The organism is Actinomycetota bacterium, assembly GCA_016700055.1.
Taxonomy (GTDB): domain Bacteria; phylum Actinomycetota; class Acidimicrobiia; order Acidimicrobiales; family Ilumatobacteraceae; genus Kalu-18.
In genome coordinates this window covers 1,313,032-1,368,991 of the sequence record CP064997.1, presented here as the reverse complement: position 1 = coordinate 1,368,991, position 55,960 = coordinate 1,313,032, and the positions used below count along the sequence as shown (strand labels likewise).

Genomic DNA, 55,960 nt, shown 5'->3' with positions numbered 1-55,960 from the left:
CCTTGATTCGTGAACGTACCTGGTCACCCGGTGCTGAACGTCTCCGCAGAGATCATCCTGATCAGTCACAGTGGTGGGTGTCGCACGAGTCGATCTATCAGGCGGTGTTCATCAGGCCAAAGGCGAGCTGCGCAAAGAGCTCGCCGCCTGCTTGCGGTCGCGGGCGGCGCCGCCGGCCGCACTCGCGCACGCCGGACACCAGGGGTCGGTCCCGAACATGGTCAACATTTCTGAGCGGCCCGCCGAGATCGAGCCGGCCGCCCCGGGCATTGGGAAGGCGATCTGGTCATCGGCAAGAACGGCAACAGCGCCGTGGCAACTCTGGTCGAGCGGAGCACACGGATGGGGATGCTGATCAAGCTCGACGCTCGCACCGCTGCCCATGTCAACGAGCGGATCGAAGCCAACATCGCCCGCCTTCCAACCCAGCTGGTCCGCTCGCTGACCTGGGACCAAGGAACCGAGATGTCCAGTCACCAAGATTCAGTGTCGCCACCGGCGTCGACGTGTACTTTGCGACCCGCACTCGCCATGGCAACGTGGCAGCAATGAGAACTGGAACGGGCTCGTGCGCCAATTCCTACCGAAGAGCACCGACCTGTCCGTGCACACAGACGATCTCGACCACATCGCTGCGCTCCTCAACGGACGCCCCCGCAAGACCCTCGCATGGGATACTCCAGCCGAACGATTCGCCGAGCTTGTCGACCACCGCTTGAATTCGCCGTCACGAATCCGACCGAGAAGTTGGGGTGGCCGGGCGGTCGACGTAGAGGCCGGCGGCGCGCGCAGCGGCCAGCACCGCCTCGGCGTGGGCGGGGCTGCGCACCTCGAGCGCCACGTTCACGCCCGTCTCGCGCACGTTCAGGCTGACGCCTTCGCGCACGTGGGTGACCTCGATCACGTTCGCGCCCGCGCCGGCGAGGGTCGACAGCAGCTCGGCCAGGCCGCCGGGGCGGTCGCTGATGCGGGCGAACACGATCAGGCGCCGGCCGGCGGCGGTCTCGTGGCGGCGGATCAGGCCGGGTACCACGCCGAGGTCGACGTTGCCGCCCGACAGCACCACGCAGGTGACTCCCTCTTCGGCGGGTGCCGGCTGCACCATCCCGGACATCAGCGCCGCGACTCCGACCGCGCCTGCGCCCTCGACGTACAACTTGGCCCGCTCCATCAGCAGCACCATGGCGTCGGCGATCGCCTCCTCGTCGACCACTGCCACCCCGTCGAGCCAGCGCTCCACCAGGGGGCGGGTGACCGCACCCGGCAACTTCACCGCGATGCCGTCGGCGAGCGTCGACACGGCGCCATCGGGGATCGGCTGGCCGGCGTAGGGCGCGCACGCGGCAGCCTGCACGCCGATCACCTCCACCTGCGGAAGGCGCGCCTTCAGCGCGATCGCGGTGCCGCTCGACAGCCCGCCGCCGCCGAGGGGGATCAGCACCTTGCGCACCCGCGGCACGTCGTCGGCCAGCTCGAGCCCGAGCGTGCCCTGCCCGGCGACCACCACGGGGTCGTCGTACGGGTGGCAGAACGTCATCCCGCTCTCGCCGGCGCGGGCCTGGGCGAGGGTGACAGCCTCGGTCAGCGACGCGCCGCCCTCCACCACCCGCGCCCCGTACGAGAGGCATGCATGGATCTTCGCGACCGGCGCGCCGAGGGGCACGAAGATCTCGCACGGCACGCCGAACGTGCGTGCCGCGAAGGCCAGCGCCTGGGCGTGGTTGCCGGCGCTGCCCGCAGTGACGCCCGCGGACACCGCCGGGCCGAGCGAGTGCAGCTTGGCCATCGCCCCGCGGATCTTGAACGAACCGGTGCGCTGCAGGTTCTCGGCCTTCAACACGACCTCACCACCGGTCAGGTTCGACAGCGCGGCCGACGACGTGGTCGGCGTGCGCTTGACGACGCCAGCCCCCGCCGCCTGCGCGGCGAGCACGTCGTCGAGCCCGATGTCGAGCCGGATCTCCGGGCGTCCCATGTCTGCCGTACCGTAATGGCGGTGCGTGCCCTCGTGATCGCCAACGCGAACGACCTGGACTCCGGCTTCGTCGGCGACCGATTCCGCTCGCACGGCTACGCCTTCACGGAGTGCCACCGGGAGAGCCCCGGCGACTGGCCCCGGCTCGACGGGCACGAGCTGGTGCTGCTGCTCGGCTCGGAGTGGAGCGTCTACTGGCCCCACATCGCCGACGAGGTCGGCGCCGAGGTGGCGCTGGTGCAAGAGGCCCACCGTCGCGGCATGCCGCTCTTCGCGATCTGCTTCGGCGCGCAAGTCGTCGCCCATGCACTGGGTGGTTCGGTGCAGCGGGCCGTCGAGCCCGAGGTGGGCTGGTACGACGTCGACACCGACGCGCCGAGCGCGATCGCGAGCGGCCCGTGGCTGCAGTGGCACTACGACTCGTTCACCGCGCCGCCGGGGTTCACCGAGCTGGCCCGCTCACCCGTCGGTCCGCAGGCCATCCGCCTTGGGCGCACCTTCGCGGTGCAGTTCCACCCCGAGGCGACCGAGTCGATGCTCGTGCGCTGGACCGCGCAGGGTGCCGACGAGCTGGTGCGGATGGGCAAGGACCCGCAATCGGTGCTCGACGACTCGCGCCGCCACACCGCCGAGTCCCGCCCGAACGCCGGCCGGCTCGTCGACTGGTTCTGCGCCGAGGTGGCCGGCGAGTAGGGCTGCCGGCGGCGCCGCCCGGTAGGGCTACCGTCGCAGTCGATGGGGGCTGACGACGCCGCTTGCGTGTTGGCGATCGACCTCGGCACGGGAGGGCCGAAGGTGGCGGTGGTCGACGCCGCCGGTGCGACGCTCGCGTGGTCCGCGCAGCCGGTGCACACCGCGCACATCGGCAGCGACGGCGCGGAGCAGGACCCGCAGGAGATGTGGTCGGCCACCGTCGTCGCCACGCACCGCACCCTCGCTGCGTGGGCCGGCGATCCACGCCGGATCGAGGCCGTCGCCGTCACGTCGCAGTACATGAGCACGATCCCCGTCACCGCCGAAGGCATGCCGACCGGGCCGTGCATCATGTGGATGGACGGGCGCGGCGGGCTCGACAACCTGGCGCTGCTGAACGACGACTCGTTCATGCTGTGGGTCGCCCGCCACGGGCTGATCCCCCTTCCGTCGGGCAACGACGGGCTCGGGCACATCGCCGTGCTACGCCGGCTCCACCCCGACGCATACGCGAGCGCGGCGGCGTTCGTCGAGCCGATGGACTACCTCGTCGCCCGCCTCACCGCGCGGGTGAGCGCCACCCAGTCGACCGCGTGGTCGCTGCTGTGCTGCGACAACCGCACCTGGGGCGCGGTCGAGTACGACGCCGAGCTGGTCGCCGCGGCCGGCGTCGACCCGGCCAAGCTGCCGCCGCTGCGTCCGATGCACGGGTGGGCGGGCGAGCTGACCGAGGCGGCGGCGATCGAGCTAGGCCTCCCCTCCGGCATTCCGGTCGCCCCCGGCACGATCGACTCGATCACCTCGGCTGTCGGCACGGGAGCACTCGGCCCCGACACGGGCGCGGTGGTCGTCGGCACCACCGCCGTCGTCGTCACCCACGTGCTCGATCAGCGCGGCGACATCGGCGCCGGGCTGCTCGCCGTGCCGAGCCCGCTGCCCGGCCGCTGGTACGTGATGGCCGAGAACGGCGTCGGCGGCAGGGCGCTGGAGTGGTTCCTGCGCTCGGTCGTCTACCCCGACGACGCTCTGACACCGGGCGCGACGCTGCCCGCCGACGCCTGGGAGCGCGCCGAGCGCGCCGCGGCGTCGGTGACGGCCGGGTCGTCGGGCGTGCAGTTCCTGCCGTGGCTGCTCGGCTCCATCGCGCCTGCGCCGAGCGACGACGTGCGCGCCGCGTTCGTGGGCCTCGGGCTGCAGCACACCCGCGCCCATCTCGTCCGAGCGGTGATGGAGGGGGTGGCGCTGAACGTGGCCTGGCTGGTCCCGTTCGTCGAGGCGTTCGTCGGCGGCGCGTTCTCGTTCGTGCGCTTCGGCGGCGGCGCCGCGCTGTCGCCGGTGTGGGCGCAGGCGCTCGCCGACGCGCTCGACAAGCCGGTGCACCGCCTCGCCGACCCCCGGGCGACGAACTGCCGCGGCGCCGCGTTTCTCGCCCTGGCCGAGCTCGGTCACCTGCGCATCGACGACGTTGCCGGACTGCTGCGCGTCGACGAGGTGCACCAGCCGGACCCGAAGGGTGCGGCGGTGATGGCCGAGGCGCTTGGGCGCCACGTCGCCCTGCACCCGCCGCTCGCGGGCCTCGCCGGGGGGCTGATGCTCGACGCCGCCGAGGATGCGTCGCGCGCACACACCGACGCCGAGATCGAAGGAGGCTGACGCGATGGCACCCTTCCCGTACGCCGAGCAGTACCCGGTGCAGCGGCACTTCCCCGAGCACCGCCGCTCCCACGATGACCTGCTCGCGGAGGTGCGGGCGATGGCCGGGCTGGAGGACGCCCCCTACCACGAGGGGCGGATCTCGGGGTCGATCTACTCCGGCGACGAGGAGCACTACGCGTTCTTGAACGAGGTGTTCGGGCTGTACAGCCACGCGAACGTGCTGCAACGGGACATGTACCCGAGCGCGACCAAGTTCGAAGGTGAGCTCATCGCGATGACCGCCGACCTGATGCACGCCGACGCGGTGGCGGAGCAGTCGGTGTGCGGTGTGCTGACGAGCGGCGGCACCGAGAGCCTGATGAACCCGCTGCTCGTGTACCGCGAGTGGGGCCGGGCGCGGGGGATCACCCGGGCGAACGTGGTGATGCCCGTCACCGCGCACCCGGCGTTCGACAAGGGCGCCCACTACTTCGGCATCGAGCTACGCAAGGCGCCGGTGACCGACCAGTACGTCGTCGACGTCGAGGCCGCGGCAGCGATGGTCGATTCGAACACGGTCGCCCTCGTCGGCTCGGCGGGCACCTACCCGCACGGGCTGGTCGACGGGATCGCGCAGCTGAGCGAGCTCGCCGTCGAGCACGGCATCAACCTGCACGTGGACGGCTGCCTCGGCGGGTTCGTCCTGGCGTGGGCGGAGTCGGTGGGCGTCGACGTACCGGTGTTCGACTTCCGCCTGTCCGGGGTCACCTCGATCAGCGCCGACACCCACAAGTACGGCTTCGGCCTGAAGGGGTCGAGCGTGTTGCTGTACCGCTCGCCCGAGCTGCGCCGGCTGCAGTACTTCACCGTCGCCGATTGGCCGGGCGGGCTGTACGCGTCGCCGGGGATGAGCGGCAGCCGCTCCGGGGGGATCATCGCCGCGGCCTGGGCCTCGCTCGTGACCCTCGGGCGAGAGGGCTTCCGCGCGATCGCCGCCGACATCTTCTCCACCGCGGCCTCGCTGCGGGCCACGATCGAGTCGCACCCCGAGCTGCGCGTGCTCGGCGACCCCCGGTTCAACGTCGCCTTCAGCCATGCGGAGGGGTCGGGGATCGACATCTACCACGTCAACGACCACCTCGCCGAGAAGGGCTGGCGCCTGAACGGGTTGCAGTTCCCGCCGGCGGTGCACTTCTGCGTCACCCGCCCGAACACCAGCCCCGGCGTCGTCGAGCGCTTCGCCGCCGACCTCGCCGACGCCGTCGAGCACGCGCGGCGTGAGGCCGCGGCCGGCACCGCGCCCCGCTCGGGCGCGCTCTACGGAGGAGGCGGCAGCGAGATCCCGCGCGATCAGGTGCTCGCCGGCATGTCCGGCTACCTCGACCTCACCCAAGCGCTCCCGCCGCTCAGTTCTCGGTCGGATTCGTGACACATAGCGCGACTGATCCGACCGAGAACTGAGGGGGGCAGCGGGGGTTTGTGAGCGGATTCACGCTCGGGAGTAAGGTCGACGCCGTATGTCCGACTTCCTCCGGGACTACCTCACCGTGTTCTGGTTCGGGTTGGCGGCTCTCGTTCTTGGGTCGCTGCTGCTCGGCGTGGCGGCGCTGATCCGCCCCGTCAAACCGACCCCGGACAAGATGGTCGCCTACGAGAGCGGCGTCGACGCCGTCGGCGACTCGTGGTCGCAGAGCCAGATCCGCTACTACGTGTTCGCGCTGCTGTTCGTCATCTTCGACGTCGAGGCCGTGTTCATCTTCCCCTGGGCCACCCAGCTCGAGCGCTACGGCACGTTCGGCCTGGTGGTGATGCTCGTCTTCATCGTGTTGCTGCTCGACGGGCTCGCGTACGCGTGGAAGAAGGGGATGCTGCGGTGGGTCTAGTCGACCGTGGGCGCATGCCCTCAGCGCTCAACAAGCTGTTCAACCTGGGCCGCTCCTACTCGCTCTGGGCGTACCAGTGGGGACTCGCCTGCTGCGCCATCGAGATGGGGGCGGCGTTCGGCTCGCCCCGTTACGACGTCATGCGCCTCGGCGTGATCCCCCTGCCGGCGAGCCCCCGCCAGGCCGACGTCGTCATCATCTCCGGCACGGTGACCGACAAGATGGCGCCGGCCGTGAAGCGGCTCTACGAGCAGATGCCCGAGCCGAAGTACGTCATCTCGATGGGCAGCTGCGCGAACTGCGGCGGGCCCTACTGGGACAGCTACTCGGTCACCAAGGGTGTCGACCAGATCATCCCCGTCGACGTGTACGTGCCCGGGTGCCCACCGCGGCCCGAGGCGCTGCTCGAGGGCGTGGTGCTGCTGCAGCAGCGCATCAAGAACGAAGACATGGGCGCCCGCTGGCGGGGCGAGGGCTTCAAGCCGCTCGTCGTCGGCGGCTCCGGCGCGGATCGGGACGGTGAGCACGTTGTCGTCGGCTGACGCACCGGCCACCGAGACCCCGGCCCTCCCCGGCGACGCCGTGCGGGAGCGTGTCGTCACCGTGATGCGGGAGCACCTCGGCGACGCCGTCGTCGACACCATGGTCAAGCCCGGTGACGACGTGTGGGTGCGCGTGCGGGCCGACGCCTGGCAGCGCGCCGGCGAGGTGCTGCGTGACGTGCTCGGCTGCAGCCACTTCTGCTTCCTCTCCGCGATCGACTGGATGCCCTCGCCCTACGGCAAGGGCGAGGACGACCCGACGGCGCCCCCGCCCGAGCGCGACGACACCATCCGCCAGGGCTACACCGGCGGCGAGACCCGGTTCCAGATGCTCGCCCGGGTCACCAACCCCGACGCGCACTACGGCGTGAACCTGAAGTGCGACCTCGGCGACGACCTCTCCGTCGCCACCTGGATCCCGGTGTACGCCGGGGCCAACTGGCACGAGCGTGAGGCCCACGAGATGTTCGGCATCGTCTTCGCCGGCCACCCCGACCTGCGCAACCTCTACCTGCCGACCGGGTTCGAGGGCTACCCGCTGCGCAAGGACTTCCCCCTGCTCGCGCGCATGGTCAAGCCGTGGCCCGGCATCGTCGACGTCGAGCCGCTGCCGGCGAGCGACGACGTCTCCGGCGAGGGCGCGGCCGACTCCGGCGAGGGCGCCGCCGACACGAACATGAGCGACGGCGGTGAGGGATCGTGACCACGGCGATGGTCGGCCCCAGCGACCGCCAGCAGCTCTCCTACATCGCCGCCCAGGCAGCCGACGCGCGCCTGAACGTAGAGCTCGAGACCGAGGGGATGACCCTCAACATCGGCCCGCAGCACCCCGCCACGCACGGCACGCTGCGCATCATCGCCCGCCTCGACGGTGAGCAGGTGGTGTGGGCCGAACCGTCGTGCGGCTACATGCACCGGGGCTACGAAAAGCTCACCGAGGTGCGCTCGTTCCCGCAGGTGACGACGCTCGTCAACCGCATCGACTGGCTGGGCAGCTTCGCGAACGAGGTGCCGTTCATCCTCGCCGCCGAGAAGCTGATGGAGGTCGAGGCGCCGCCGCGGGCACAGTGGATCCGCACCATCTTGCACGAGCTGTCGCGCATCGCGAACGTGTCGCTGTTCCTCGGCGACCTCGGCGTGCAGATGGGCGCGGTGACGCCGGTGTTCATGGCCTTCCGCGACCGCGAGTACGTGCTCAACCTCATCGAGGGGGTCACCGGCGGGCGCTTCCACCCCAACTTCGACCGCATCGGCGGGCTGAAGGACGACCTGCCGAAGGGCTTCGTCGACGAGACGCGCGCGGTGATGAAGAAGCTGCGCAACTTCTGCGACGAGATGGAAGACCTGCTGATCGGCAACGAGATCTTCCAGGCCCGCACCCGCGGCGTGGGCGTGATCCCGAAAGAGGTCGCGCTCCAGTACGGCCTGTCGGGCGCGAACCTGCGCGCGTCGGGCGTCGACTGGGACCTGCGCCGCGACCAGACGCTGCCGATGGCGTGGGACAAGGTGCGTTTCAAGGTTTGGACGCACCCCGACGGCGACAGCTTCGCCCGCTGCTGGGTGCGCCTGCAGGAGACCCGTGAGGCGACGAAGATCGTCGACCAGTTGCTCGACGGCCTGCCCGCCGGGCCGATCATGGCCAAGGTGCCGCGCATCATCAAGGTGCCCGCGGGCGAGGCATGGGTCTCCACCGAGAACCCCCTCGGTGAGATGGGCTACTACGTGGTGTCGAAGGGCGATCTCGGACCGTTCCGGGTGAAGATCCGCTCGGCGAGCTTCAACAACATCTCCATCGTGCCGTGGGTGCTGAAGGGGGTCTACGTGCCCGACATCATCACGGTGCTCGCGTCGCTCTACTTCATCCTCGGGGACATCGACCGATGAGCGCGCTGCTCGCCGCCGAGATCCCCTACTGGGGGCAGTCGCTGCTGCGCGTGCTCGGCGGGATCGTCGCCGTGCTGCTGCCCGCCGGCACGATCGTCTACGTCTTCTTGTTCAAGATGATGTCGTTCATGCAGAGCCGCCTCGGCCCGATGGAGGCCGGCCCCTACGGCTCGATGCAGCTCTTCGCCGAGGTCGGCAAGTGGCTGCAGAAGGAAGACATCGTCCCCGAGCGAGCCGACCGGTTCATCTTCAAGGCCTCGCCGCTCGTCGTGCTCGCCAGCACGTTCTTGCTGATCGCAGTCGTGCCCTTCGGCCCCGACGCCTGGCTGACCAACTTCGAGGCCGGCGTGTTCTACCTGCTCGCGGTGTCGTCGGTGAGCGTGCTCGGCATCTTGATGGCCGGCTGGGCGAGTGCCAACAAGTACTCGTTGATGGGCGGCCTGCGCGCCGCCGGCCAGCTCATCGCGTACGAGCTGCCGATGGTGCTCGCCGTCGTCGGCGTGGTCATCCAGGCCGAGTCGATGAACCTGCAGCGCATCGTGTTCGCCCAGAACGCCGACGCGATCTTCGGTTGGGACGGGCTCGGCAACCCGTACGTGCTCACCCAGTTCGTGGCGTTCCTGATCTTCATGATCGCCGTCCAGGCCGAGCTCACGCAGGCGCCGTTCGACATGCCGATCGCGGAGTCCGAGCTCGTGTCTGGCTACATGACCGAGTACTCCGGCTTCCGCTTCCTCATCTTCTTCATCGCCGAGTTCGCCACGGCCGGCGTGTTCGCACTGATCGCCTCGGTGCTCTTCCTCGGCGGTTGGGGGGTGCCCTTCGCCTGGTTCGGATGGGACTCGCTCGACGAGATCGACGACTGGATGAACCTCGCCGGCCCGCTGATCATGTTCACGAAGATGCTCGTGCTCGTGTTCATCATCATGTGGGTGCGCTTCAGCTATCCCCGGTTCCGTGAAGACCAGCTCCAGCGCTTCGCCTGGAAGGTGCTGATCCCGGTGGCGATCCTCAACATCGTGGCCACCTCGATCCTGAAGGTGGTGTTCTGATGCCCGGCAAGCCGCGGGTGCCCGGGTTGGTGAAGGGCCTCGGCGTCACGTTGAACACCCTGGTGCAGACCGTCACCAAGGGCGCCAACACGGTGCAGTACCCGAAGGAGAAGGAGCTGCCGCCCACGCGGGCACGCGGCGTCATCGCCCTGCGGGCCGAGAACTGCACGGTCTGCATGCTCTGCGTGCGCTCCTGCCCCGACTGGTGCATCTACATCGAGGGTCACAAAGAGCTCGCCCCGCCGCGCCGCGCAGGCGGCAAGCCGCGCCAGGTGAACGCGCTCGATCGCTTCGACTTCGACTACGCGCTGTGCATGTACTGCGGCATCTGCGTCGAGGTGTGCCCGTTCGACGCCCTGTGGTGGAGCCCCGAGTACGAGTACTCCGAGCCGCGCATCGCCGACCTGCTGCACGGCATCGACAAGCTCGGCGAGTGGATGGAGACGGTTCCCGAGGCACCAGAGCTGGAAGCCGGAGCGGAGAAGAAGAAATGACCGGCGCGCTCTTGGCAGCCGACACGCTCGTCGCGCAGAACATCGCCTTCTACGTGATCGCGGTGGCGATGGTCGCGGCCGCGATCCGGGTGGTGACGGTCTCCAACGTGGTGCACGCCGCGCTGTACCTGGTGATCGTGCTCTCCGGGGCGGCGGCGCTGTACATCTTGATGGTCGCCGAGTTCGTCGGCGTCGCCCAGGTGCTCGTCTACGTCGGCGCGGTGATGGTGCTGTTCTTGTTCGGCACGATGCTGACCCGTTCCCGCATCGGCGTCGAGACCGACCTCAACAACAGCGACTGGTGGATCGGCGTGCCCGTGGCGCTGGTCCTGCTCGGCGCGATGGGGTGGTCGCTGATCGACGCGTTCGGCACCGACAAGGTGGTCGACGATCCCGCCGACGTGCGCCAGATCGGCGTCGCCGAGATCTCCGACGCGATCATCGGGCCCTACCTGATGCCGTTCCTCGGGCTGTCGTTCATCCTCGTCGCCGCCGTCATCGGCGCCATCGTGCTGGCCCGGAAGGACTGATCCGGCGATGATGCTCAACCAGTTCCTGATCCTCGGCGCAGTGCTGTTCTGCATCGGCGTGTACGGGGTGGTCGCGCGCAAGAACGCGGTGATGGTGCTGATGTCGACCGAGCTCATCTTGAACTCGGTGAACATCAACCTGATCGCCTTCGCGCTCGCCCAGGGCACCGTCGACGGTCACGTGTTCGCGCTGTTCGTCATCGCCGTCGCCGCCGCCGAGGTGGGCGTCGGGCTGGCGATGGTGCTCCTCATGTACCGCAACCGGCGCTCGATCGCGCTCGACGAACTGTCCGAGATGAAGGGCTGAGGCGGCGATGATGCTGGCAGCAGAGACCGCCACCCACGCCGCCGAGGCCGGCTGGTTCCTGGAGAACGCGTGGCTGATCCCGGCCATCCCCTGCGTCGCGTTCTTCGTGATCATCCTGTTCGGCAAGCGCCTGCCGATGAAGGGCTCCGAGGTGGGCGTGGCGTCGATGGTCGCGTCGCTGGTGATCGCCGCGGGCACCACCTATCAGTGGATCGACAGGGTCTCGGGCGCGCACGGCGCCGAAGAGGGCCTCGGCGCGCTCGGACGCGTCGGGCGTTCGCTGCTGCCGCAGGCAGAAGGCCACACGGCGCCGTTCGTCGAGCCCGTCATCCGCCAGTGGACGTGGTGGCAATCCGGTGGGGTCGAGTTCCAGATCGGCCAGCACATCGACGGCCTCGCAGTGATGGCCCTCGTGCTGGTGGCGTTCATCTCCACCCTCGTGCAGATCTACTCGCTCGAATACCTGCGCGGCGACCGGCGCTACACCCACTTCTTCGCCGCACTCACGCTGTTCTCCGGCGGCATGCTCGCGATGGTGCTCGCCCCGAGCATGGTGCAGTTCATCCTCGGCTGGGAGATCATGGGCCTCTGCTCGTTCCTCCTGATCGGGCACTGGTGGGAAGACGACGCCAACAGCCGTTCGGCGCTGAAGGCGTTCTTCACGGTTCGCGTCGGCGACGTCGGCCTGCTCGTCGGCACCGCGATCGTCTTCTTCAGCGCCAACTCGTGGGCGCAGGACAACCTCGACTCCAACGGCTTTTCGATCAGCGCCATCTCGGCGTGGGCGCTGTCGGGCGACGCGTCGAGCAGCGCGCTGACGATGGCTGCCATCGCGCTGTTCATTGCCGCCATCGGCAAGAGCGGCCAGTTCCCGCTGCACACCTGGCTCCCCGACGCCATGGCCGGCCCGACCCCGGTCAGCTCGCTGCTGCACTCCTCGACGATGGTCGTCGCCGGCGTGTTCTTGGTGGCCCGCCTGTACCCGGTGTTCTGGCAAGGCCTCGAGATCCTCGGCTCCAACGTGAACCTGATCGCCGTGATCGGCGCGATCACGATCATCATCGCCGCCGGCCTCGCGTTCGTGCAGGACGACATCAAACGGGTGCTCGCGTACTCCACCGTCAGCCAGCTCGGCTACATGATGATGGGCCTCGGCGTCGGCGCCTGGACCCCGGCGGTGTTCCACATCTTCACCCACGCCTTCTTCAAGTGCTGCTTGTTCCTCGCCGCCGGCTCGGTGAGCCACTCCGGATCGCATCACTCCTTCGACATGCGCAAAGACATGGGCGGCCTCGCGCGGAAGATGCCGATCACCGCCACGGCGTGGATCGTGTCGACGCTCGCGCTCTGCGGCATCTTCCCGTTCTCGGGGTTCTTCTCGAAGGACGAGATCATCGACTACGCCGGCGAGAACGGCTACAAGGCGTTCATGGTGGTCGGCCTGGTCGGTGCCGTGCTGACCGCGGCGTACATGACCCGCGCCACCTACATGACGTTCTTCGGCGAGGCCCGCGGCGCGGCGGCGGGTGTGCACCACGACGCCCACGACGATGCGCACGGCGACGCACACGACGACGCGCACGACGCTCATGGCGACGCGCACGGCGACCACGGACCGCACGAGTCGCCGATCCTGATCACCGCTCCGATCGCCATCCTCGCCGCGCTCGCGCTGGTCTCGGGCTTCCTCAACGCCGCGCCGTTCGACATCACCAAGTTCACCGAGTGGGTCGAGCCGAGCAGCGCGGCGGTGACCGAGGTCGAGTTCGCTGCCGTCGGCCCCGGCGAGGCCGTCACCGTCGTCGCGCCCGGTCAGGAGGGCTCCGAGGAAGGTGACGAGGCCGCTGCCGGCGAAGAGGCGCACACCGGCTGTGGCTTCGAGGCCCCCGAGACCGGCGTCTGCTTCGCTCCGGCCGTCCCGCACCATGAGTTCAAGTGGTCGAAGGGGCTGCTGTCGATCGGCCTCGCCATCGGCGGTGCCGTCGTGGCCGGCGCCATCTCGATCGCCCTCTACACGCGCCGTGACCGGCGCCTGGTCGGGCTCACCGAACGGAACCCGCTGTTCGGCGGGGCGTACAGCTTCCTCGCCAACAAGTACTACCTCGACCACCTGTACGAAAAGGTGATCGTCCACTCCATCGCCCACCCCATCGCGAAGGCCGTCTACTGGACGAACCAGGTGGTCATCGACGGGGTCGTCAACGCGTTCGGCACCGGCAGCCGACGCATCGCGGGCCTGGTGTACAAGCTGCTCGACCAGCGTGTCGTCGACGGCGCAGTCAACGCTTCGGGCGCCGCCGCCCAGGGCACGGGCGAAGCGCTGCGCCCGATTCAGTCCGGCAAGGTCAACCAGTACGGTGCGCTGCTCTTCGCCGCTGCGGCGGTGGGCGCCATCGTGCTCGTCATCGTGAACACCTGAGGAGCCACTCGGCTATGGACGTACTCCGTGACCAGAACTGGGTGCTGAGTGTCGGCACCTTCCTGCCGCTCGCCGGCGTACTGGTGATGCTCTTCATCCCGAAGGCCGAAGAGGAGCTGCACAAGCTGATCGCGCTCGTCACGGCGGCGGCGACGATGGCTGTCGGCATCTACACCGTCACCCAGTTCGACTTCGACCAGGCAGGCAAGCTGCAGTTCTTCGCCGACACGGAGTGGATCAAGGTGATCAGCTCGAACTACACGGTCGGGCTCGACGGCTTGAGCCTGCCGCTGTACGTGCTGTCGATGGCGGTGACGCTGCTCGTCATCGTGTACTCGTGGGACCACATCCCGAACCCCGGCAACGCGAAGGCGTTCCTCATCCTGATGCTCGTATTGCAGACGGGGATGGCGGGCACGTTCGTCGCCCAGGACCTGATCCTGTTCTTCGTGTTCTTCGAGGTCGTGCTGTTGCCGATGTACTTCATGATCGGCGTGTGGGGAGGCGAGCAGCGCCAGTACGCCTCGCTCAAGTTCTTCCTCTACACGATGTTCGGCTCGGCGTTCATGCTGGTCGCCTTCGTCGCCCTCTACTTCCAGGTGCAGGGCAAGGTCGGCGGCGAGGTGAGCTTCTCGATCCCGTTCCTCGTCGAGAACGGCGGCCTCATCGGCAAGACCGCGCAGGTGTGGATCTTCGCCGGGATGTTCATCGGCTTCGCGGTGAAGGTGCCGATGTTCCCGTTCCACACCTGGCTGCCCGACGCGCACACCCAGGCGCCTACGCAGGGCTCGGTGATCCTGGCCGCGATCCTGCTGAAGCTCGGCACGTACGGCTTCGTGCGCATCGCCATCCCGATCCTGCCCGACGCGGCGAAGGAGTGGGCGCCGTGGATCGGCTTCCTCGCGGTGATCGGCATCATCTACGGCGCGTTCTGCTGCCTCGCCCAGACCGACATGAAGCGCCTGATCGCGTTCTCGTCGGTGGCCCACATGGGCTTCGTGATGCTCGGCATCTCCACCCTCACACCGATGGGTTACAACGCCGCCGTGTTCGGCATGGTCGCCCACGGGCTGATCACCGGGATGCTCTTCTTCCTGGCCGGTTCGGTGAAGGAGCGCTACCACACGCTCGAGATCTCACGCCTGAGCGGGATGCTGAAGCAGATCCCGCGGCTCGCCTGGATCCTCGGCTTCTGCGCGATGGCCTCGCTCGGCCTGCCGGGTCTGGCCGGCTTCTGGGGCGAGTTCCCGGCGATCCTGTCGGCGTACTCGCCGGCGGCGGGCCTGCCCGAGGAGACGTTCCGCACCTTCATGGTGGTCGCCGCGATCGGCACCGTCTTCGCCGCGGCGTACCTGCTGTGGATGTTCCAGCGCACCGCGTTCGGCGAGCCGCCGGCCGAGTTCACCGCCCACGGCGACGCCGGGCACGGCCACGGCGCCCATGCGGTCGGAGCCGACGTCAACGACGACGTGCACCACGGCGCCGCCCTCGACGACATCGTCGACGTGAAGCCGGTGGAGTGGATCGCGTGGACGCCGTTCCTGGTGGCGATCCTCGTGTTCGGCGTCTACCCGCAGTTGATGTTCAAGATCATCGACCCCGCCGTCCAGGTGGCGCTCGCCGCCTTCGGAGGCTGACCCGGTGCTGTCCTCGCTCATCGCTCAAGCCGGCGACTTCGCCGAGCCGTTCCTCGACTACCACGCGCTCGCGCCCGAGATCATCCTCGGCGTCGGCATCTTCTTGCTGCTCGTCGTGGAGCTGAACCTGAGCGAGCGCAACAAGTGGTTCACGGCGGCGTGGAGCGGCTTCGTGCTGCTCGGCGCGCTCGTGCCGGTGGTGACGCTCACCGTCGACAACCCGGAGAGCCGCGTGTTGTTCGACGGGCGTTACGTCATCGACGAGTACGCGCTGGTGCTGAAGGCGCTGTTTCTCATCGCCGCGTACGTCGTCGTGCTGCTGTCGACGGTGTACGTCGAGGAGGGCGACTACTACCAGGGCGAGTACTACCTGCTGCTGCTCTCGAGCGTGCTCGGCATGGTGATGATGTCGTCGAGCCGCGACCTGATCAGCATCTTCATCGCCCTCGAGTTCTTGTCGATCCCGGCCTACATGCTGGCCGCGTGGCGCAAGCGCGACGCGAAGGGCAACGAGGCGGGCTTGAAGTACTACCTGCTCGGCGTGTTCGCGTCCGGCGTGATGCTTTACGGGATGAGCCTGCTGTACGGGGTCACCGGCTCGACGCTGCTCACCGACATCGGTAACCAGATCACCGTCGAGGGCGAGTTCAGCGCGGTGCACGCGATCGCCGTGGTGTTCGTCGTCGCCGGCTTCGCGTTCAAGGTGTCGGCGGTGCCGTTCCACACGTGGGCTCCGGACGTGTACCAGGGCGCGCCGACGCCCGTCACGGCGTTCCTGTCGGTGGCCTCCAAGGCCGCCGGCTTCGTCGCTCTCGTGACGGTGATCTTCGTCGGCTTCCCCCAGGCCGCCGACGTGTGGGAACCGTTCTTGTGGGTGATGGCGGCGCTGACGATGACGTACGGCAACGTGGTGGCCCTGCGGCAGACGAACATCGTGCGCATGCTGGCGTACTCCTCGATCAGCCAGGGCGGCTTCATCCTGATGCCGCTCGCCGTCGCGGGTACCGGTGACTCTGCCGGCAAGGCGCTGCAGGCGGTCGTCGTGTACCTCTTGGTGTACGCCGCGATGAACCTCGGCGCGTTCGCGGTGGTGCTCGCCGTCGCCCGCAAGACGCGCAGCGGCGAGATCTCCAGCTACGGCGGCCTGTTCTCGTACGCGCCCGGGCTGGCGACGCTGATGACGCTCTTCCTCGCCTCGCTCGCCGGCATCCCCCCGCTCGGCGGGTGGATCGCCAAGTTCGCGGCCTTCCGGGCGGTGCTCGACGCGGGCGACGGCTGGGCCTACGCCATCGCCCTGATCGGCGCGGTCAACTCTGTGATCGCGTTCGGCTACTACGGCAACGTCTTGCGTGAGATGTGGATGAAGCCCGTCCCCGACGGCGACACCACCCCGATCAAGGTGCCCAGCTCGCTCGTGGCGGCGCTCGCGATCACCGGTGTGGCCACGTTGGTGCTCGGCATCCTGCCGGGAGCGGTGCTGCGCTTCGGCGACCTCGCCGACCTCACCGGTGCCTTCGGCCGCTGAGGAGATAGGCGCCGCGATCGCCGCGGCGGGCGGGGCGATCCCGTTCGAGCAGTACATGCACCTCGCCCTGTACGGCGAGCACGGCTTCTACACCGGTAGCGGCCAGGCCGGCAGGCGCGGCGACTTCATCACCTCGGCCGAGGTGGGACCGCTCTTCGGCGCGGTTGTCGCGCGGGCGCTCGACGCGTGGTGGGTTGAGCTGGGTAGGCCCGAGGAGCTGACGTTCGTCGACGCCGGTGCCGGGCCGGGCACGCTCGCACGGGCGGTGCTGGCTGCAGACCCGGGCTGCCTGCGGGCCGGCGCGCTGCGCTACGTGGCCGTCGAGACCTCCGCCGCCCAGCGTGAACAGCATCCAGAGGGCGTCGAGTCCATGACCTCGATCGCCGAGCTGGCGCCGTTCACCGGTGTGGTCCTCGCGAACGAGCTGCTCGACAACATGCCGTTCCGGCTCTTCGTCTGGGACGGCGCCTGGCGTGAGGCCTTCGTGACCGCGAGCGGCGACGGCAGGTTCGCCGAGGTGACCGTCGCCGTGGCCGAGGTGCCGGCGGTGCTTCCCCCGACGGCGCAGCTCGGGGCCCGCGTGCCGGTGCAGGAGGCCGCCGGCGCCTGGGTGCGCGCAGCGCACGGGCTGGTGCAGCACGGTCGGGTGGTGGTGTTCGACTACTGCTGTGCCGCGTCGGGGCTTTACGCGCTGAGGCCGTGGCGCGACTGGTTGCGCACCTACCGCGGCCACGAGCGCGGTGGGCACTATCTCGCCGACCCGGGCCTGCAGGACGTCACCGCGGAGGTGGCGATCGACCAGCTCGCCGCCGCCGCCGGTGAGCCGGACGCGGTGCGCTCGCAGGCGCAGTGGCTGCAGCGGTGGGGCATCGCCGAGTTGGTCGACGAGGGGCGCAGGGTGTGGGCCGAGCAGGCTGCGCGCCCGGGGCTCGAGGCGATGCGCATGCGCAGCCGGGTTCCCGAGGCCGAGGCACTGCTCGACCCAAGCGGCCTCGGCAGCTTCTCGGTGATCGAGTGGGCCCGTTGAGGGCATGCGGTGGCGGTGCCCGGCCGGCGGTCGGGTGGGCGCAAGCGGTTGTTTAGAGTCGCGGACATGCCCGGTTCCGCCGACGAGTCGCCCGCAGCCAACGACGCGCCCCAGCACGCCATCGACGACCTGCTGCTGGAGAACCGCACCTTCCCCCCTTCGGAGAGCTTCAAACGCGACACGCTCGTCGCCGGCACGTTCCTCTACGACGAGGCTGCCGAGGACGACGAGGGCTTCTGGGCGCGTCAGGCGGCCGAACTGATCACCTGGCAACGCCCGTGGGACACCATCTGCGAGTGGGAGCTGCCGTTCGCCAAGTGGTTCGTCGGTGGCCAGCTCAACGTGTCCGAGAACTGCCTCGACCGCCACGTCGCCGCCGGCCGCGGCGACAAGGTGGCGATCCACTGGGAGGGCGAACCCGGCGACACGCGCACGATCACGTATGCCGAGCTGCTCGCCGAGGTGCAGCGGTTCGCCAACGCGTTGAAGGGGCTCGGCGTAGGGCGCGGCGACCGCGTCAACGTCTACCTGCCGATGATCCCCGAGGCCGCGGTGGCGATGCTCGCCTGCGCGCGCATCGGTGCCGCGCACAGCGTGGTGTTCGGGGGCTTCTCGGCCCAGTCGCTCTCCGACCGCATCAACGACGCCGAGGCGACGGTGCTCGTCACCGCGGACGGCGGCTACCGCCGCGGCGAGGTCTTCGCCCTGAAGCCCGCCGCCGACGAGGCCGTCGGGTCGTCGCCGTCGATCGAGCACGTGGTCGTCGTGCGCCGTGGCGGCAATCCCGTCGACATGGTCGAGGGCCGCGACCACTGGTACCACGAGCTCATCGCCGCCGCCGACCCGGTGTGCCCCCCGGAGCCGATGGACTCCGAGCAGTTGCTCTTCCTGCTCTACACCTCGGGCACCACCGGCAAGCCGAAGGGCATCATGCACACGTCCGGCGGCTTCCTCACCCACGTCGCCTTCACCCACAAGTACGTGTTCGACCTGCATCCCGACACCGACGTCTTCTGGTGCACCGCCGACATCGGCTGGGTGACCGGCCACAGCTACGTGGTGTACGGCCCGCTCGCCAACGGGGCGACCCAGGTGATGTACGAAGGGGTGCCGAACCACCCCGGCAACGACCGCTTCTGGGCGATCGTCGAGAAGTACGGGGTGACCATCTTGTACACCGCGCCGACGGCGATCCGTACGTTCATGAAGTGGGGAGCGCAGGAGCCGGCCAAGCACGACATGTCCTCGCTGCGCCTGCTCGGCAGCGTCGGCGAGCCGATCAACCCCGAGGCCTGGGTGTGGTACTGGGAGCACATCGGCGGCGGGCGCTGTCCGGTGGTGGACACGTGGTGGCAGACCGAGACCGGCGGGATCATGATCAGCCCGCTGCCCGGCGCGACCACGCTGAAGCCCGGCTCGGCCACGTTCCCCCTCCCCGGCGTCAGCGCTGCGCTCGTCGACGACGTCGGCGACGAGGTGCACCAGGGCGGCGGCTACCTGACGCTGACCCGCCCCTGGCCGGGGATGCTGCGCGGCATCTGGGGCGACCCCGATCGGTATCACGACACCTACTGGCGTCGCTTCCCGGGCAAGTACTTCGCCGGTGACGGCGCGAAGCTCGACACCGACGGCTACCTGTGGCTGCTCGGGCGGGTCGACGACGTGATGAACGTGAGCGGGCATCGCATCTCCACGACCGAGGTCGAGAGCGCGCTCGTGTCCCACGTCGCCGTCGCCGAGGCCGCGGTGGTCGGCGCCAACGACGCGACGACTGGCCAGGCGATCATCGCCTACGTCACGCTCGTTGCCGGCCACGAGGCCGACGTCGAGGACCTGCGCCGCCATGTGGCCAACGAGATCGGCGCCATCGCCAAGCCGAAGATGATCTTCCTGACACCCGACCTGCCGAAGACGCGCAGCGGCAAGATCATGCGGCGCCTGCTGCGCGACGTCGCGGAGGGACGCAACCTCGGCGACACGACCACCCTCGCCGACGCGAGCGTGGTCACCGAGCTTCAGCAGCGGGCGGCATCCGCCGTGCAGGAGGACTGAGCGATCCCGGCTCCGGCGATTGATCCGGCCGCCCTCGGCACGGCTCGCTGGCACGGCGAGCCGTTGCCGCCGGGGGCGTGTGTGGTGTTCGACCTCGACGGCGTGCTCTCCGACGCGGCTGGGCGCCAGCACTTCGTCAACGATCCCGCGGGAGGGCGCAAGGACTGGCAGGCGTTCTTCGCGGCCAGCGGTGACGACCCGCTGATCCGCGAGGTGCACGTACTGCTCGACCTGCTCGACCCGACGCTCACGGTGGTGCTGCTCACGGCCAGGCCGGCCCGGGTCTTGGACGAGACGCTCGCCTGGCTGGCGCGCTACGAGGTGCGCTGGGACCTGCTCGTCATGCGACCCGTACGTGACGGGCGTCCGGCGACCGAGTTCAAGCGGGCCGTGGTGCGCCAACTGCTCGCGGCCGGGTACGAGCTGCGGCTCGCGTTCGAGGACGACCGGCGCAACGTGTCGATGCTCCACGACGAGGGTGTGCCCTGCGTGTACCTGCACTCCGGCTACTACGACTAGCACCGCACGGCTCAAGAAACCGTCAGCGGGGCCGATACTCGGTCATGTCGTCGTTCAGCCCGAGCGGGACGGCCGGCGACGGTGGCGCGCCCTGCGACGCTGCCGCCGACGCCGAGGTCGCCCCGCCCAACCCGCCGCCCGCGTCGTCGCCGCCACCGCTGCCGGCCCCGACCGCGTTCGACACGCGGTCGGTGGAGGAGATCCTGCGCAAGGGCGGCCTGCCCTCGGTGGAGGAGCTCCAGGCAGAGCTCGAGCGCCAGGGCCTGCCCGACGCCGTGCCGCTCGTCATCGAGGCGGCCGTCAAGCGCCCGCCGTCGATGGCCAATCCCGACCGGATCATCCCTCCCCGCCCCACCCGGGCGTTGTTCGCGCCGCTCGCCGACGAGCCGATCGCGAAGGCGCGGCCCTACCCCGACGGGCCGATCATCGCGCCGCTCGTCGAAGAGCGCGCGGCCGCGCCCGACGTGGTCGAGCTCGAGCAGCAGGCTGAGCCGGAGGCGGTCGAGCCGGTCGCCGCCGAGCCGATCGCCGCCGAGCCGATGACGGTCGAGCCGATGACGGCCGAGCCGATGACGGTCGAGCCGGAGCCCGCCGCCGTCGAGCCGATCACGGTCGAGCCGGAGCCCGCCGCCGTCGAGCCGGAGCCGGTCGCCGCCGAGCCGATCACGGTCGAGCCGATCACGGTCGAGCCGGTCGCCGCCGAGGCCGTAGCCGACGATGGCGGTGTTCCGGCGGCGGTGTTCACCACCGACGAGCCGGGCTTGGCGGCGATGATCCAGCCGGTCCTACCGGTGGCCGCGCCCCGCGCCACCCGCGCGGCCGTCGCCGCGACCGTCGTCCAGCGCCCCGCGCCGGCTGTGGCCGTACGCCCGGTGCTCGCCCGTCAGCGGCGTCGTCGGGGAGCGATGGCCAAGGCGTTGATCACCCTGATCCTGCTCGGCGCGCTCGCCGCGGCCGCGGTGTTCGTGATGCAGCGGTTCGTGCTGGCGAAGGCCTGGCCGGCGGAGCTGAAGCCGGTGGCCACCTTCGTCGAGGGCGAGACGGGGTTCTCCTTCGACCACTCCGTGCCGGTGCGGGTGCTCCCCGGTGCCGAGTTCGCGGTGCGGGCGAGCTCCCTGCGACTCGACCATCCCGAGGGAGCAGTCGATGCCGGTGCCGCCGACCGCGCCGTGGGTCTGTTCGAGGGCAGCTACGACGAGCTGAGCGGAGCGAGGGCCGCAGCCGGGGTGTGGCCCGCCCTCTACGACCCCGCGAGCGGTGCCGTCTACGTGGACGCGAGCGTCCCCTCGGGCGCGGAGCGTGATGCCTACATCGCCCGCGAGCTCGTGCTCGCGCTGTATCACCAGGCCTTCGACTGGCCGGCCGAGCTCGCGGAGCTGGACCATGCCCAGCGCGTCGCTTACCGCGCAGGGCTGGAAGGTGAGGCCGCCGTCGTGGCCACCGCCTGGCAGGCGAAGTCACGCGGCGGCAACCCGGCGTCGGCTCGCGAATCGGAGTTGGTGCAAGCCCCGCCGGCGGCGGAGGGAGTCTGGCGAGCCCTGCCTGCCACCTACGGCTTCGAGTCGCGCGTCGCGACCGGGCTCGGCCCTGTCGCCGCGTCCGCGGAGGAGCCGGCCGAGGGCAAGCCCCCGGTCGAGCCCGGTCACGTCGATGCGCACCTCTACGGCTGGGACGCCGAGAAGGACGCGAGCGGCCTGGCGAGCATGCCCCTCGTGGTGGAGGGCGAAGAGGAGGCCGGCGTCGAGATCCCCGGTCCGCGGGGAACGATGGGTGCCGGCTGGTGGTTCGCGGTGCTCGCGAGCCGCCTCGACGCGGCGTCGTCGTGGATCGTCGCCAGCACGTGGGCGGGTGACCAGGCGGTGACCCTTCTTCGCGACGACCAGGTGTGCGTGAAGGCCACGGTGCGCACCGTCGACACCGAATCGCTCGACCTGTGGGAGTTCGTCCTGACCGATTGGGTGGCGAGGGGTCCGGCCGCGTCGGGCGCCGCGGTGACCCGAACCGGCGGCGAGGTGATGCTCGCGAGCTGCGATCCCGGCATCGACGCCGACACGCGTGCCGTCGACGACCCCGTCGGACTGCTCGTTGCGCTTGCCGCCGAGCGCCAGTCGGCGGCGACGGCCACCGCCGAGACGCTGCCCGTGGAGAACTGAAGCGTCAGTCCCGGAAGTTCTGGAACTGGAGGGCCAGCCCGAGGTCGGCGCCCTTCAGCAGTTGGATAACGGATTGCAGGTCGTCGCGCTTCTTGCCCTGCACCCGCACCGCGTCGCCCTGGGTCTGGCTGCTGATCCCCTTCGGGCCCTGGTCCTTGACCAGCTTGTTGATCTCGCGGGCCTTGTCCGAAGAGATGCCGACGTGGATCGTGGCCACCTGGCGCACGGTGTTCTGCGTGGCCTCTTCCACCTTGCCGTACTCGAGCCCCTTCAACGACACGCCGCGCTTGACCAGCTTCTCCTCGAACACCGTGCGCAGCGCGACGAGCCGGTCTTCGCTGACCGTGCGCAGGGTGAAGGTGAGCTCTGTCTGCTCGATCGAGGAGCCGGTGTTCTTGAAATCGAACCTGGTGGCGATCTCGCGCTGGGCCTGGTCGACCGCGTTGCGGACCTCTTGGCGGTCGACCTCGGAGACGACGTCGAAGCTGGGCATGGGGGGCAAGGGTAACGGTCCGCCGCCCGTGAACGCGAGCGAGTGGTGGCCCGGTCGAGGAGGCGGCTACGATGCTTCCCCGCACGCGTCAGGCGTGCCATGGGTCGGTGCCCGAGTGGCCAAAGGGAGCAGACTGTAAATCTGCCGGCATCGCCTACGTTGGTTCGAATCCAGCCCGGCCCACCAGGTGCACGACTCGACCCCGGCTGCTACTGCCGCCGGCGGTCGAGCATGCACTGCATGATCGCCACGTCGAGCCAGCGGTTGAACTTCCTGCCCACCTCGCGCTCCACCCCGACGAGCTCGAACCCGCAGCGCGCGTGCAGCGCGAGCGACGCCTGCCCACCGGCTTCGATGCGGGCGATGACGCTGTGGAAGCCGGCGTTCGTGGCGAGGTCGAGCAGCGACTCGAGCAGCATCGACCCGATGCCGGTCCCGTTGACGTCGCGCCGGACGTAGACGGAGTCCTCCACCGTCGTGCGGTAGGCCGGGCGCTCCTTGAACGAAGAGAGCGCTCCGAAGCCGACGACCTCTCCTTCGAAATCCGTGCCCGGTCGCCCGACCGCGACGAGCGCGCCGAACGCGCCGGCGCGCTCGGCGAGCCACGCCCGCTGGTCGTCGAGCGTGCGCGGCACGAGGTCCATGGTGGCCACGGTGTGCTCGACCTCGTGGTTGTAGATGGCCCGGATCGACTCGGCGTCGTCGAGCGAGGCGAGCCGCAACGACACGGGCGCCGGCGAGGTGGTCACGAGCACGAGAGGGTATCCGCGCACCAGCGCCGCGAGCGGGCTAGTGATGGCTCTCGACGTGGTGCGACCGGCACCGTGGGCGCTATGCTCGACAGCCGGTTCGCGGCTTTGCCGCGCACTGACGCCCTCTTAGCTCAGTCGGCAGAGCACAGCCATGGTAAGGCTGGTGTCGTGGGTTCGATTCCCACAGAGGGCTCCGACCCCCGGGCGGCGTAGCTCAGTTGGTCAGAGCATCCGGCTCATAATCGGAAGGTCATCGGTTCGATCCCGATCGCCGCTACAGCAGTGACAATCCACAAGATCTCCTCCAGACCCCACCTTTATCCAGCACAAAGGAGAAGTGCTCGCCATGAGCAAGGCGAAGTTCGAGCGTACGAAGCCGCATGTGAATATTGGGACGATGGGTCATATTGACCATGGTAAGACGACGTTGACGGCGGCGATTTCTAAGACGTTGTCGGAGCGTGGGTTGGCGGAGTATACGCCGTTTGATTCGATTGATAAGGCTCCGGAGGAGAAGGCGCGGGGTATTACGATCTCGATTGCTCATATCGAGTATGAGACGGAGAATCGGCATTATGCGCATGTGGATATGCCGGGTCATGCGGATTACATCAAGAACATGATCACTGGTGCGGCGCAGGTTGATGGGGCGATCTTGGTGGTCGCGGCGACGGATGGTCCAATGCCGCAGACGCGTGAGCATGTGTTGTTGGCGCGTCAGGTGGGGGTGCCGTACATCGTGGTGGCGTTGAACAAGGCTGACATGGTCGACGACGAGGAGTTGTTGGAGCTTGTCGAGCTCGAGGTGCGGGAGTTGTTGAACGAGTACGAGTTCCCTGGTGATGATGCTCCTGTGGTGCGGGTGTCGGCGTTGAAGGCGTTGGAGGGTGACGCGGCCTGGCAGGAGAAGGTGTTGGAGTTGATGGAGGCGTGTGACAATTTTGTGCCTCTGCCGCAGCGTGATCTGGATAAGCCGTTCTTGATGCCGATCGAGGATGTGTTCACGATCACGGGTCGGGGGACGGTGGTGACGGGCAAGGTTGAGCAGGGTGTGGTGCATACCGGTGACGAGGTGGAGATCGTCGGGTTGCGTGATACGCAGAAGACGACGTGTACTGGTGTGGAGATGTTCCGGAAGTTGTTGGATGAGGGTCAGGCGGGGGACAACATCGGTGCGTTGTTGCGGGGCACGAAGAAGGAAGATGTTGAGCGTGGGCAGGTGTTGTGTAAGCCGGGGAGTATCACGCCGCATACGAATTTTGAGGGTCAGGTGTATGTGTTGACGAAGGAGGAGGGTGGCCGTCATAAGCCGTTCTTCAACAACTACCGGCCGCAGTTCTTCTTCCGTACGACCGATGTGACGGGCACGATCGAGTTGCCGTCGGGTACGGAGATGGTGATGCCGGGCGACAACGTCGCGATGACCGTCGAGTTGGGCAAGCCGATCGCGATGGACGAGGGCCTACGGTTCGCGATCCGCGAAGGTGGGCGCACCGTCGGCGCCGGCCGCGTCGTCAAGATCCTGAAGTGAGCCGGAGGGCCTAGAGATGCCGAAGAACGACAAGCGGGTGAAGATCACCCTCGAGTGCACCGAGTGCAAGCGGCGCAACTACATCACGATCAAGTCCAAGGTCAACGACCGTGAGCGCCTGGAGATGAAGAAGTACTGCAGCCACGACCGGCGCCACACGGTCCACAAGGAGACCCGCTAGCGCCGACCGGGCGGGAGGCGGTGCTGGTACCCTGGCACCTTCCCCACCGAGGGCAGTAGCTCAGCTGGTAGAGCATCGGTCTCCAAAACCGACGGTCGGGGGTTCGAATCCCTCCTGCCCTGCCCAACGCACCAAAGTGAGCATCGTCATGTCGATGGACCTGAATCGGGAGCAGAAGCGCCACCTGAAGCGCATGGGTGCCCTGGACGACCAGGGGAACCCGGCGCGCCAGCGCCCCGTGCCCCAGGCGCGCAAGGAGCGCGTCGGGATCCGCCAGTACCTGAGCGAGGTCCGCGACGAGCTGCGCAAGGTCGCCTGGCCGAAGTGGCCCGAGGTTCGCCGCTACTCGATCGTGGTCCTCATCACCGTCGTGTTGCTCACCGCCTACATCGGCGTGCTCGACACCTTGTTCGCGTTCGTCACCGACTGGCTGTACGAAACGTGATGAGCGACGCGATGAGCGAAGAGCTGGACTCTCCCCCCGAAGCGGTCGAAGACACGACCCTCGAAGACACGACCGCCGAAGACACGACCTCCTCGACCTCATCGGACCAGGTGACGGACGCCGACGACACGACCGAGGCCGAGCTGGCAGATGTCGTGGAGATCGTCTCGCTCGACGACGACGCGGCAGACGGCCTCCTCGACGAGGAGGGAGCCGCCGACGACGGGGCTCCCGAGGTCGACCAGCCCTGGACCCGGCCCGGCATGTGGTACGTCGTGCACACCCAGTCCGGCTACGAGAAGAAGGTCACCGCCAACCTCGGTGCGCGCATCCAGTCCATGAACATGGAAGACAAGATCTTCGAGGTCGTCATCCCGATGGAAGACGTCGTCGAGTTCAAGGGCGGGCGCAAGCAGGTGGTGCAGAAGAAGGTGTTCCCCGGCTACCTCCTCGTGCGCTGCATGATGGACGACGAGAGCTGGTACTGCATCCGCAACACGCCCGGCGTGACCGGCTTCGTCGGCCAGAGCCAGAAGGGCCAACGCCCGACCGCCCTCAGCCGGCGCGACGTGGAGACGTTCTTGTCCGCGAAGGGCGACGGCGAAGAAGTGCAGGCGCGGCGCAAGCCCAAGCTCGAGTACGAAGAGGGCGAGACCGTGCGCGTGAGGGAGGGTCCGTTCGCGGACTTCTCCGGCCAGATCGCCGAGATCAACGCCGATCACATGAAGCTGAAGGTGCTGGTCAACATCTTCGGCCGCGAGACGCTGGTCGAGATGGACTTCAGCCAGGTCGCGAAGCTCTGACCCGTCGCCCCCCTAAGCCCTAGACAGCCCCGATAGAAGGAACTCCCGATGGCCAAGAAGAAGGTCGCTGCGATCGTCAAGATCCAGATCCCCGCCGGCAAGGCATCGCCTGCCCCGCCGGTCGGCACCGCGCTAGGTCCCCATGGTGTCGCGATCATGGACTTCGTGAAGCAGTACAACGCGGCCACCGAGTCCCAGGTGGGCACGATCATCCCGGTCGAGATCACCGTGTTCGAGGATCGCTCGTTCAGCTTCATCTTGAAGACCCCGCCGACGCCGGTGCTGCTGCGCCAGAAGGCGGGGCTGGAGAAGGCGTCGAGCACCCCGGGCAAGGCTGTGGCCGGCTCGGTCACCGAGGCCGACATCGAAGACGTGGCCAAGACGAAGATGCCCGACCTGAACGCGTACGACCTGGAGGCCGCGAAGGAACAGGTGCGCGGCACCGCCCGCTCGATGGGGTTGACCATCGCCGGCTGACGCCGGCGCCCCCACTTGTAGACCACACAAGAATCCAACGCCTGGACCGGGACGACCTCGCCCGGCCGGCACTACACCGGGTAGAGCTGTGAAGGCAGCACCCGGAGAGGGAGACACCAGATGTCCGGCAAGAAGTTCGCCGAAGCGCTGAAGCGATTCGACCGCGACGAGCAGTTCACCCCGACCGAGGCCCTCGGCCTCGTCAAGTCGCTGGCCCCGGCCAAGTTCGACGAGACCGTCGAGATCGCCGTGCGCCTCGGCGTCGACCCGCGCAAGGCCGACCAGATGGTGCGCGGCACGGTCGCGCTGCCCTCGGGCACCGGCAAGGACGTGCGCGTCGCGGTGTTCGCCGCGGGCGAGGCGGCCGAAGAGGCCCGCTCGGCCGGTGCCGACGTCGTCGGCGCCGACGACCTCGCCGCCGAGATCGAGAAGGGCAACTTCGCGTTCGACGTGGCCATCGCCACGCCCGACCTGATGCCCCTCGTCGGGCGGCTCGGGCGCGTGCTCGGCCCCCGCGGCCTGATGCCCAACCCGAAGACCGGCACCGTCACCAACGACGTCGGGCGAGCAGTGTCCGAGTTCAAGGGCGGCAAGGTGGAGTACCGCACCGACCGCTACGGCAACGTGCACGTGCCTCTCGGCAAGGTCAGCTTCGACGTCGCCGCGCTCGAGACCAACTTCCGCGCGGTGATCGACGAGCTCCAGCGAGCGAAGCCCGCGTCCTCCAAGGGCCGCTACATGAAGAAGATCTCGCTGTCGTCCACGATGGGCCCCGGCGTGAAGGTCGACCCCACCCGGCTGCGTCCCGAGTCCGCCTGAGCCCGCTGCGTGGCCGCTCGGGCGCCGAGCACCGCTACGCTTTCGTCCCTACAACCGAACCGGTTGCTCGCCGAAGACCGCTGGCCCACTCCCGAGTGGACAATGGGTTCTCCCACCAGCCGAGGCGGACACCTCGATCGTCACACCGAAGGCTCGGGTCGACAACGACCTCGCCCTCGTCGCTGACCGGAGGCGTTCGCGAAATGCGAGCGCCCCGAGCGATACGAGAGGAGGTGTGACACGAGATGACCACCAAGACCGCAAACCCGCGGCCCGAGAAGGTGGCAGTCGTCGACGAGATCGCGGCCAAGCTCGACGCGGCAGACGCCGTGTTCGTGAGTGAGTACCGCGGCATGTCGGTGAAGGCCCTGGCCGGGCTGCGCCGCCAGCTGCGCGAGACCGGCGGCGAGCACAAGGTGTACAAGAACACCCTGGCCCGCCGAGCGGCCGAGCAGGCCGGCAACGTCGAAGGCCTCGTCGAGCTGCTGGTCGGCCCGACGGCGCTCACGTTCGTGAGCGGCGACGCCGCTCCATCGGCGAAGGCTCTGCGCGACTACGCGAAGACGAACCCGCATCTGGTGCTGCGCGGCGGTGCGCTGGGCGGCGCCACGTTGAGCGCGGCCGACGTCGAGGCGCTGGCCGACCTGCCGTCGCGAGACGTGCTGCTGGCCCAGATCGCCGGTGCGTTCCAGGCTCCGCTGGTGAAGACCGCCGGCTTGTTGCAGGCGCTGCCGCGCAGCTTCGCATACGGCCTGAAGGCCCTCATCGACAAGGTCGACACAGAAGCGGCGGCCTGAGCCGCCACGAACGGCGGCCCCAGGCCGTCACCGCAACCGATTCGTTTGTGACACAGAAAGAGAACTGAGAAATGGGCAAAGAAGACATCCTCGATGCGATCTCCAACATGACCGTGATCGAGCTGAAGGAGCTCCTCGACGCGTTCGAAGAGAAGTTCGGCGTGACCGCGGCGGCCCCCGTCGCCGTCGCCGCCGCCGGAGCGGGTCCGGCTGCTGCTGCGCCCGCCGAGGAGGAAAAGGACGAGTTCGACGTCGTCCTCACCGGTGCAGGTGCCCAGAAGATCCAGGTCATCAAGGTGGTGCGTGAGCTCACCGGCCTCGGTCTGAAGGAGGCGAAGGACCTCGTCGACGCCGCGCCGAAGCCGGTGCTCGAAAAGGCGAACAAGGACGACGCCGACAAGGCGAAGGCCAAGCTGGAAGAGGCCGGAGCCTCCGTCGAGCTGAAGTGAACCGGGGCGCCGCTTAGCGCCTAATGGTTTCTCGGGGGCCCGGGCATGTGCCCGGGCCCCTTCGCGCCCCGTGCCCGAAGTGCCGGTAGAGCGCGAGATGCTTGACTGACGGGTGCTCCAGTGCTTACCGTTCCGCCCAGCAGATGCAGCCGTCGGGCCGCCCGGGCCTCGAACGGTTGCTTCTTGCTGTTCTCGGTGGGTAGGATCGCAGGTTGCCGTGCGTCGTCGCCTCTCCGTTCACCATTCCCGGAGTCTGGTTCTGCGCGCCCCGGACCGTCCGCTCGCCCCCGAGGAGTAAGCCGTGGCCTCTCGATCGACCCCCCGCGAGCGGTATTCGTTCGCCAACCTCGCCGAGCCCTTGGAGCTCCCCGACCTCATCGCCATCCAGCGCGAGTCCTTCCGTCATTTCCTAGACGACGGGCTGGCGGAGACGTTCCGCGACATCTCGCCGATCAAGGACTTCAGCGAGTCGCTCCAGCTCGAGCTCGAGTTCGACCCGAACGACGAAGACCTGCGCCCGCCGCCCAAGTTCACCGTCGAGGAGTGCCGCGAGCGGGACATGACCTACGCCGCGGCGATCTTCGTGCGGGCTCGGTTCGTGAACCGCAACACCGGCGAGATCAAAGAGCAGACGGTCTTCATGGGCGACTTCCCGATGATGACCGACAAGGGCACGTTCATCATCAACGGCACCGAGCGCGTCGTCGTCTCCCAGCTCGTGCGCAGCCCGGGCGTGATCTTCGAGCCCGGCGAGCGGTTCCGCCTGCGCAACCTGTCCAAGCATCAGCTCGTGAAGGGCACGATCCACCCTTACCGCGGCGAGTGGCTCGAGTTCGACGTCGAGCAGAAGCCGGGCAAGGACGTCACCGCGGGCACCCGCGTCGCCCGCAAGCGCCGGATGGGCATCTTCACCCTGCTGCGCGCGCTCGGCTACGACGAGGAGAACGCGCCCGGGTTCATCGACCGCTTCGTCGCCCACTTCGACTTCTTGGAGGGCCAGTGGGAGAAGGAGCGCCCGATCGCTCCCACGCAGGACGAGGCGTTGGTCGAGATCTACAAGCGAGCGCGTCCGGGCGAGCCGCCCACGCTCGATTCCGCACGGGCATACTTCCGCAACGCGTTCTTCGAGAACCGCCGCTACGACCTGTCCAAGGTCGGCCGCTACAAGATCAACCGCAAGCTCGGCACCGAGGTGGCCAAGCTCGGTGAGCTGTTCGGGCTGTCCCCCGACCAGCTCGACCTGCCCGCCGACGACCAGGACGTGTTGAGCCGATGCGAGGTGCTCGCCGCGGTCAGCTACATGCTGCACCTCGTCAAGCAGGAGCCCGGCTACCGCCTCGACGACCAGGACCACTTCGCCAACCGGCGCATCCGCTCCGTCGGTGAGCTGATCCAGAACCAGGTGCGCATCGGACTCTCCCGCATGGAGCGGGTGGTGCGTGAGCGCATGACCACCCAAGACGTCGAGGCGATCACGCCCCAGACGCTGATCAACATCCGCCCGGTGGTGGCCGCGATCAAGGAGTTCTTCGGCACCAGCCAGCTCTCCCAGTTCATGGACCAGGTGAACCCGCTGTCGGGGCTCACCCACCGTCGCCGTCTCTCGGCCCTCGGCCCGGGCGGCCTGAGCCGGGAGCGCGCCGGGTTCGAGGTGCGTGACGTCCACTTCTCGCACTACGGCCGGATGTGCCCGATCGAGACCCCGGAGGGCCCGAACATCGGCCTCATCGGCGCGCTGTCCACGTTCGCCCGCGTCAACGAGTTCGGATTCATCGAGAGCCCGTACCGCAAGGTGGTCAACGGCAAGGTCACCGGCGAGATCGTGTACATGGCCGCCGACGAGGAAGAGAACTACACCGTCGGCCAGGCGAACACGCCGATCAACGCCGACGGCAGCTTCCGTGACCAGCGCGTGCTCGTGCGCCGCTCGCCGCAGGCAGCGAGCCTCGACGACCTGCGCAAGATGCTCGAGGCGGAGAGCTTCTTCGGCGCCACCACCGACATCGGCTACGTGCCCCCGACCGAGGTCGACTACCTCGACGTGTCGCCCAAGCAGATCGTCTCGGTCGGCACCGCACTGATCCCGTTCCTCGAGCACGACGACGCGAACCGCGCGCTGATGGGCGCGAACATGCAGCGCCAGGCGGTGCCGCTGGTGCGTTCGGAAGCCCCGTACATCGGGACCGGCATCGAGGCCCGCGCCGCGCGCGACGCCGCCGACCTGGTGCAGGCCGCCGACGACGGCGAGGTGATCGAGGTGTCCGGCGACGCGATCACGGTGCAATACCAGCAGCAGGGCAAGCGCACCTACCGCCTCGCCAAGTTCCGCCGCAGCAACCAGGACACGTGCATCAACCAGATCCCGCGCGTGCTCGAGGGTCAGAAGGTGAAGCGCGGCGACGTGCTGGCCGATGGCCCCTCGACCGATCACGGCGAGCTCGCGCTGGGCAAGAACCTGCTCGTCGCGCTGATGCCGTGGGAGGGCTACAACTTCGAGGACGCGATCATCCTCTCCGAGCGCGTGGTGCGCGACGACGTGCTGACGTCGATCCACATCCACGAGCACGAGGTCGACGCCCGCGACACCAAGCTCGGCCCGGAGGAGATCTCCCGCGACATCCCCAACCTGTCCGAGGACATCCTGCGTGACCTCGACGACCGCGGCATCATCCGCGTCGGCGCCGAGGTCGGCCCCGGCGACGTGCTGGTCGGCAAGGTCACCCCGAAGGGCGAGACCGAGCTCACCCCCGAGGAGCGCCTGCTCCGCGCGATCTTCGGCGAGAAGGCGCGTGAGGTGCGAGACACCAGCCTGAAGGTGCCCCACGGCGAGAGCGGCAAGGTCATCGACGTGAAGGTGTATACCCGCGAGGACGGCCACGAGCTGCCCCCCGGCGTGAACCAGCTGGTGCGGGTCTACGTGGCCCAGAAGCGCAAGATCTCCGTCGGCGACAAGCTCGCCGGACGCCACGGCAACAAGGGCGTGATCTCGAAGATCCTGCCGCTCGAGGACATGCCGTACCTCGCCGACGGGACGCCCGTCGACATCATCTTGAACCCGCTCGGCGTGCCGAGCCGGATGAACGTCGGCCAGGTGCTCGAAGCGCACCTCGGCTACGCCGCGAGGTGGGGCTGGACCGATCCCAAGTCGGGGGTCCAGGTCGGTGAGGCGGCCGTGCGCGGCACCGAGGCGAAGACGCGCCCCAGCACCGCGCCCTCCACGTTCGTCGCCACCCCCGTGTTCGACGGTGCCCACTGGGACGAGGCCGAGCAAGCGGGCAAGCACCCGACGATCGTCGAGATCCTCGCCAACCTCACCCCAGAGGGAGCCGACGGCCAGCGCCTGATCCGCACCGACGGCAAGACCACGCTCTACAACGGGCGCACCGGCGAGACCTACGACAACCCGGTCACGGTCGGGTTCATGTACATCTTGAAGCTCGCCCACCTGGTGGACGACAAGATCCACGCCCGCTCGACGGGCCCGTACTCGATGATCACCCAGCAGCCTCTCGGCGGCAAGGCCCAGTTCGGCGGGCAGCGCTTCGGCGAGATGGAGGTGTGGGCGCTCGAGGCCTACGGGGCCGCCTACTGCTTGCAGGAGCTGTTGACGATCAAGTCCGACGACGTGCTCGGGCGGGTGAAGGTGTACGAGGCGATCGTGAAGGGCGAGAACATCCCCGAGCCCGGCATCCCGGAGAGCTTCAAGGTGCTCATGAAGGAGATGCAGGCGCTGTGCCTGAACGTCGAGGTGCTCGCCGACGACGGCTCCGAGATCGAGATGCGCGAGATCGACGAGGACGTGTTCCGTACCGCGGACGAGCTCGGCATCGACATCAGCCGCCCCGAGCGCGGTAGCGACGACGACGACCGCGACCACCGTCGTCCGGCGCGGGTCTACTGACACGCAACGACGACACGTAACGACCACGACGCGCAACGACGAACGACACGCACGAACGACACGCACGAACGAAGACCACGACAAGGACGACCGCACCAATGCTCGACGTCAACATGTTCGACCAGCTCCGCATCGGCCTGGCCACGGCCGACCAGATCCGCACGTGGTCCCACGGCGAGGTGAAGAAGCCCGAGACGATCAACTACCGCACGCTGCGTCCCGAGAAGGACGGGCTGTTCTGCGAGAAGATCTTCGGCCCGACCCGTGACTGGGAGTGCTACTGCGGCAAGTACAAGCGCGTGCGCTTCAAGGGGATCATCTGCGAGCGCTGCGGCGTCGAGGTGACGCGCTCCAAGGTGCGCCGTGAGCGCATGGGCCACATCGAGCTGTCGGCACCGGTGGTGCACATCTGGTACCTGCGTGGGACGCGGTCGTGGCTCGCGTACCTGCTGGCCGGGATCGAGCCGCGCGAAGAGCTGAAGGCCAAGCAGCTGGAGAAGGTCATCTACTTCGCCGCGAGCTTGGTGACCTGGGTCGACGAGGACAAGCGCCACGCGGATCTGCCGACGCTCGAGAGCGAATACCTCCAAGAGCGCGACGCGATCATGAAGGACATGGAGCTCGACATCGACCGCCGGTTCAAGGAGCTGGAGGACGAGGCGGCGGGGATGGAGGCCGACGGGGCACGCGACAGCGACGTGAAGGCCCGCCAGCGCGCCGCCGACAAGGATGTCGCCGCCATCCGTGAGCGCTTCGAGTCCGAGCTCGAGCTGCTGCAGCGCACCTGGGACGATTTCCGCAGCCTGCACGCCCGCAAGATCATCGACGACGAGATGCTGTGGCGCGAGTTGCACGACCGCTACGCCGACTACTTCGAGGGTGGCACCGGCGCCGACGCCATCAAGGCGCTCATCGACCGCATCGACTTCGACGAGGAGGAGCGCAAGCTGCGCGCCGCGATCGATCCGCAGCCGACGCAGAAGCCGCTCTCCGCGCAGCGCAAGCAGAAGGCGATCAAGCGCCTGAAGATCGTCGCCTCGTTCAACCAGCGCGACGACCACGGACGCCGGGTGAACGACCCGAAGGCGATGATCCTCGACGTCGTCCCGGTGATCCCCCCCGAGCTGCGCCCGATGGTGCAGCTCGACGGCGGCCGCTTCGCCACGTCCGACCTGAACGACCTCTACCGGCGGGTGATCAACCGCAACAACCGCCTGAAGCGCCTGCTCGACCTCGGCGCGCCGGAGATCATCGTCAACAACGAGAAGCGGATGCTGCAAGAAGCAGTCGACGCGCTGTTCGACAACGGACGCCGCGGCCGCCCCGTGACGGGGCCGGGCAACCGCCCGCTGAAGTCGCTCTCGGACATGCTGAAGGGCAAGCAGGGCCGGTTCCGCCAGAACCTGCTCGGCAAGCGTGTCGACTACTCCGGCCGTTCGGTGATCGTCGCCGGGCCCACGCTGCGGCTGCACCAGTGCGGCTTGCCGAAGCTGATGGCGCTCGAGCTGTTCAAGCCGTTCGTCATGAAGCGCCTCGTCGACCTCGAGCTCGCGCAGAACATCAAGAGCGCGAAGCGCATGGTGGAGCGCCGCCGGCTGCAGGTGTGGAACGTGCTCGAGGACGTGATCAAGGAGCACCCGGTGCTCTTGAACCGCGCGCCGACGCTGCACCGTCTCGGCATCCAGGCGTTCGAGCCGATCCTCGTCGAGGGCAAGGCGATCCAGATCCACCCCCTCGTCTGCACGGCCTTCAACGCCGACTTCGACGGCGACCAGATGGCGGTGCACCTTCCGCTGTCCGCCGAGGCCCAGGCCGAAGCCCGAGTGCTGATGCTCAGCGCCAACAACATCTTGTCGCCGGCGTCGGGCCGCCCGATCGTCACCCCCACACAGGACATGATCATCGGCGCCTACTACCTGACCGCCGACGACCCCGACGCGCCCGGCGCCGGCAGGTCCTTCCGCCATCAGTGGGAGGTCGAGCGCGCCCGCGACGAAGGCGCGCTCACCCTTCACTCCGCGATCACCATCTACGGCAACCGCGCCGAGGACGGCGAGCGCGACGAGTACCAGACGACCCCCGGACGGATGCTCTTCGAGGCCGCGCTGCCCGGCGACTACGCCGCGCGCTTCGGTCACGTGGACTCGATCGTCAAGAAGCGCGAGATGGGCGTGATCGTCGAGCGCCTGAGCGACAACTATTCCAAGGCCGAGGTGGCCGAGGCGCTCGACGCGATCAAGGCCGTCTGCTACCGCTACGCCTCGCAGTCCGGGCTCACCGTCTCGATCGACGACGTCCGCACCCCGTCGACCAAGCGCGAGATCCTCGACCTCTACGAGGCCCAGGCCGAGAAGGTGGAGGGCCAGTTCAAGAAGGGCATCATCACCGACGGCGAGCGCCGCCAGCAGGAGGTGCGCATCTGGACCGACGCCACCGCCGAGGTGCAGAAGGCGATGGAGAAGGAGTTCAAGGCGCAGCGCTTCAACCCGATCGACATGATGGTCGGCTCCGGCGCCCGCGGGAACATGACCCAGATGCGCCAGATCGCCGGCATGCGCGGCCTCGTCGCCAACCCCCGCGGCGACATGATCCCCCGCCCGATCAAGAAGAACTTCCGCGAGGGCCTGGAGACGCTCGAGTACTTCATCGCCACCCCTGGTGCGCGCAAGGGCCTGGTGGACACCGCCCTGCGGACCGCCGACTCGGGCTACCTGACGCGTCGCCTCGTCGACGTCGCCCAGGAGCTGATCATCCGTGAGGACGACTGCGGCACGAGCCTCGGGGTGTGGGTGGAGAACGTCGAGGCCGATTCCCCGAACCGGCGCACCTACATGGAGACCAAGCTGTTCGGCCGGGCGCTGCTCACCGACACGACCCTCGCCGACGGCACGGTGCTGGAGCGCAACACCATCGTCGGTGACGAAGAGCTGGCTCAGCTCCGCGACGACCCCGCGCTCACCCGCCTGCGGGTGCGCTCCGTGCTCACCTGCGACGCCGACCTCGGCGTCTGCGCCCTGTGCTACGGCCGTTCGCTCGCGACCGGCAAGTCGATCGAGCTCGGCGAGGCCGTCGGGGTCATCGCCGCCCAGTCGATCGGCGAGCCGGGCACGCAGCTGACGATGCGGACGTTCCACACCGGAGGCGTCGCCGGCAAGGACATCGCCGGCGGTCTGCCCCGCGTCGTCGAGCTGTTCGAGGCCCGCACCCCGCGCGGCTCGGCGCGGCTCGCGAAGGCCAGCGGCGTCGTGCGCATCGGCGACGACGAGGGCAAGGGGATCCCGGTCGTCGTCGTCGACGACGAGGGCGAAGAGCACCTGATCACGTTGCCGACCGGCAGCCGCCCGATCGTCGTCGACGGCCAAGAGGTGAAGGCCGGCGATCCGATCACCGACGGCCCCTTCGACCCGAAGGAGCTGATGGAGATCAAGGGCATCCGCGAGACCCAGCTCTACCTCGTCGAAGAGGTGCAGAAGGTCTACCGCGACCAGGGTGTTTCGATCCACGACAAGCACATCGAGCTGATCGTGCGGCAGATGACTCGGCGCGTCGGCGTGCAAGAGCCCGGCGACACCGACTTCTTGCCCGGCGAGCGCGTCGACCAGAAGAAGTTCCGGGACACGAACCGGTCGATGGTCGAGGCGAGCGAGCGTCCCGCCGAGGGCCGCCCCGAGCTGATGGGGATCACGAAGGCGTCGCTCGCCACCGAGTCGTGGCTGTCGGCGGCGTCGTTCCAGGAGACCACGAGGGTGCTCACCGAGGCCGCGATCGACGGCCGCGGCGACAACCTGATCGGGTTGAAGGAGAACATCATCATCGGCAAGCTGATCCCCGCGGGCACGGGCATGCTCTCGTACCGCGAGTTCGGCATCGACGCCCCCGAGTACGAGCCGATGGCGTACTACTCGAGCGAGACCGAGGACGATCCGGCTGCATTCCTGGCCGGCCTCCACGGTACGTACACCGACGACGGCGAATCCCGGGAGGGCTGAGTCGTCGCGTTGCGGTCAGGTTGCCGGCGCCAATGGTGCGCCTTAACATTGCAGGGTTCCAGTTCGGAAAAGAGGTAGTCGGCGCGTGCCCACAATCCAACAGCTCGTCCGCCAGGGGCGCAGCACCAAGGTCGGCAAGTCCAAGACGCCGGCGCTGAAGGGGTCGCCCCAGCGTCGTGGAGTGTGCACGCGCGTCTACACGAACACGCCGAAGAAGCCGAACTCGGCGCTGCGCAAGGTGGCCCGCGTGCGCCTGTCGAGCGGCATCGAGATCACCGCGTACATCCCCGGCGAGGGCCACAACCTGCAGGAGCACTCGATCGTGCTGGTGCGTGGCGGGCGGGTGCGTGACCTGCCCGGCGTGCGTTACAAGGTGATCCGGGGCGCGCTCGACGCCGCCGGGGTGAAGAACCGCAAGCAGGCCCGCAGCCGTTACGGCGCGAAGCGCGACAAGTAGAGGACGACACGCCATGCCCCGCAAGGGACCTGCCCCCCGCCGCGAACTGACGCCGGACCCGATCTACCGCTCGCTGCTCGTCACCCAGCTCACCAACAAGGTGATGCTGAGCGGCAAGAAGTCGATCGCCGAACAGATCGTGTACGACGCGCTGAAGATCGTCGAGGAAAAGACCGGTGCCGAGCCGATCGCCACCCTGAAGCGGGCGGTGGACAACGTCAAGCCCCCGCTCGAGGTGAAGCCCCGCCGCGTGGGTGGGGCCACCTACCAGGTGCCGGTCGAGGTGCGCCCCCGGCGGGCGACCACCCTCGCCATCCGCTGGATCGTCGACTTCGGGCGCAAGCGCCGGGAAAAGACCATGGCCGAGTGCCTCGCCGGCGAGTTGCTCGACGCGGCGAACGGGCTCGGCGCGGCGATGAAGAAGCGTGACGACATGCAGAAGATGGCCGACTCCAACAAGGCGTTCGCCCACTACCGCTACTGATCACGGCGTTGCGGCGGCGCCCGCCCTCGCCCGGCGACCGTTCACGACTGCACTAGCGTGACCGCCATCCCCTCCGTCGGGGAAGGAGGCTGTCGGATGTACGTGCGGACGATCCTGAGCGGCAAGGGCGTCGAAGTTGCCACCATCGCGAGGTCGGCCTCTCTCGCGCAGGCCGCGGCAGTGCTGCGTGACCGCCGGGTCGGGGCGCTGGTCGTTTCTGCCGACGGCAAGCGCATCGACGGCATCGTCTCCGAGCGCGACATCGTGCGCTGCCTCGCCTCGCACGGCGCAAGTGCCCTCGGGCGCACCGTCGCCGAGGCGATGACCGCCGAGGTGGTCACCTGCCGCCCGAACGACCACGTCGGGTACCTGATGGCGTTGATGACCGAAGAGCGGATCCGCCACGTGCCGGTGCTCGACGACGACGGCCTCCTCGGCGGCATCGTGTCGATCGGCGACGTCGTGAAACACCGCCTCGGCGAGCTGCAGGCCGAGAACGAATCGCTCTACGAGTACCTGCACCAGGGACGCTGATCCCGCCGCTGAACCGCTAGAGTTCCGAACCGGCCCTTTTGCGTCGCCCGGGTGCATCGCGCCCGGGTGCTCGTGTTCCCCCCGCACCTGAACCGGAAGTGAAATGACGATGGCCAAGCGCGACTATCCGCTCGAGCGTTACCGCAACATCGGGATCATGGCCCACATCGACGCGGGCAAGACCACGACCACCGAGCGCATCCTCTACTACACCGGCAAGACCTACAAGATCGGCGAGGTGCACGAAGGCGCGGCGGTGATGGACCACATGGTCCAAGAGCAAGAGCGCGGCATCACGATCACGTCGGCGGCCACCACGGCGTTCTGGCGTGACCACCGGATCAACATCATCGACACCCCCGGCCACGTCGACTTCACGATCGAGGTCGAGCGCTCGCTGCGGGTGCTCGACGGCGCGGTCGCGGTGTTCGACTCCGTCGCCGGTGTCGAGCCCCAGACCGAGACCGTCTGGCGCCAGGCGAACAAGTACCGGGTGCCGCGGATGTGCTTCATCAACAAGATGGACCGCGTCGGCGCCGACTTCTTCCGCACGGTCAAGATGATCGAAGACCGGCTGGAGAGCGTGCCCCTCGTGATCCAGCTCCCGATCGGGGCCGAGGCGCACTTCCAGGGAGTGATCGACCTGGTGAAGATGAAGGCGCTCGTCTGGGAGGACACCGGCGACCTCGGCGCGAAGTACGAAGAGGTCGAGATCCCCGCCGAGTACGAGGCCCAGGCCGAGGAGTACCGCGCCAAGCTGCTCGACATCATCGCCACCGAGGACGAAGAGCTGATGGAGAAGTACCTCGCCGACGAGGAGCTGTCCATCGAAGAGGTGCAGCGCGGCATCCGCAGCGGCGCCCTCGCGTTCAGCTTCGTGCCGGTGCTGTGCGGCTCGGCCTTCAAGAACAAGGGCGTCCAGCCGATGCTCGATGCCGTCGTCGACTACATGCCGAGCCCGCTCGACATCCCCCCGACCGAGGGGCTGACCCCGAAGGGCGAGCCCGTCCAGCGCGAGGCAGACGAGAAGGCGCCGTTCGCCGCGCTCGCGTTCAAGATCGTCTCCGACCCCTTCGGCAGGCTGACGTACTTCCGGGTGTACTCGGGCCAGGTGTCAAAGGGTGAGGAGATCTACAACTCGGTGAAGGAAAAGCGCGAGCGCGTCGGACGCCTGTTGCTGATGCACGCGAACAACCGCGAAGACATCGACACCGCGATGGCCGGCGACATCGTCGCCGGCCTCGGCTTCAAAGACGTCACCACCGGCGACACCCTGTGCGAGCGCACCGATCCGGTGATCCTGGAGCGGATGGAGTTCCCCGAGCCCGTCATCCACGTGGCGATCGAGCCGAAGACCAAGAACGACCAGGACAAGCTCGGCAAGGCGTTGAAGAGCCTCTCCGACGAGGACCCGACGTTCCGGGTGCGCACCGACGACGAGACGGGCCAGACCGTCATCTCCGGCATGGGCGAGCTGCACCTCGAGGTGCTCGTCGACCGGATGCAGCGTGAGTTCTCGGTCGACGCGACGGTCGGCAAGCCCCAGGTCGCCTACCGGGAGACGATCACCAAGGTCGTCGAGTCGGTCGAGTACCGCCACATCAAGCAGACCGGCGGCTCGGGCCAGTTCGCCGTCGTGAAGATCACCCTCGAGCCGACCGGGCCCGGTGGGGGCTACGTGTTCGTCGACGCGATCAGCGGAGGGCGCGTGCCGCGCGAGTACATCCCCGCCGTCGACCAGGGCATCCAGTCCGCGCTCGAATCGGGCGTGCTCGCCGGGTACCCGACGGTCGACATCCGGGCCAAGCTCGTCGACGGCCAGTACCACGACGTGGACTCGAGCGAGATGGCGTTCAAGATCGCCGGCCAGCAGGCGTTCAAGAAGGCTGCCGAGATGGCCAAGCCGGTGCTGCTCGAGCCGATCATGGCGGTCGAGGTGGTCACCCCCGAGGAGTACATGGGTGACGTCATGGGCGATCTGTCCGGGCGCCGCGGCCGCATCGAAGGCATGGAGGCGATCGGCCACACGCAGAACGTGAAGGCCCAAGTTCCGCTGAGCGAGATGTTCGGTTACAGTACCGACCTCCGGTCGCGCACCCAAGGGCGCGCGACCTACACGATGCAGTTCCACTCGTACCAGCAGGTACCCGAAAGCATCGCCTCCGACATCATCAAGCGCGTGCGCGGCGACTGAAGCGTCGCTGCCGCCGATCCCCGTTCTTTGACAACCCACAGATCCACCACTCGCAATCGCGACGAAGAGAGAAAGCCACGATCATGAGCAAGGCGAAGTTCGAGCGTACGAAGCCGCATGTGAATATTGGGACGATGGGTCATATTGACCATGGTAAGACGACGTTGACGGCGGCGATTTCTAAGACGTTGTCGGAGCGTGGGTTGGCGGAGTATACACCGTTTGATTCGATTGATAAGGCTCCGGAGGAGAAGGCGCGGGGTATTACGATCTCGATTGCTCATATCGAGTATGAGACGGAGAATCGGCATTATGCGCATGTGGATATGCCGGGTCATGCGGATTACATCAAGAACATGATCACTGGTGCGGCGCAGGTTGATGGGGCGATCTTGGTGGTCGCGGCGACGGATGGTCCGATGCCGCAGACGCGTGAGCATGTGTTGTTGGCGCGTCAGGTGGGGGTGCCGTACATCGTGGTGGCGTTGAACAAGGCTGACATGGTCGACGACGAGGAGTTGTTGGAGCTTGTCGAGCTTGAGGTGCGGGAGTTGTTGAACGAGTACGAGTTCCCTGGTGATGATGCTCCTGTGGTGCGGGTGTCGGCGTTGAAGGCGTTGGAGGGTGACGCGGCGTGGCAGGAGAAGGTGTTGGAGTTGATGGAGGCGTGTGACAATTTTGTGCCTCTGCCGCAGCGTGATCTGGATAAGCCGTTCTTGATGCCGATCGAGGATGTGTTCACGATCACGGGTCGGGGGACGGTGGTGACGGGCAAGGTTGAGCAGGGTGTGGTGCATACCGGTGACGAGGTGGAGATCGTCGGGTTGCGTGATACGCAGAAGACGACGTGTACTGGTGTGGAGATGTTCCGGAAGTTGTTGGATGAGGGTCAGGCGGGGGACAACATCGGTGCGTTGTTGCGGGGCACGAAGAAGGAAGATGTTGAGCGTGGGCAGGTGTTGTGTAAGCCGGGGAGTATCACGCCGCACACGAATTTTGAGGGTCAGGTGTATGTGTTGACGAAGGAGGAAGGTGGCCGTCATAAGCCGTTCTTCAACAACTACCGGCCGCAGTTCTTCTTCCGTACGACCGATGTGACGGGCACGATCGAGTTGCCGTCGGGTACGGAGATGGTGATGCCGGGCGACAACGTCGCGATGACCGTCGAGTTGGGCAAGCCGATCGCGATGGACGAGGGCCTACGGTTCGCGATCCGCGAAGGTGGGCGCACCGTCGGCGCCGGCCGCGTCGTCAAGATCCTGAAGTGAGCCGGTGACACCATGACCCAGAGCATCCGCATCCGCCTGAAGGCGTTCGACCACGAGGTGATCGACCAATCGACGCGCAAGATCGTCGAGACGGTCACCCGCACCAACGCCACGGTTCGCGGGCCGATCCCGCTGCCCACCGACAAGCACCGCTACACCGTCATCCGCGGTCCGCACATCGACAAGGACTCACGGGAGCACTTCGAGATGCGCGTCCACAAGCGGCTGATCGACATCGTCGATCCCAACGCGAAGACGATCGACAGCCTCCAGCGCATCGACCTGCCTGCCGGTGTCGAGGTGGAGATCAAGATCCAGAACGCCTGACCCCGGGCGCGGGCGAAGAGACCTGAGGTGTGAGAGGCGGCCGGTCACGGCCGCCTCTCACCGTTTTCACACTCGGCGCGCCGTCCGGTAGGCGCGGACGTCCGGTAGACCATTCGCAATGGCTGAGTACTTCCCCCCTCCTGCGGTGAGTCCCCCTCCTCCGCCGCCTCGCCCGGCGATGCCCGAGCGGCGTCGGTCCCGAGGAGCGCTGGTGCTCGGCATCGCGCTGCTCACCGCGATCGCACTCGTCGCCGGCGTGCTCGGGGCGGTGCTCGGCGTGCGTCTCGCCGACGACTCCGACTCGGCCACGGTCGTCGGGCTCGGCCCGTCCGAGGAGCCCGTCGAGGTGCACGTCGAGGACTCCGTCCCCCCCGGCCCGATCGACGTGAGGTCGGTCGTCGACACCATCAAGCCGAGCGTCGTGACGGTGCTCGCCGACGTCGAAGAGGCGGGACAGATGGGCTCGTCGATCGGTACCGGCATCGTCATCACGAGCGACGGTGAGATCCTCACCAACACGCACGTGGTCGACGGCGCGACCGAGGTGCGCGTGCTCTTCCCCGGCGAGACCGACCCGATCGACGCCGAGATCCTGGCCACAGATCCGGGCAACGACCTCGCGCTGTTGCGCGTCGACGGCCAGGACCTCACCGCGGCGACGTTCGCCGATCCGGAGAGCATCCGCGTCGGCGACGAGGTGGTGGCCGTCGGGTTCGCGCTGAACCTCGCCGGCGACCCGTCGGTCACGAGGGGGATCGTTTCGGCGGTGAACCGCACGCTGCTCTCCGACGACGGCGCACTCGACGGCCTGATCCAGACCGACGCCCCGATCTCGTCGGGCAACTCCGGCGGCCCGCTCGTCAACGCGAACGGCGAGGTGATCGGGATCAACACCGCGGTCATCCAAGGTTCGTTCGACGTCGCCGCGCAGAACGTGAGCTTCGCCATCTCGGTAGGCGAGGCACTGCCCGTCATCGAGGCCCTGCGGGCCGAAGCCGACGGTACAGCGCGCGAAGAGGGCTATCTCGGCGTCGGACTCGGCGACCGCACCGACGGCGGTCGTGGGGCCGTCGTCAGCGAGGTGGCTCCTGGCTCGCCCGCCGCCGACGCCGGGATCGAGGTGGGCGACATCGTCGTCGTCGTCGACGACGCCGCGGTCGACGGCCAGGCCGCGCTGATCGCCGCCATCCGCGACCGTGCTCCGGGAGACGATGTCGAGATCGTCGTCCAGCGGGGCGATGAGCGCCTCACCCTCTCGGCGGTGCTCGCCTCCCGCCCCGAAGGCTGACGCTCGTCGCTAGCGTGGGCGCCGATGGCGTCGCGGTCGCGGATCCTCGAGCGCCTGGACGGAGGCTCCTTCGACGTCCTCGTCGTCGGCGGCGGGATCAACGGTGCCGTCGCCGCCGCGGTGCTCGCCGCGCGGGGCGCGAGTGTCGCCCTCGTCGAGCGTGGTGACTTCGCCGGTTTCACCAGCCAGGCGTCTTCCAACCTGGTGTGGGGCGGGTTCAAGTACCTCGAGAACTACGAGATCAGGCTCGTCCGCAAGCTCTGCGTGTCTCGCAACCGGCTGCTCCACGCGTACCCGACCAACATCACCGAGGTCGACTTCGTCGCCGCCCTGGACCGCAGCGCGCCCCACCCGCCGTGGCTGGCCGCCCTCGGGGCGACGGCGTACTGGGCGATCGGCAGCTTCCAGACCCGTTCGCCGCGGTACTTGACTCGCCGCCGGATCGAGCAGATCGAACCCGTGATCGACACCGGCAACGTGCGCGGCGGGATCCGCTACGCGGACGCCTACTTGAACGACAACGACAGCCGGTTCGTGTTCGGGTTCGTGCGCCGCGCGCTCGACCTCGGCGCAGCAGCTGCGAACTACGTCGAGCTCGTGGCCGCCGAGCGCTCCGGCGGGCTCTGGCACGCGACGGTTCGTGACGTCGAGGGGCCAGATGCCGGAGACGAGCTCACGCTCACGGCGCGCTGCTTGGTGAACGCCGCCGGGCCGTTCGTCGACCAGCTCGGCCGGCAATGGGGCATCCGCACCGCCCACCGGATCGTCTATTCGAAGGGGATCCACCTGGTCGTCCCCCAGCTGACGCCGTCGCGACGCGTGCTCGCGTTCTACGACGACACCGGGCGGCTGTTCTACGTGATCCCGATGGGGAATCGGTCGGTGATCGGCACCACCGACACGCGGGTCGACGATCCCCACACGGTGGTCACCGACGACGACCGCGCGTTCCTGCTGGGCCAGATCAACGCCCGGCTCGACCTCGACCGTCCGCTCACCTCTGGCGACGTCATCGCCGAGCGGACGGGGGTGCGTCCGCTGGTGGTGGCCTCCGACGGCGACTCCCACGACGACGTCGAGTGGACGTCGCTCTCGCGCAAGCACGAGATCGAGCTCGACGCGGAGTCCTCCGTGGTGACGATCTTCGGCGGCAAGCTCACCGACTGCTTGAACGTCGGCGAGGAGGTGGCCGAGGCGGTAGGCGACCACCTCGGCGTCCGCCTCGAGCCCGACCGCGGCGACTGGTACGGCGAACCGGGCGACGACAGCCGGCACGAGTTCTATCGCCAGGCGCGCATGCTGCGCCTCGACTCGCTGCGTGACAAGCCCGGCGTGGAGCCGCTCACCAAGCGTCTCTGGCGCCGGTACGGGTGGAGGGCGCTGCCGATGCTGGAGGCGATCCGCGACGATCCGTCGATGGGTCTCGACGTGATGGAGTCCGCCGACTACCTGCGTGTCGAGCTCCACCACGCCGCCGACCACGAGATGGTCACCAGGCTCGACGACTTCATGCAGCGCCGCTCGAAGATCGACCTCGTCGTGCGCGACGACGAGATCCGCGCGGGAACCGGGCTCGGCGACGTCGCGCGCATCCTGTTCGGCGACCGCGCCGACGCCAAGCTCGCCGAGTACCTGGCCGGAGCGCCGAACTGAGCCGACCGAGTGGGGGTTTGGCAACCGTGCGCCCACCCGGTAGAGTCTCCTTCTTGTGCGTTCCGGGCCCTGCGCCTCGGCCGCCACCGGTTTTCCCACCCGAATCGACGTCCGTGTGCGCCTGGCTGCAGGGACCGCACGGCAAACAAGAGAATCGATGCTCCGCAGGCCGCCTGGCCGGCGGAGCATCTGCGTGAACGGCCGGCCCGGCCGATCGCAGCACCGTAAAGGCCAACACAACTTGCCCAGGGCCCCGCCCTGGTGTGTCCGGATGAAGAGGCTGCCGCCATGGCACAAAAAGCGATCGTCGGCGAAAAGGTCGGCATGACCCAGGTGTGGGGGGAGGACAACCGCGTCCTGCCCGTCACGGTCCTGCGCGTCGCGCCTGCCCGCATCGTGCAGGTGAAGACCAGCGAGCGTGACGGTTACACCGCAGTCCAGGTGACGTACGGCGACAAGAACCCGAAGAAGCTGAACAAGCCCGAGGCGGGTCACTTCGCGGCCGCGGGTGTTGCGCCAGGGCGCCGCCTGCTCGAGCTGCGCATCGATTCCGTCGACGGGTTCCAGGTGGGCCAGGAGATCGGGGTCGATCAGCTCGCGAAGGGCGAGTTGGTGGACGTCACTGCGATCAGCCGGGGCAAGGGCTTTGCCGGGACGATGAAGCGTCACAACTTCTCCGGCCAGGGCGCTAGCCACGGCAACCACAAGAAGCACCGGGCGCCCGGATCGATCGGCCAGTGCGCGTTCCCCGGCCGGGTGTTCAAGGGCGTGCGCATGGCGGGTCACATGGGCAACGAGCAGGTGACCACGCTCAACCTCGAGGTGGTCGAGGCCGACGCCGAGCGTGGCCTGCTGCTCGTGAAGGGCTCCGTGCCGGGGCCGAACGGCGGCGTCGTGATCGTTCGCAACGCGGTGAAGAGGAGCTGAGCCGATGGCCACAGTGACCGTCAAGACCCCAGCGGGCGCCGATGCCGGCAGCGTCGAGCTCGACGCCGACATGTTCGGCATCCAGCCCAACGTGCCGGTGATGCACCAGGTGGTGACCGCCCAGCTCGCCCACCGGCGCGCGGGCACCCAGAGCACCAAGACCCGCGCCGAGGTCTCCGGCGGCGGGCGCAAGCCGTACAAGCAGAAGGGCACCGGCAACGCCCGGCAGGGCTCCACCCGCGCCCCGCACTTCTCCGGCGGTGGAGTGGCGCTCGGTCCCAAGCCGCGCAGCTACAGCCAGAAGACCCCGAAGAAGATGATCCGCCTCGCGTTGCGCTCGGCGCTGAGCGACCGCGCGAACGAGGGCAAGGTGCTCGTCGTCGACGGCTGGGGCTTCGACTCCCCGTCCACGAAGGGCGCACGCGAGGCCCTCGGCGCACTCGGTGTCGGCGCCAACGCGCTCGTCGTGGTCGACCGCGACGACCTCAACGCGATCTTGAGCTTCCGCAACCTGCCCGAGGTGCAGATCATCGAGCGCGGCGAGCTGAACGCCTACGACGTGCTGTGCAACGAATGGATCGTGTTCACCCGGGAGACGCTGCCGGGCGCCAGCACGAAGGACGGCGAGTGAGATGAAGGACCCCCGCGACATCATCATCGAGCCGGTCGTGTCGGAGAAGAGCTACGCCTTGATCGAACAGGGCGTCTACACCTTCACCGTCGACCGCCGTGCAACCAAGCCCGAGATCCACGACGCCGTCGAGGCGATCTGGGGCGTCACCGTGACGAAGGTCAACACGCTGAACCGCAAGGGCAAGCGCCAGCGCACCCGCGGCTCCAACCGCGTCGGCCAGCGGGCCAGCACCAAGCGCGCCCTCGTCACCTTGGCCCCCGGCGGCGAGATCCCGCTGTTCGAGAACTGAGGTCGTCGCCATGCCCATTCGCAAGCGCAAGCCCACCTCCGCCGGCCGCCGGTTCCAGACGTCCACGGACTTCTCCGAACTGACGAAGACCAGGCCGGAGAAGTCGCTCGTCACGTCGAAGCCGGAGACCGGCGGGCGTAACAGCCATGGCCGCACGACGTCGCGCCACCGCGGCGGCGGCCACAAGCAGCAGTACCGCATCGTCGACTTCAAGCGGGTGAAAGACGGTGTCTCCGCGAAGGTCGCCGCGATCGAGTACGACCCCAACCGCACCTGCCGGATCGCGCTGTTGCACTACGTCGACGGCGAGAAGGCCTACATCCTCGCCCCGAAGGGCCTGAGCGTGGGCGATCACGTGGAGAGCGGCCACCACGCCGACATCAAGCCCGGCAACGCGCTGCCGTTGCGCTTCATCCCCGTCGGCACCGTGGTGCACAACGTCGAGCTGCGCCCCGGCCAGGGCGGCAAGATGGGCCGCTCGGCCGGCATGGGTGTGCAGCTCGTCGCGAAGGAAGGCGACTACGCCACCTTGCGCCTGCCGTCCACCGAGATGCGCCGTGTGCAGATCGACTGCCGGGCAACGGTGGGCGAGGTCGGCAACGCCGAGCACGAGCTGGTGAAGATCGGCAAGGCCGGGCGCAACCGCTGGAAGGGCGTGCGCCCGCAGACCCGCGGTGTGGCGATGAACCCCGTCGACCACCCGCTCGGCGGCGGCGAGGGCAAGACGTCGGGCGGTCGTGTCGCCGTTTCGCCGTGGGGCAAGCCCGAGGGCCGTACCCGCAACAAGAAGAAGCCGTCCCAGCAGCTCATCGTCCGTCGCCGCCGCAGCGGCAAGGGCCGCCGGTAGAGGACCCGAGGAGAAGACTCATGTCACGCAGCCTGAAGAAGGGTCCGTTCGTAGACGACCATCTGCTGAAGAAGGTCGACGCGTTGAACGGCGCCGGCGAGCGCAAGGTCGTGAAGACCTGGAGCCGGCGCTCCACGATCATCCCCGACATGGTCGGCCACACGATTGCCGTGCACGACGGCCGCAAGCACGTGCCCGTGTACGTGACCGAGTCGATGGTCGGCCACAAGCTCGGTGAGTTCGCTCCGACCCGGACGTTCAAGTACCACGCCGGGCAGGAAAAGAGCACGAAGGGTCGCCGCTGATGACCGGTCCGAAGCTGAACGAGGCGTCGTTCGTCGCCGGTGAGCGCACCGGCACCCGCGCGAGCGCGAAGTACGTCCACGCGTCGGCGTCGAAGGCCCGTGTGGTGCTCGACCTGATCCGTAACCTCGACGTGCGCAGCGCCGACGAGGTGCTCCAGTTCACCGAGCGCGACATCGCCCGCACCATCCGCAAGGTGCTCGCCTCCGCGGTGGCCAACGCGCAGCACAACGACGAGCAGGATCCCGACGAGCTGTTCGTGAAGGCGTGCTTCGCCGACGAAGGCCCGACGCTGCGTCGCTTCCGTCCCCGCGCCCGCGGCCGGGCCAGTCGCATTCGCAAGCGCACGTGCCACATCACCGTCATCGTCGGCCGCATGGACGACCGCCAGATCGAGATCGTGCAGGCCCGCCGTGAACGCCAGGGCGGTACCGGCGGACGCGGCCGCGTGCCGTCGGCCTCGGCTGCTGCTCGCCGGGCGCGAGTCGAGGCCAGCCGCCAGCGCGCCGCGGCCCGCAAGTCCGGGTCCGAGGCCGAGGCGCCCGCCACGGCTGCGCCCGAAGACACCGAGGTGGACACGATCGAAGCCGAAGAGGTGGAGATGGTCGAAGCCGTCGAAGAAGCCGAGACTGCGCCGACCGAGGTCGCCGAGGTCGCCGAAGTTGCCGAGGCGGCCGAGCCCGACACGGCCGACGACGCTGCTGCGCCGGCAGGCGACGACACCGAGGAAGAGGACTGAGCATGGGCCAGAAGATCAACCCTTACGGCTTCCGCCTCGGCATCACCACCGACTGGAAGAGCCGCTGGTTCAGCGAGCGCCAGTACAAGGAGTACCTCACCGAGGACTGGAAGATCCGCGACTACATCATGGAGGTGCTGCCCGACGCGGCGATCAGCCGCATCGAGGTCGAGCGCAAGCGTGGCGAGACCCTGAAGGTCGACGTGCACACCGCCCGCCCAGGGATCGTCATCGGCCGTCGAGGCGCGAAGGCCGACGAGCTGCGGGCCGGGCTCACCAAGATCACCGGCAACGCGAAGGTGCAGTTGAACATCGTCGAGATCAAGAGCCCCGAGCTCGACGCGGCGCTCATCGCCCAAGGCGTGGCCGATCAGCTGGCCAACCGCATCGCGTTCCGCCGGGCGATGAAGCGTGCGGTGCAGAACGCGCAGAAGGCCGGCGCCCTCGGCATCCGGGTGCAGTGTTCCGGGCGTCTCGGCGGCGCCGAGATGAGTCGCACGGAGTGGTACCGCGAAGGCCGGGTACCGCTGCACACGCTGCGCGCCGACATCGACTACGGCTTCCGCGAAGCCCGCACGACGAGCGGACGCGTCGGCGTGAAGGTGTGGATCTACAAGGGCGACATCCTGCCCTACAAGCCCCAGACCGACGACAAGATCGCCCGTGAGGCGGCGATGGCCGTCGGCGAGACCTCCGGCCAGGGCCAGGGCCCGCGCAAGGTCGTGTCGTCTGCTGGCAGGCGCCGCCCCGGCGAGGAGGGCGAGCCGGAGACCGCGCCGCTCGTGAAAGAGGCCGATCCCGAGCTCGAGAAGCTGCTCGACGAGGAAGAAGAGATCGCTCGCCGTACGCACGAGGCCCACGAGACCCCGCACTTCCGGAACGAGGACTGATCGCGATGTTGATGCCCCGCAAAGTCGCCCATCGCAAGCACCATCGCGGCCGTACCCAGGGCATGTCCAAGGGTGGCAACGAGCTCGTGTTCGGCCAGTTCGGCATCCAGGCGCTCGAGCCCGGATGGCTCACCGCGCGCCAGATCGAGGCAGCCCGTATCGCCATGACCCGCCACATCAAGCGTGGCGGCAAGGTGTGGATCAACGTGTTCCCCGACAAGCCGGTGACGAAGAAGCCGGCCGAGACGCGCATGGGCTCTGGCAAGGGCAACCCCGAGTTCTGGGTGGCCGTGGTCAAGCCGGGCCGGGTGCTGTTCGAGATCTCGTTCCCGAACGCCGAGCAGGCGAAGGAGGCCTTGGAGAAGGCCGTCCAGAAGCTGCCGATCAAGGCACGCGTGATCAGCCGCGAGGAGACGTACTGAGCCATGGCCGTGAAGACGACATCAGAGTTGCGTGAGCTCGACCTGCCGGCGCTGGTCGAAGAGCTCCGCTCGACCAAGCAGGAGTCGCTGAACCTGCGCTTCCGCAACGCGACGGGCCAGCTCGACACCACGAGCGAACTGCGTCGAGTGCGCCGCCAGATCGCGCGCATCAACACGCTGATCCGCGAGCGCGAGATCGCCGCGGCCGAGGCCGGGAACTGAGGCAAGCACCCATGTCCGAGACCACCAACGAAACCGAGACCGACACCACGCGCAAGGTGCGCAAGGTGCGCGAGGGCCTCGTCGTGTCCGACTCGATGGACCAGACGGTCGTCGTCTCCGTCGTCGAGCGGGTACGCCACCCGAAGTACAACAAGTTCGTCCTGCGCACCAAGAAGCTGTACGCGCACGACCAGGCCAACGACGCGAACGTCGGCGACAAGGTGCGGGTGATGGAGACCCGTCCGATGTCGAAGACCAAGCGCTGGCGGGTCGTCGAGATCCTGGAGCGTGCGAAGTGATCCAGCAGGAATCGCGCCTTCGCGTCGCCGACAACAGCGGCGCGAAAGAGGTGCTCGTGATCAAGGTGCTCGGCGGCACGCGCCGTCGCTACGCCTCGATCGGCGACATCTTCATCGCCACCGTGAAAGACGCCATCCCCGGCGCCGGTGTGAAGAAGGGCGACGTCGTGAAGTGCGTCGTCGTTCGCACCAAGAAGGAAAAGCGCCGTCCCGACGGCAGCTACATCAGGTTCGACGAGAACGCCGCCGTCATCATCAAGGACGACCTGACCCCGCGCGGCACGCGCATCTTCGGCCCGGTCGGGCGCGAGCTGCGCGACAAGCGGTTCATGCGCATCGTTTCCCTCGCCCCGGAGGTGATCTGACGTGAAGATCAAGAAGGGTGACACCGTCGTGGTGCTCGCCGGCAAGGACAAGGGCCGTCAGGGTGAGGTGATGACGGTGCTGCCCAAGCAGGGCAAGGTGATCGTCGACGGCATGAACGTCGCGAAGAAGCACCAGAAGGCCAGGGGCCAGAACCAGCAGGGCGGGATCATCGACCGTGACATGCCGATCGACGTGTCCAACGTGATGCTCGTCCACAAGGGCAAGCCCACCCGCGTCGGTTATCGGGTCAACGAAGACGGGTCGAAGGACCGCATCGCGAAGCGCACTGGTGAGGTGATCTGATGAGCGCAACCGACACGACCACCACCGTCGTTGCTCCGCGCCTGAAGCGCAAGTACGACGACCAGGTGCGCGACAAGCTCCTGGGCGACCTCGGGCTGGCGAACATCATGCAGGTGCCGCGCCTCGACAAGATCGTGGTCAACATGGGCGTCGGCAAGGCGACCCAGCAGCCCTCCCTGCTCGAGGGCGCGGTGAGCGACCTCACGAGGATCACCGGCCAGAAGCCGGTCGTCACCAAGGCAAAGAAGTCGATCGCCGGCTTCAAGCTGCGTGAAGGCCAGTCGATCGGCTGCAAGGTGACCTTGCGCGGCGACCGGATGTGGGAGTTCCTCGACCGGCTGGTGTCGGTGGCGATCCCCCGTATTCGCGACTTCCGCGGCCTGCCGGCCAATTCGTGGGACGGCAGGGGCAACTACACCTTCGGTCTCAACGACCAGACGGTGTTCCCCGAGATCGAGTACGACAAGATCGACAGCCCTCGGGGAATGGACGTCACGATCGTCACCACCGCCGCCGACGACGCGTCGGGCAAGGCGCTGTTGGATGCGTTCGGGTTCCCGTTCAAGACAGGCGCCGAGGTGGCCGCTGCGCCACTCACGACAAGGCGTCGGCAGGCCCGTGGCCCGGTCAAGGGCAAGAAGAAGTGAGCGAGAGGTCCTAGGACATGGCCAAGAAGTCTCTTATCAACAAGGCGGCAGCCAAGCCCAAGTACAAGGTGCGCGGCTACACCCGCTGCCGGCGCTGTGGGCGCTCTCGTTCCGTCTTCCGCAAGTTCGGCCTCTGCCGCGTGTGCCTGCGTGAGCTGGCCCATGCCGGCGAGATCCCCGGTCTGACCAAGTCGAGCTGGTGAGGTACCGATGCTGACTGATCCCATCGCCGACATGCTGACCCGCATCCGCAACGCCAACACGGCGATGCACGATGAGGTGCGCATGCCGTCCTCCAAGCAGAAGGTCGCGCTCGCGAAGATCCTCGAGCAAGAGGGCTACATCAGCGGGTTCTCCGTCGCCGCATCCCCGAAGGGGCCAGGTGACGTGTTGACCATCTCGATGAAGTACTCCCACGATCGCCACCGCACGATCGCCGGCTTGAAGCGGGTCTCGACCCCCGGCCTGCGCGTGTACCGCAACTCGACGACCGTGCCGCGCGTTCTCGGCGGTCTCGGTGTCGCTGTCCTGTCCACGAGCCAAGGGCTGATGACCGACCGCGAGGCGCGCAAGCGCAACGTGGGCGGCGAAGTCCTCTGCTACGTCTGGTGAGCGCGAGGAGCTGATCCATGTCCCGCATCGGCAAGGCTGCGATCCCGGTCCCGTCCGGCGTCGACGTCTCGATCACCGGCTCGACGGTCACCGTGAAGGGCCCGCTCGGCACGCTCTCCCGTGAGCTGCCCGCCATCATCTCGGTCCGCAAGGGCGACGACGGCCAGTTGCTCGTCGAGCGTCCCGACGACGAGCGCGAGGCGCGCAGCATGCACGGCCTCTCGCGCACGCTCGTCAACAACATGGTCGTCGGCGTGACCGACGGCTTCGTGAAAGAGCTCGAGATTGTCGGCGTCGGCTACCGCGCCGAGGCTCAGGGCCCCGACGCGCTGCGTCTCGCTCTCGGCTTCTCGCATCCCGTGAACGTGAAGGCCCCAGAGGGGGTCACGTTCGACGTTCCCAGCCCGACGCGCATCGTGGTGCGCGGCATCGACAAAGAAGCCGTCGGACAGGTGGCCGCGAACATCCGCTCGATCCGCAAGCCAGAGCCCTACAAGGGCAAGGGCGTGCGCTATCTCGGGGAGCGCATCCTCCGCAAGGCCGGCAAGGCCGGGAAGAAGTGACGTCATGAGCAACATGTCCAAGCAGCGCCGCGAATCGCGGATCCGCCGCCACGACCGCGTCCGCAAGAAGATCCACGGCACGCGAGAGCGCCCCCGCCTCGCGCTGTACCGGTCCAACAAGCACCTGATGCTGCAGGTGATCGACGACGACGCCGGCGTGACGCTCGCGTCGGCGAGCACGACAGAGGCCGAGGTGCGCGCAGCGGGCACCGGGTCGACCGTCGACGCGGCCACCCGCCTCGGCTCGCTCATCGCCGATCGGGCGAAGGCCGCCGGCATCTCGAAGGTGGTCTTCGACCGCGGGGGCTACCTCTACCACGGTCGGGTCGCGGCGGTCGCCGCCGCCGCCCGCGACGCAGGTCTGGAGTTCTGATGGCGTACCAACCCAACCCCTCCGCGAACGCCCCCTCTGACGGGCTGCGCGAGTCGCGGGTGATCGCGATCAACCGTGTCGCGAAGGTCGTGAAGGGCGGCCGCCGGTTCTCCTTCACCGCGCTCGTCGTGGTGGGAGACGGCAACGGCCGTGTCGGACTCGGCTACGGCAAGGCCAAAGAGGTGCCCCTCGCCATCCAGAAGGGCACGGAAGAGGCCAAGCGCAACATGTTCGACGTCGCGCTCGCCGGCAGCACGATCACCCATCCGGTGCTCGGCGTGCTCGGCGCGGGCCGGGTGCTGCTGAAGCCTGCGGCGCCCGGTACCGGCGTCATCGCCGGCGGTGCGGCCCGCATCATCTTGGAAGAGGCGGGAATCCACGACGTGCTCGCCAAGTCGCTCGGTTCCTCGAACGCGATCAACGTGGCGCGGGCCACGATCGAGGGCCTGCGCTCCTTGCAGCGCCCCGACGAGGTCGCCGCCCGCCGCGGTCTGCCCGCCGACACGTTCGTGCCGAAGGGCATGCTCCGCGCGTACGAGGAGCGCAAGCGGTCCATGGCTTCTGGTGAGGTGCACTGACCATGGCAACCGTCAACTCCGGCCAGAAGGCGCTGACCGTCACCCAGGTGCGGTCCGCGATCGGCGCCAAGCCGAAGACCCGGGGCACGCTGCGCGCCCTCGGTCTGCGCAAGATCGGCGACACGAACACCATGCCCGACCGCCCCGAGATCCGCGGGATGATCCGCCGCGTGCCGCACCTCGTCGAGGTCGCTGAGGCCACGGCTGAGGAGAGCTGAGATGCGAGTCGACGACCTTTCCCCCTCACCCGGGGCCAAGCAGACGAAGCGCCGTGTCGGGCGCGGCATCGGCGGCCGGCGGGGCAAGACCGCCGGGCGCGGCACCAAGGGCCAGTACGCCCGCAACACCGTCGCGCGCGGCTTCGAGGGCGGCCAGATGCCGCTCAAGCAGCGGGTGCCCAAGCTGAAGGGGTTCACCAACCCGTTCCGCGTGGAGTACCAGGCGATCAACCTCGACGTGCTGTCGGGCCTCGAGGAGACCGACGTCACCCTCGAAGTGCTGCACGCGCACGGCCTGACCCACAAGGGTGCCCTCGTGAAGGTGCTCGCCCGGGGAGAGCTCACGCGTGCGGTGAACGTCTCGGTGCATGCCGTGTCGAAGGCCGCCGAGTCTGCGATAGTGGCTGCAGGCGGTACCGTTTCGATCTTGCCCCTGCCCTACCGGGTGCGTCCCGCGGCGCAGGGCAACCAGTTCACGAACCGCTGACCGCCCTTACCCCCCATTCCGAGGGAGCATCCACGTGCTGTCGAACTTGAAGAACATCTTCAAGGTCCCCGACCTGCGGAACAAGATCTTGTTCACGCTGCTCATCATCTTGCTCTATCGGCTGGGCTCGTTCATCCGGGTGCCCGGCATCGACGACCAAGCGGTGCAGCAGCTACGCGAGTCGGCACGCCAGCAAGGGGCGCTCGGCTTCTTGAACCTGTTCTCCGGCGGAGCGTTCTCCAGCTTCGCCATCTTCGCGCTCGGGATCATGCCTTACATCACGGCCAGCATCATCATGCAGGTGCTCACCGTGGTCATCCCGAAACTCGAGGAGTGGCAGCAAGAAGGTGCCGTCGGCCAGCGCAAGATCACCCAGTGGACGCGCTATGTGGCGATGGGCATCGCCACGCTGCAGGCCGCCGGGCTGACGTTCATCTTCGGCCAGGGCCGGGGCCAGGCGTTCTTCACCCAGACGGTGTCGGTCGTGCTGCTTCCCGACGGGATGTGGCCGCGCGGCCTGCTGGTGATCGTCACGCTCGTCGCCGGGACGGCACTGCTGATGTGGATGGGCGAGCTGATCGGCCAGCGCGGCATCGGCAACGGGATGAGCATTCTCATCATGGCCTCGGTGGTCAGCTCGCTGCCGTACAGCTACTACGCGATCCTGCAGGACAAGAAGTGGTTCGTGTTCGCGATCTTGATCCTCGTCTCCCTCGCGATCCTGGTCGCGGTGGTGCGAGTCGAGCTCGGCCAGCGCCGGATCCCGGTGCAGTTCGCGAAGCGCGTCGTCGGCCGGCGGATGTACGGCGGGCAGAGCACCTACATCCCGCTGAAGGTGAACCAGTCCGGCGTGATCCCGATCATCTTCGCCTCGTCGGTGCTCATGCTGCCGGTGCTGATGACGAACGTCATCGGCAGCGACACGGGTTGGCGGCGCACGGTCACCGAGTGGGTCGACCGCAACCTGGTCAGCTCGCAGGGGCTGCTCTACATGGTCGTGCTCGCCGTGCTCGTCGTCGCGTTCGCCTACTTCTACAACTCGATCGCGTTCGACCCGGTCCGCCAGGCCGAC

Annotated in this window: 60 protein-coding genes, 4 tRNA genes and 1 pseudogene (2 of these 65 running past the window's edge); 62 read left to right on the top strand and 3 right to left on the bottom strand. The window is 68.1% G+C overall.

What is annotated here, in order from left to right; all coding sequences use genetic code 11:
* A pseudogene (locus tag IPM43_06595) lies at positions 1-694 on the top strand (IS30 family transposase) (it extends 265 nt beyond the left edge of the window).
* 33 nt (positions 695-727) lie between these two features.
* Here the strand turns inward: IPM43_06595 and IPM43_06590 are convergent.
* Entirely contained in the window at positions 728-1,975 is a 1,248-nt protein-coding gene (locus IPM43_06590; protein ID QQS26359.1) for a pyridoxal-phosphate dependent enzyme, read from the bottom strand.
* Positions 1,976-1,990: 15 nt separating this feature from the next.
* Between IPM43_06590 and IPM43_06585 the strand changes: the two genes are divergently transcribed.
* From IPM43_06585 to IPM43_06500, 18 genes are all read left to right on the top strand, one after another.
* Positions 1,991-2,668, top strand: a complete 678-nt coding sequence (locus IPM43_06585; GenBank protein QQS26358.1) for a gamma-glutamyl-gamma-aminobutyrate hydrolase family protein — start codon at positions 1,991-1,993, stop codon at positions 2,666-2,668.
* Positions 2,669-2,710: 42 nt separating this feature from the next.
* Positions 2,711-4,321 carry a carbohydrate kinase gene (locus tag IPM43_06580; protein QQS26016.1) on the top strand — a complete coding sequence of 537 codons (1,611 nt, stop codon included), beginning with the start codon at positions 2,711-2,713 and terminating at the stop codon, positions 4,319-4,321.
* Positions 4,322-4,325: 4 nt separating this feature from the next.
* The gene (locus IPM43_06575; protein ID QQS26015.1) at positions 4,326-5,732 is read left to right on the top strand and encodes an aspartate aminotransferase family protein; all 1,407 of its coding nucleotides are present in this window, start codon (positions 4,326-4,328) and stop codon (positions 5,730-5,732) included.
* 88 nt (positions 5,733-5,820) lie between these two features.
* Positions 5,821-6,186 (top strand): NADH-quinone oxidoreductase subunit A, encoded by a 366-nt coding sequence (locus IPM43_06570; protein ID QQS26014.1) that lies wholly within the window; start codon positions 5,821-5,823, stop codon positions 6,184-6,186.
* A gap of 14 nt (positions 6,187-6,200) precedes the next feature.
* On the top strand, positions 6,201-6,728 hold the full coding sequence (locus IPM43_06565) for an NADH-quinone oxidoreductase subunit B (protein ID QQS26013.1): 528 nt from the start codon (positions 6,201-6,203) through the stop codon (positions 6,726-6,728).
* A complete protein-coding gene (locus IPM43_06560) occupies positions 6,706-7,431 on the top strand; it encodes an NADH-quinone oxidoreductase subunit C (protein ID QQS26012.1) in 726 nt (241 codons plus the stop codon). The genes IPM43_06565 and IPM43_06560 overlap by 23 nt, the downstream gene beginning before the upstream one ends.
* Before the next feature lie 8 nt (positions 7,432-7,439).
* Entirely contained in the window at positions 7,440-8,612 is a 1,173-nt protein-coding gene (locus IPM43_06555) for an NADH-quinone oxidoreductase subunit D (GenBank protein ID QQS26357.1), read from the top strand.
* Positions 8,609-9,664, top strand: a complete 1,056-nt coding sequence (locus IPM43_06550; protein ID QQS26011.1) for an NADH-quinone oxidoreductase subunit H — start codon at positions 8,609-8,611, stop codon at positions 9,662-9,664. Before IPM43_06555 ends, IPM43_06550 begins: the two co-directional genes overlap by 4 nt.
* Positions 9,664-10,158, top strand: coding sequence for a 4Fe-4S binding protein (locus IPM43_06545; protein QQS26010.1), 495 nt, complete (start codon positions 9,664-9,666; stop codon positions 10,156-10,158). Before IPM43_06550 ends, IPM43_06545 begins: the two co-directional genes overlap by 1 nt.
* On the top strand, positions 10,155-10,688 hold the full coding sequence (locus tag IPM43_06540; GenBank protein ID QQS26009.1) for an NADH-quinone oxidoreductase subunit J: 534 nt from the start codon (positions 10,155-10,157) through the stop codon (positions 10,686-10,688). Before IPM43_06545 ends, IPM43_06540 begins: the two co-directional genes overlap by 4 nt.
* A gap of 7 nt (positions 10,689-10,695) precedes the next feature.
* The gene (gene nuoK / locus IPM43_06535) at positions 10,696-10,995 is read left to right on the top strand and encodes an NADH-quinone oxidoreductase subunit NuoK (GenBank protein QQS26008.1); all 300 of its coding nucleotides are present in this window, start codon (positions 10,696-10,698) and stop codon (positions 10,993-10,995) included.
* Between the two features lie 10 nt (positions 10,996-11,005).
* A complete protein-coding gene (locus IPM43_06530; GenBank protein ID QQS26007.1) occupies positions 11,006-13,414 on the top strand; it encodes an NADH-quinone oxidoreductase subunit L in 2,409 nt (802 codons plus the stop codon).
* A gap of 14 nt (positions 13,415-13,428) precedes the next feature.
* Positions 13,429-15,051, top strand: coding sequence for an NADH-quinone oxidoreductase subunit M (locus tag IPM43_06525; GenBank protein ID QQS26006.1), 1,623 nt, complete (start codon positions 13,429-13,431; stop codon positions 15,049-15,051).
* A 4-nt stretch (positions 15,052-15,055) separates the two neighbouring features.
* Positions 15,056-16,576, top strand: coding sequence for an NADH-quinone oxidoreductase subunit N (locus IPM43_06520; protein QQS26005.1), 1,521 nt, complete (start codon positions 15,056-15,058; stop codon positions 16,574-16,576).
* A complete protein-coding gene (locus IPM43_06515) occupies positions 16,560-17,603 on the top strand; it encodes an SAM-dependent methyltransferase (GenBank protein ID QQS26004.1) in 1,044 nt (347 codons plus the stop codon). Before IPM43_06520 ends, IPM43_06515 begins: the two co-directional genes overlap by 17 nt.
* Before the next feature lie 66 nt (positions 17,604-17,669).
* Complete coding sequence (acs, locus tag IPM43_06510; protein ID QQS26003.1) at positions 17,670-19,655, top strand: acetate--CoA ligase; 1,986 nt, start codon at positions 17,670-17,672, stop codon at positions 19,653-19,655.
* 84 nt (positions 19,656-19,739) lie between these two features.
* Positions 19,740-20,174 carry a hypothetical protein gene (locus tag IPM43_06505; GenBank protein QQS26002.1) on the top strand — a complete coding sequence of 145 codons (435 nt, stop codon included), beginning with the start codon at positions 19,740-19,742 and terminating at the stop codon, positions 20,172-20,174.
* 44 nt (positions 20,175-20,218) lie between these two features.
* Positions 20,219-22,327, top strand: a complete 2,109-nt coding sequence (locus IPM43_06500) for a hypothetical protein (protein ID QQS26001.1) — start codon at positions 20,219-20,221, stop codon at positions 22,325-22,327.
* Positions 22,328-22,331: 4 nt separating this feature from the next.
* Here IPM43_06500 and IPM43_06495 read toward each other — a convergent pair whose 3' ends face one another.
* The gene (locus tag IPM43_06495) at positions 22,332-22,820 is read right to left on the bottom strand and encodes a YajQ family cyclic di-GMP-binding protein (GenBank protein QQS26000.1); all 489 of its coding nucleotides are present in this window, start codon (positions 22,818-22,820) and stop codon (positions 22,332-22,334) included.
* 101 nt (positions 22,821-22,921) lie between these two features.
* Here IPM43_06495 and IPM43_06490 point away from each other — a divergent pair.
* Positions 22,922-23,006 (top strand) — tRNA-Tyr (locus tag IPM43_06490).
* Between the two features lie 23 nt (positions 23,007-23,029).
* Here the strand turns inward: IPM43_06490 and IPM43_06485 are convergent.
* Positions 23,030-23,548, bottom strand: a complete 519-nt coding sequence (locus IPM43_06485) for an N-acetyltransferase (GenBank protein QQS26356.1) — start codon at positions 23,546-23,548, stop codon at positions 23,030-23,032.
* 144 nt (positions 23,549-23,692) lie between these two features.
* Here IPM43_06485 and IPM43_06480 point away from each other — a divergent pair.
* The 42 genes from IPM43_06480 to secY all read left to right on the top strand — a co-directional run.
* Positions 23,693-23,765 (top strand) — tRNA-Thr (locus IPM43_06480).
* Between the two features lie 10 nt (positions 23,766-23,775).
* Positions 23,776-23,849: transfer RNA gene (locus IPM43_06475), tRNA-Met, on the top strand.
* A gap of 69 nt (positions 23,850-23,918) precedes the next feature.
* Positions 23,919-25,103, top strand: a complete 1,185-nt coding sequence (gene tuf / locus IPM43_06470; protein ID QQS25999.1) for an elongation factor Tu — start codon at positions 23,919-23,921, stop codon at positions 25,101-25,103.
* Between the two features lie 16 nt (positions 25,104-25,119).
* Positions 25,120-25,284: a 50S ribosomal protein L33 gene (gene rpmG / locus IPM43_06465; protein QQS25998.1), complete on the top strand. Its 165-nt coding sequence runs from the start codon at positions 25,120-25,122 to the stop codon at positions 25,282-25,284.
* 49 nt (positions 25,285-25,333) lie between these two features.
* A tRNA-Trp gene (locus IPM43_06460) sits at positions 25,334-25,406 on the top strand.
* 32 nt (positions 25,407-25,438) lie between these two features.
* Positions 25,439-25,729 (top strand): preprotein translocase subunit SecE, encoded by a 291-nt coding sequence (gene secE, locus IPM43_06455; GenBank protein QQS25997.1) that lies wholly within the window; start codon positions 25,439-25,441, stop codon positions 25,727-25,729.
* Between the two features lie 263 nt (positions 25,730-25,992).
* On the top strand, positions 25,993-26,532 hold the full coding sequence (gene nusG, locus IPM43_06450) for a transcription termination/antitermination factor NusG (GenBank protein ID QQS26355.1): 540 nt from the start codon (positions 25,993-25,995) through the stop codon (positions 26,530-26,532).
* 48 nt (positions 26,533-26,580) lie between these two features.
* Positions 26,581-27,009 (top strand): 50S ribosomal protein L11, encoded by a 429-nt coding sequence (gene rplK, locus IPM43_06445; protein QQS25996.1) that lies wholly within the window; start codon positions 26,581-26,583, stop codon positions 27,007-27,009.
* A gap of 120 nt (positions 27,010-27,129) precedes the next feature.
* Positions 27,130-27,828: a 50S ribosomal protein L1 gene (gene rplA / locus IPM43_06440; GenBank protein ID QQS25995.1), complete on the top strand. Its 699-nt coding sequence runs from the start codon at positions 27,130-27,132 to the stop codon at positions 27,826-27,828.
* 245 nt (positions 27,829-28,073) lie between these two features.
* A complete protein-coding gene (gene rplJ, locus IPM43_06435) occupies positions 28,074-28,625 on the top strand; it encodes a 50S ribosomal protein L10 (protein ID QQS25994.1) in 552 nt (183 codons plus the stop codon).
* Between the two features lie 71 nt (positions 28,626-28,696).
* Positions 28,697-29,074 (top strand): 50S ribosomal protein L7/L12, encoded by a 378-nt coding sequence (rplL, locus tag IPM43_06430; protein ID QQS25993.1) that lies wholly within the window; start codon positions 28,697-28,699, stop codon positions 29,072-29,074.
* Between the two features lie 301 nt (positions 29,075-29,375).
* Complete coding sequence (locus IPM43_06425; GenBank protein QQS25992.1) at positions 29,376-32,975, top strand: DNA-directed RNA polymerase subunit beta; 3,600 nt, start codon at positions 29,376-29,378, stop codon at positions 32,973-32,975.
* Between the two features lie 98 nt (positions 32,976-33,073).
* On the top strand, positions 33,074-36,964 hold the full coding sequence (locus tag IPM43_06420) for a DNA-directed RNA polymerase subunit beta' (protein ID QQS25991.1): 3,891 nt from the start codon (positions 33,074-33,076) through the stop codon (positions 36,962-36,964).
* An 85-nt stretch (positions 36,965-37,049) separates the two neighbouring features.
* Entirely contained in the window at positions 37,050-37,421 is a 372-nt protein-coding gene (locus tag IPM43_06415; protein QQS25990.1) for a 30S ribosomal protein S12, read from the top strand.
* A 13-nt stretch (positions 37,422-37,434) separates the two neighbouring features.
* Complete coding sequence (gene rpsG, locus IPM43_06410; GenBank protein QQS25989.1) at positions 37,435-37,905, top strand: 30S ribosomal protein S7; 471 nt, start codon at positions 37,435-37,437, stop codon at positions 37,903-37,905.
* 96 nt (positions 37,906-38,001) lie between these two features.
* Complete coding sequence (locus IPM43_06405) at positions 38,002-38,439, top strand: CBS domain-containing protein (protein ID QQS25988.1); 438 nt, start codon at positions 38,002-38,004, stop codon at positions 38,437-38,439.
* A 109-nt stretch (positions 38,440-38,548) separates the two neighbouring features.
* Positions 38,549-40,633, top strand: a complete 2,085-nt coding sequence (fusA, locus tag IPM43_06400; protein ID QQS25987.1) for an elongation factor G — start codon at positions 38,549-38,551, stop codon at positions 40,631-40,633.
* Between the two features lie 83 nt (positions 40,634-40,716).
* Positions 40,717-41,901 (top strand): elongation factor Tu, encoded by a 1,185-nt coding sequence (tuf, locus tag IPM43_06395; protein QQS25986.1) that lies wholly within the window; start codon positions 40,717-40,719, stop codon positions 41,899-41,901.
* A 12-nt stretch (positions 41,902-41,913) separates the two neighbouring features.
* Entirely contained in the window at positions 41,914-42,228 is a 315-nt protein-coding gene (gene rpsJ / locus IPM43_06390; protein QQS25985.1) for a 30S ribosomal protein S10, read from the top strand.
* A 118-nt stretch (positions 42,229-42,346) separates the two neighbouring features.
* Positions 42,347-43,516, top strand: a complete 1,170-nt coding sequence (locus tag IPM43_06385; protein ID QQS25984.1) for a trypsin-like peptidase domain-containing protein — start codon at positions 42,347-42,349, stop codon at positions 43,514-43,516.
* 24 nt (positions 43,517-43,540) lie between these two features.
* Positions 43,541-45,169: an FAD-dependent oxidoreductase gene (locus IPM43_06380; protein ID QQS25983.1), complete on the top strand. Its 1,629-nt coding sequence runs from the start codon at positions 43,541-43,543 to the stop codon at positions 45,167-45,169.
* A gap of 288 nt (positions 45,170-45,457) precedes the next feature.
* Entirely contained in the window at positions 45,458-46,096 is a 639-nt protein-coding gene (gene rplC / locus IPM43_06375; GenBank protein QQS25982.1) for a 50S ribosomal protein L3, read from the top strand.
* A gap of 4 nt (positions 46,097-46,100) precedes the next feature.
* Positions 46,101-46,727 carry a 50S ribosomal protein L4 gene (gene rplD, locus IPM43_06370; GenBank protein ID QQS25981.1) on the top strand — a complete coding sequence of 209 codons (627 nt, stop codon included), beginning with the start codon at positions 46,101-46,103 and terminating at the stop codon, positions 46,725-46,727.
* A 1-nt stretch (position 46,728) separates the two neighbouring features.
* Positions 46,729-47,019: a 50S ribosomal protein L23 gene (rplW, locus tag IPM43_06365; protein QQS25980.1), complete on the top strand. Its 291-nt coding sequence runs from the start codon at positions 46,729-46,731 to the stop codon at positions 47,017-47,019.
* Positions 47,020-47,029: 10 nt separating this feature from the next.
* On the top strand, positions 47,030-47,866 hold the full coding sequence (gene rplB / locus IPM43_06360) for a 50S ribosomal protein L2 (GenBank protein QQS25979.1): 837 nt from the start codon (positions 47,030-47,032) through the stop codon (positions 47,864-47,866).
* A gap of 20 nt (positions 47,867-47,886) precedes the next feature.
* On the top strand, positions 47,887-48,171 hold the full coding sequence (gene rpsS, locus IPM43_06355) for a 30S ribosomal protein S19 (GenBank protein ID QQS25978.1): 285 nt from the start codon (positions 47,887-47,889) through the stop codon (positions 48,169-48,171).
* Positions 48,171-48,908 carry a 50S ribosomal protein L22 gene (rplV, locus tag IPM43_06350; GenBank protein QQS25977.1) on the top strand — a complete coding sequence of 246 codons (738 nt, stop codon included), beginning with the start codon at positions 48,171-48,173 and terminating at the stop codon, positions 48,906-48,908. Before rpsS ends, rplV begins: the two co-directional genes overlap by 1 nt.
* Positions 48,909-48,910: 2 nt before the next feature.
* Positions 48,911-49,798: a 30S ribosomal protein S3 gene (gene rpsC, locus IPM43_06345; GenBank protein ID QQS25976.1), complete on the top strand. Its 888-nt coding sequence runs from the start codon at positions 48,911-48,913 to the stop codon at positions 49,796-49,798.
* Between the two features lie 5 nt (positions 49,799-49,803).
* Complete coding sequence (gene rplP / locus IPM43_06340; GenBank protein QQS25975.1) at positions 49,804-50,220, top strand: 50S ribosomal protein L16; 417 nt, start codon at positions 49,804-49,806, stop codon at positions 50,218-50,220.
* Positions 50,221-50,223: 3 nt separating this feature from the next.
* Positions 50,224-50,442, top strand: coding sequence for a 50S ribosomal protein L29 (gene rpmC, locus IPM43_06335; GenBank protein ID QQS25974.1), 219 nt, complete (start codon positions 50,224-50,226; stop codon positions 50,440-50,442).
* Between the two features lie 11 nt (positions 50,443-50,453).
* A complete protein-coding gene (gene rpsQ / locus IPM43_06330; GenBank protein QQS25973.1) occupies positions 50,454-50,741 on the top strand; it encodes a 30S ribosomal protein S17 in 288 nt (95 codons plus the stop codon).
* Positions 50,738-51,106 (top strand): 50S ribosomal protein L14, encoded by a 369-nt coding sequence (rplN, locus tag IPM43_06325; protein ID QQS25972.1) that lies wholly within the window; start codon positions 50,738-50,740, stop codon positions 51,104-51,106. The genes rpsQ and rplN overlap by 4 nt, the downstream gene beginning before the upstream one ends.
* A gap of 1 nt (position 51,107) precedes the next feature.
* Positions 51,108-51,410, top strand: a complete 303-nt coding sequence (gene rplX, locus IPM43_06320) for a 50S ribosomal protein L24 (GenBank protein QQS25971.1) — start codon at positions 51,108-51,110, stop codon at positions 51,408-51,410.
* Positions 51,410-52,057, top strand: a complete 648-nt coding sequence (rplE, locus tag IPM43_06315) for a 50S ribosomal protein L5 (GenBank protein ID QQS25970.1) — start codon at positions 51,410-51,412, stop codon at positions 52,055-52,057. Before rplX ends, rplE begins: the two co-directional genes overlap by 1 nt.
* Before the next feature lie 17 nt (positions 52,058-52,074).
* A complete protein-coding gene (locus tag IPM43_06310) occupies positions 52,075-52,260 on the top strand; it encodes a type Z 30S ribosomal protein S14 (GenBank protein QQS25969.1) in 186 nt (61 codons plus the stop codon).
* Between the two features lie 7 nt (positions 52,261-52,267).
* On the top strand, positions 52,268-52,669 hold the full coding sequence (gene rpsH, locus IPM43_06305; GenBank protein ID QQS25968.1) for a 30S ribosomal protein S8: 402 nt from the start codon (positions 52,268-52,270) through the stop codon (positions 52,667-52,669).
* 17 nt (positions 52,670-52,686) lie between these two features.
* Positions 52,687-53,232 (top strand): 50S ribosomal protein L6, encoded by a 546-nt coding sequence (gene rplF / locus IPM43_06300; GenBank protein ID QQS25967.1) that lies wholly within the window; start codon positions 52,687-52,689, stop codon positions 53,230-53,232.
* Positions 53,233-53,236: 4 nt separating this feature from the next.
* Positions 53,237-53,605: a 50S ribosomal protein L18 gene (gene rplR, locus IPM43_06295; GenBank protein ID QQS25966.1), complete on the top strand. Its 369-nt coding sequence runs from the start codon at positions 53,237-53,239 to the stop codon at positions 53,603-53,605.
* Positions 53,605-54,183: a 30S ribosomal protein S5 gene (rpsE, locus tag IPM43_06290; GenBank protein ID QQS25965.1), complete on the top strand. Its 579-nt coding sequence runs from the start codon at positions 53,605-53,607 to the stop codon at positions 54,181-54,183. Before rplR ends, rpsE begins: the two co-directional genes overlap by 1 nt.
* Before the next feature lie 2 nt (positions 54,184-54,185).
* Positions 54,186-54,401: a 50S ribosomal protein L30 gene (rpmD, locus tag IPM43_06285; GenBank protein QQS25964.1), complete on the top strand. Its 216-nt coding sequence runs from the start codon at positions 54,186-54,188 to the stop codon at positions 54,399-54,401.
* Position 54,402: 1 nt separating this feature from the next.
* The gene (gene rplO, locus IPM43_06280) at positions 54,403-54,888 is read left to right on the top strand and encodes a 50S ribosomal protein L15 (GenBank protein ID QQS25963.1); all 486 of its coding nucleotides are present in this window, start codon (positions 54,403-54,405) and stop codon (positions 54,886-54,888) included.
* 34 nt (positions 54,889-54,922) lie between these two features.
* Positions 54,923-55,960, top strand: partial view of a preprotein translocase subunit SecY gene (gene secY / locus IPM43_06275; GenBank protein QQS25962.1) — the 5' portion only. 276 nt of this gene lie beyond the right edge of the window; only the first 1,038 of its 1,314 coding nucleotides appear in the window; the start codon lies at positions 54,923-54,925; its stop codon lies beyond the right edge, outside the window.

Excerpts from the sequence above, each read along its gene's own strand:
- IPM43_06555 (QQS26357.1), top strand. The coding sequence starts at position 7,440 with ATGGTCGGCCCCAGCGACCGCCAGCAGCTCTCCTACATCGCCGCCCAG.
- IPM43_06580 (QQS26016.1), top strand. The coding sequence starts at position 2,711 with ATGGGGGCTGACGACGCCGCTTGCGTGTTGGCGATCGACCTCGGCACG.
- nuoK (QQS26008.1), top strand. The coding sequence starts at position 10,696 with ATGATGCTCAACCAGTTCCTGATCCTCGGCGCAGTGCTGTTCTGCATC.
- rpsG (QQS25989.1), top strand. The coding sequence starts at position 37,435 with ATGCCCCGCAAGGGACCTGCCCCCCGCCGCGAACTGACGCCGGACCCG.
- IPM43_06495 (QQS26000.1), bottom strand. The coding sequence starts at position 22,820 with ATGCCCAGCTTCGACGTCGTCTCCGAGGTCGACCGCCAAGAGGTCCGC.
- IPM43_06550 (QQS26011.1), top strand. The coding sequence starts at position 8,609 with ATGAGCGCGCTGCTCGCCGCCGAGATCCCCTACTGGGGGCAGTCGCTG.
- rplR (QQS25966.1), top strand. The coding sequence starts at position 53,237 with ATGAGCAACATGTCCAAGCAGCGCCGCGAATCGCGGATCCGCCGCCAC.
- rplA (QQS25995.1), top strand. The coding sequence starts at position 27,130 with ATGTCCGGCAAGAAGTTCGCCGAAGCGCTGAAGCGATTCGACCGCGAC.
- rplL (QQS25993.1), top strand. The coding sequence starts at position 28,697 with ATGGGCAAAGAAGACATCCTCGATGCGATCTCCAACATGACCGTGATC.
- fusA (QQS25987.1), top strand. The coding sequence starts at position 38,549 with ATGGCCAAGCGCGACTATCCGCTCGAGCGTTACCGCAACATCGGGATC.
- IPM43_06525 (QQS26006.1), top strand. The coding sequence starts at position 13,429 with ATGGACGTACTCCGTGACCAGAACTGGGTGCTGAGTGTCGGCACCTTC.
- IPM43_06310 (QQS25969.1), top strand. The coding sequence starts at position 52,075 with ATGGCCAAGAAGTCTCTTATCAACAAGGCGGCAGCCAAGCCCAAGTAC.
- rplB (QQS25979.1), top strand. The coding sequence starts at position 47,030 with ATGCCCATTCGCAAGCGCAAGCCCACCTCCGCCGGCCGCCGGTTCCAG.
- rplP (QQS25975.1), top strand. The coding sequence starts at position 49,804 with ATGTTGATGCCCCGCAAAGTCGCCCATCGCAAGCACCATCGCGGCCGT.
- secE (QQS25997.1), top strand. The coding sequence starts at position 25,439 with ATGGACCTGAATCGGGAGCAGAAGCGCCACCTGAAGCGCATGGGTGCC.
- IPM43_06405 (QQS25988.1), top strand. The coding sequence starts at position 38,002 with ATGTACGTGCGGACGATCCTGAGCGGCAAGGGCGTCGAAGTTGCCACC.
- rpsH (QQS25968.1), top strand. The coding sequence starts at position 52,268 with ATGCTGACTGATCCCATCGCCGACATGCTGACCCGCATCCGCAACGCC.
- rpmG (QQS25998.1), top strand. The coding sequence starts at position 25,120 with ATGCCGAAGAACGACAAGCGGGTGAAGATCACCCTCGAGTGCACCGAG.
- rpsJ (QQS25985.1), top strand. The coding sequence starts at position 41,914 with ATGACCCAGAGCATCCGCATCCGCCTGAAGGCGTTCGACCACGAGGTG.
- IPM43_06385 (QQS25984.1), top strand. The coding sequence starts at position 42,347 with ATGGCTGAGTACTTCCCCCCTCCTGCGGTGAGTCCCCCTCCTCCGCCG.
- rplK (QQS25996.1), top strand. The coding sequence starts at position 26,581 with ATGGCCAAGAAGAAGGTCGCTGCGATCGTCAAGATCCAGATCCCCGCC.
- IPM43_06545 (QQS26010.1), top strand. The coding sequence starts at position 9,664 with ATGCCCGGCAAGCCGCGGGTGCCCGGGTTGGTGAAGGGCCTCGGCGTC.
- IPM43_06585 (QQS26358.1), top strand. The coding sequence starts at position 1,991 with ATGGCGGTGCGTGCCCTCGTGATCGCCAACGCGAACGACCTGGACTCC.
- IPM43_06540 (QQS26009.1), top strand. The coding sequence starts at position 10,155 with ATGACCGGCGCGCTCTTGGCAGCCGACACGCTCGTCGCGCAGAACATC.
- rplF (QQS25967.1), top strand. The coding sequence starts at position 52,687 with ATGTCCCGCATCGGCAAGGCTGCGATCCCGGTCCCGTCCGGCGTCGAC.
- rpsS (QQS25978.1), top strand. The coding sequence starts at position 47,887 with ATGTCACGCAGCCTGAAGAAGGGTCCGTTCGTAGACGACCATCTGCTG.
- IPM43_06570 (QQS26014.1), top strand. The coding sequence starts at position 5,821 with ATGTCCGACTTCCTCCGGGACTACCTCACCGTGTTCTGGTTCGGGTTG.
- IPM43_06575 (QQS26015.1), top strand. The coding sequence starts at position 4,326 with ATGGCACCCTTCCCGTACGCCGAGCAGTACCCGGTGCAGCGGCACTTC.
- rpsQ (QQS25973.1), top strand. The coding sequence starts at position 50,454 with ATGTCCGAGACCACCAACGAAACCGAGACCGACACCACGCGCAAGGTG.
- tuf (QQS25986.1), top strand. The coding sequence starts at position 40,717 with ATGAGCAAGGCGAAGTTCGAGCGTACGAAGCCGCATGTGAATATTGGG.
- IPM43_06420 (QQS25991.1), top strand. The coding sequence starts at position 33,074 with ATGCTCGACGTCAACATGTTCGACCAGCTCCGCATCGGCCTGGCCACG.
- rpmC (QQS25974.1), top strand. The coding sequence starts at position 50,224 with ATGGCCGTGAAGACGACATCAGAGTTGCGTGAGCTCGACCTGCCGGCG.
- rplJ (QQS25994.1), top strand. The coding sequence starts at position 28,074 with ATGACCACCAAGACCGCAAACCCGCGGCCCGAGAAGGTGGCAGTCGTC.
- rplD (QQS25981.1), top strand. The coding sequence starts at position 46,101 with ATGGCCACAGTGACCGTCAAGACCCCAGCGGGCGCCGATGCCGGCAGC.
- rplO (QQS25963.1), top strand. The coding sequence starts at position 54,403 with ATGCGAGTCGACGACCTTTCCCCCTCACCCGGGGCCAAGCAGACGAAG.
- rpsC (QQS25976.1), top strand. The coding sequence starts at position 48,911 with ATGGGCCAGAAGATCAACCCTTACGGCTTCCGCCTCGGCATCACCACC.
- rplV (QQS25977.1), top strand. The coding sequence starts at position 48,171 with ATGACCGGTCCGAAGCTGAACGAGGCGTCGTTCGTCGCCGGTGAGCGC.
- nusG (QQS26355.1), top strand. The coding sequence starts at position 25,993 with ATGTGGTACGTCGTGCACACCCAGTCCGGCTACGAGAAGAAGGTCACC.
- tuf (QQS25999.1), top strand. The coding sequence starts at position 23,919 with ATGAGCAAGGCGAAGTTCGAGCGTACGAAGCCGCATGTGAATATTGGG.
- IPM43_06500 (QQS26001.1), top strand. The coding sequence starts at position 20,219 with ATGTCGTCGTTCAGCCCGAGCGGGACGGCCGGCGACGGTGGCGCGCCC.
- IPM43_06530 (QQS26007.1), top strand. The coding sequence starts at position 11,006 with ATGCTGGCAGCAGAGACCGCCACCCACGCCGCCGAGGCCGGCTGGTTC.
- acs (QQS26003.1), top strand. The coding sequence starts at position 17,670 with ATGCCCGGTTCCGCCGACGAGTCGCCCGCAGCCAACGACGCGCCCCAG.
- IPM43_06590 (QQS26359.1), bottom strand. The coding sequence starts at position 1,975 with ATGGGACGCCCGGAGATCCGGCTCGACATCGGGCTCGACGACGTGCTC.
- IPM43_06380 (QQS25983.1), top strand. The coding sequence starts at position 43,541 with ATGGCGTCGCGGTCGCGGATCCTCGAGCGCCTGGACGGAGGCTCCTTC.
- rpmD (QQS25964.1), top strand. The coding sequence starts at position 54,186 with ATGGCAACCGTCAACTCCGGCCAGAAGGCGCTGACCGTCACCCAGGTG.
- rpsE (QQS25965.1), top strand. The coding sequence starts at position 53,605 with ATGGCGTACCAACCCAACCCCTCCGCGAACGCCCCCTCTGACGGGCTG.
- rplW (QQS25980.1), top strand. The coding sequence starts at position 46,729 with ATGAAGGACCCCCGCGACATCATCATCGAGCCGGTCGTGTCGGAGAAG.
- IPM43_06565 (QQS26013.1), top strand. The coding sequence starts at position 6,201 with ATGCCCTCAGCGCTCAACAAGCTGTTCAACCTGGGCCGCTCCTACTCG.
- rplE (QQS25970.1), top strand. The coding sequence starts at position 51,410 with ATGAGCGCAACCGACACGACCACCACCGTCGTTGCTCCGCGCCTGAAG.
- rplC (QQS25982.1), top strand. The coding sequence starts at position 45,458 with ATGGCACAAAAAGCGATCGTCGGCGAAAAGGTCGGCATGACCCAGGTG.